A 40800-nucleotide genomic window follows, 5' to 3' on the forward strand; every position below is an offset into this window, starting at 1 on the left:
AACGCCTTCCTCACCGGTCTCGGTCATGTCGATGAAGCCTCCGGGGAGGTCCAGCGTCCCTTTGGCAGGCTCTTTGGCGCGGCGGCACACCAGCAGCTCGTCGCGCTCGTTCAGTATCAAGGCGACGGTGGCAGAAGAGGGGTTGAAGTAGTAGACGAAACCGCAGTCGGCGCACTGCTTCGACTTCTCGTTATGAACTTCGAAATGGGCTGAACCGCATTTCGGACAATATTTGAATTGCGAAAGTGGATGTTCCATGATATTTTAGCCTTTGTCCGGGGGACAAAGATAATGGAAACCAGGTGTAGAATGAAAGGAACAGAGTGAATTTTTCGTATCTTTGGCGACTATAAAACCATATCGGATGAAAGATTTTGCTGCCATTGATTTTGAAACGGCCAACGAACAGCGTACCAGCGTTTGTAGTGTAGGAGTGGTTATCGTACGTGATGGAGAGATTGTGGACCATTATTATAACCTCATCCGTCCCGAACCGGAGTATTACACTTATTGGAATACCCGCGTGCATGGTCTGACGTTGGCAGATACCCGGGATGCTCCTATCTTTCCCGTTGTGTGGCAGGAAATAGCTCCACGCATTGAAGGCTTGCCATTGGTAGCGCACAACAAGGCCTTTGATGAAAGCTGCCTGAAAGCTGTTTTCCGTACTTACTGCATGGATTATCCGGATTATGAGTTTCATTGTACTTTGCAGACATCACGTCGCGTCCTGAAAGGATTGCCCAACTATCAGTTGCACACAGTGGCAGCTTGTTGTGGCTACCAACTGGAGCAACACCACCATGCATTGGCGGATGCGGAGGCTTGTGCATGGATAGCCAAACAAGTCATATAAAGGAGGAAGTTCATGTGGAATCCCGCTCCGTAGCTGTTTATAAAGCCAATCGTAATCCTATGCTTGCGTCATGATACACTTGGCTATTGTTGTTTCTACATGAAACACGGCATCTTCGTGGTGATGATAAATAGCATCCGCCTCGTAGACTCCGGTTTGAGCCATATTCATAGAAAGAGGAACACCATTCTTGAATGTTTCCGCTCATGTCATACAATCCCAATTCATTCGGTCTTTTTAAAGCCACGGGATGGGTGTGATGTTCACTGTTCCCATCATACCATGCAACTTCATCAATAGAATTTGAACCGGCGTATTTATACCCTTTGCTTTGATTTCCTCCTCGTGCCGCATACTCCCATTCTTCTTCGGTTGGAAGACGGAACTTGCGTCCGGTAACATTGTTTAGTCTTTGAATAAAATCTATGCAGTCAATCCATGATATATTCTCGATAGGAAGATTCTCCTCTTTGGATTCCGATTGATAGTTTCCCATAATCGCATTCCATAATTTCCGGGTAACAGTGGTTTCTCCCAAGTAGAAGTTCTGTATATCCACTCTTTTGTTGCTTTTTTCGTCACTATAGGCTTCGTGCTCTTGTTCTGAAGTAGCTCCCATCATGAAAGTTCCTGCTTCAACGAAACACATTTTGAATAAAATTCCTTTTACGTCAATTGATAGATATTGGTGGTCTGTCCTTTTTTGTATAACCGTGTTTTCCTTAGAAGAAGATGTACCGTCTTGAGGATGTTCATGAGGCTCCATTGCTATCAGGGACAGAAATTCCGTAATAGATTGTGGCCTTTGTTTGCGTGCTGGAGCCATACACTTTTCTATTGCAGTTGCTATTCTGGGGGCTATATAATCTGGAATTGTTAATCCTTCGTCTACAATGTCAGAAGCTTCGGGCGGTGTTTCTCCTGTCAGTAACTTATACATGGTAGCGCCTAATGAATAAATGTCTGTACTGGGCATGAACATGCTTGTACCACCTTGTCTATATTGTTCTATGGGGGCATAACCTTTACTGATTCCTGTAGGAGTGGTGCTCGTTTGACTTCCGTCTATATCATATCGTTTGGAAATTCCGAAATCTATTAATACGGCATCTTCCTCACCTCTGAGCAGAATGTTGGAAGGTTTGATGTCTAAGTGTAAAATCTTCTTTTGATGGATATACTGTAATGCTTTAGCTGTTTGGCAGATGTAGTTTAATGCTACCGCGGTGTCTAACTTCCCTTGCTTCTGTATTAACCTGTCCAAAGAGTCTCCGTCAATATATTCCATTACATAATATGCAGTTGCATTTTCCTCAAAAATGTCATGAATGCGGATGATATGCGGATTGTCCATCTGGGCAATGGTTTGAGCTTCTTTTATGAATTTTATTCGGAAACGGTCCACTATATCTCGACTACCTTGTGAGCCCAGAAGAACTTTGGAAGTAGTCTCTTCGCGTTCACAGTATTCTTTCATAAAGAACTCTTTAATGGCGACAGATCGGTTCAGTCCCGTCTGAAGCCCTAAGTAAGTAATGCCAAAACCACCTTGGCCAAGTACTTTTTCTATTTTATATTTGCCTCCTTGCAGAGATGTTTCCGGTAGTAGCTGCATATTCTTGGATTATTCTTGTAATATAGTGTTTTCTATTTGGTGATTTGTCTTGGAATGCTCTTTCTCCCCCTTTATAGCTTTCAACAGAACGAAAGAAGCGGCGTAGATAACGATAAAAAGTAATATGGCGAATGCAAGAATCTTGACAATCGGCAGCCTGCGCTTTTGTCTCTTATCCTCTTTAGTTTCAGCGCTCTTTTTCCCCTCTCTTTCGATTGTCCTTGTTCCAGCAGTCATGACACGGTTGTCCGGAACGGATTCTATAGGACTTTCTTCTTTGCCTTTTGCTTCTTTTGTATAATTATCCGGAATTAAGTCTAAAATATGAATAAGAAATGCAGAATGATTATCCCGGTTGTTTTCACTGACCTTGGTCAGGATTTGTATTTTTTCATCATCTGTTGTGTCAGGGTCAGAGAGGATATTCAGCAAGTCACTATCGTCAGTTTCCTCTAACATGCCATCCGAGCACATGAAGAAATAGTCACCGGGGCGGATGTCTGTAATATGTTTTATGTCTGCTTTAGGACGTCTTTCCAGGTTGGGTTGCATGGCACGGGTAATGACATTCTTCTGCTTTGAGGTTTTCATCTCTTCAAGGGTGATTTCACCGATGTCATATAGGTCGTTTATCAACGAGTGATCTCTTGTGTGGAAAATGTATCTTTCAGAAGGTCGGATATGATAGATGCGGCTGTCACCGATATGGGCAAGCAGGCATCCGCCACTATGAAATTTCAGAAGAGTCATGGTGGTCCCCATCTTTTTGGCGGCACCATTATCCTTTTGGTCTAATGAATCATAGGCTGCATTGAGCGCCTCGTTAAATTGCTCGTCTGTGAAAGCCCCTTCCGGTGAAGTTTGTGACAAGATGTATTCACTCATCGTTTGGCATACTGTCTGGCTGGCAACCTCACCCGACTCATGACCACCCATTCCATCGCATACGATAAACAGGCGGTCTTCTGCCGTTACTTCACCTGATACGGGGAAGATGGAATCTTCCTGATTGCTCCGTTGTCCCAGTTCGTAGATAGCTAAGGGGTTTAAAACATATTTCATATCCAATTTTGTTTTAGGTTTAAATGATTGTATCATCTTCAGAAAGAAGTATGAATTTCAATGTCGTATTCGACATTTTTATGATTTCACCTCCATGCAGTATGATACGGTCGCCATTTTCAATTAATCCAGAATTGATATAAGTGGCATTTTTGTTTTGAGCATTCGAAAAATAGTGTATATAACCACCGGTTTTCAGTTTGCGTACCTCAATAATGGAATGTGAACGGCTCATTGTAAGGTCATCTGTATCAATCTGTACAGTGGCGTTTGATGTTTGTGCCTTTCGTCCGATTGTATTTATTCCTAGGGATAAAGTATATATATGACTTGTGCCAATTTTCTGAAGTTTGCCGATACTCTGATTTTTTGAATGGTCAATGTGGGTTTCATCTCCCATGGTGGTGTCATCATTTTCATTTGGTGGAGTATATTGTTGTTTGGGAACTTTGTAGTCAATGTACTTTGATGCCTTTTTGCATACTGGGCATGGAATACTCTTGGTTTCCAGGCCTGCTATCTTTTTTATAGTCAGAACGGCACCGCAGTTCGGACACTTGATTCTTAATAATTCTGATTCCATTTGTTCTATTCTATTATTGTTACCATATCATTACCGGCATAGAATCGCTGAACTTACCCCACATGACAGGGTGCTGCTTGTCCCTTGACAGCTTTTTTACCCCTTGGCTGACAAATTCGAAAAGCTCTTTAGCTGTGATGATCCGATCACGGTTTATGTCGGCTCCGCCTCGTAGTCCCCGTTGCAGGCATGTTGTGAAGAACCCGTTTTTCATGGAAGGAGACTCTATAGAGACTTCATTTTCACGGGAAGAAAGGAACAGCATTACTTTTAACGAAGAGGGGGATATATTCGATGAGTTTCTACGTGGTTCTCTCATCTTTCCAGAGAAACATGCATCTGCAAATATCATTTTGTTCTTGGCTGCACTTTTTGCCATTGTTTTCTTGATGTCTTGATAAGTAATCATTGCATCATAGCCCACAAATCCACCTTTATATCCATGACCACTAAAAAAAAGGACAATGATGTCTTTGGCTGAGGCTTTATTGAAAATTCGCGTCATACTGCTTAATACATTACTTCGGGTGGCTTGTGCATTGGTTAATAATATTGTTTCTGCTTTCTGATTTTTCTGATATATCCATTGTATGGTCTCTGCATCTTTGGCAGGCAATGTTAAATCATTCTCTGTGCCGGGATAGTCTGCAATGCCTACGGAAACTAAATATATATTCTGTGCCAGGCTTTGCAGGCTAAACAAGCATATGCATATCAGTGAAAATAATATCCGCTTCATTCTCATCTTGTCCGTTGATTAGGCAAATCCGCTGGAGTCAGCATCATTAATATAATCAGGCATATCTGCCAGATAATCATCCGAGGGTATTGCATCCATCTGCTGCTGCAAATCGGCAACTTCCAGTCCTTGGTCTTGTATGTTGTAGACTTCATTTTCGCTGATTACTCCATCTCCATTTACATCGGCTCCCATCAGGTCGAAAGTGCCGTTATGATCCACATCTACCACATAAACTTCTTGTCCGTTTATTTCCAGTTGTCCGATGGTAACCATCGAGCCGTCATCCATGGTTTCATCACTGATTCCTACAATCTGAACTTCATCTTCAACGTGTGCATTTTCATGTTCCACATTGACTATTTCCGGTTCTTCCGTTGCATGATGTTCCGCTACATTATGGCTCTCTTCTGTAGCGTGTTCTGCTGTCTCGTGATTTCCCGAACCACTTGCTCCATAGGAAACGCGGCTTCCGAATTCTGCCCGCTGTTCTGGTGTCATGTCACTCCATTCATTGGCGTAATATGTACCGTATACGCCACCGTGCCATTCAAAGACTCCTCCCGGTCCTACCTCCTGGCGCGCTGCTGCAAAGGCTTCGCTGAAAGACATATCGTCACTGACTGTTGCAACCGGTAACCCTTCTACAGAGATGTGTGAGTCTGGAGAAACGGGAGTAGAGCCATGGCTTGTTGCTGACTGGCTGCCGTGGCTGGGAGCGTCACTGTCATTGGCGGCACTGGAAGAGCTGGTGAAAAAGGTACTGGCGGCACCTAATAAAATTCCAGATATGCCACCTATTGTTACATGTTTCCATGAACTGTCTTTTTTCGCAGGCTGTTCCTTTGAGGTGCTCTGGTTGTTGTTCGGCAATGTTTCTTCGTTGTCGTTCTGTTGCTGGTTAAGAATGGTGTCTTCTGAGTTCATAAGGCTGATATTTTTTAGTATTAATAATGTCTTTTCATATAGAAAACAGCTGACTGTCTTCTACAATGGTATCATCACTGTATATAGCATTGTCCAGCAAAGGAATATCCATCGTTTCTCCTGCTACCCAGTCCATGACGTCTTGCATATCTGATTGAAAGATATCTCCTTCGTCTGGATATTCAATGTCTTCGATGACAATTTCATCATTCTCCGTACTGGCCATGTCTATCGCTTCACTTTCAGCCGGAGAAAGAGGGTCTATGGTGTAGGCTATGTCTGCAGTGACGGGATCTGATATTTCTATAGATACAGTTTCTGGTTGTATCATCTCATCAGTGCTGCTTTCCTCTACAATTTCCAGTGTCTCGTTGTCTTCATTAGAGTCAGTTTCCCATGCTCTTGTTGAATAAGCTGCTGCTGCAAAAGCCGCTCCTCCTATTGCTGCTCCCGTGCTTGCGGCTACTCCAAGATTCTTAGCGTATTCTGATTCTGAGACTTTTAACTGCTTCTTTTCCATAACCAATGTTTTCTTTTATGTTTCAAAGATATTGATTTGAAATGATAACCTATATAAGGATTTGTGTATATTACATGAAATGCGGTGATTCTTGTATGAAATAACCGTATAGGTGGTCATTCTCAAGCTGATGAGGTCGTTTTATTCATCAAAGAATGTTTTTGCTGTAGAAGTGACGTGGTTCTTGACTTTGCTGATGGGTATCACAAAGGAGGGAGCGCCTGCTGCGTAACTGGCAATTTCATAGGGAGCATACGAGAAGAAAACACCATCTTTTGTAATCCATGGGTCTGTTTCGGGCAGAGGGAGGTTGTTGATATTGTATAATTCGTTGTTCAGTTGAAGGTTGTCCATCAGCTCGTCATCGGTCACTACCCCGAAATATTTTTTCAAACCAGCTTTTATGTCGTTTTGTATCGCATAAGGGCGCATAATCATGTCTTTTGAGAATTTTTTCCCATCAATTTTCCGAAAGGTGACACCTACGGCAAAACCATATCCATGAGCGCCACCGGCATATGCGTAGCAGTCTTTGATATATGTGATGATTTTGCTTGTCTCATTGGCTTTTTTTATATCTGTGGTTGAATAACCGTCTTCTTCATTGTTGTCTAACCCTTTCGTATAATATGCAAAGAATGTCGCACCGTCGTTCAAGTCGCCGTCGTAAGTTCCTCCAAGTTCTTCATTAATCCACTCTCTGATGTTTTGTAACAATATGGCATTACCTGAAGTGGGATAGTCTATATTCAGCTTGTTGGTACCGGTAGAGGAATCTACCTCTTTGGAGTACCTTTTTGTCTTCAAGTCATTATTTGACGGTGCTTCGTTTAATGGTTCTTCATAGGGTATGGGCATATTATCCTCTGTAACGACATCAGGCATATTTACTGCACTGCTTTGATTCATGACATAAATAACACCAATCACTGCAGCTACTAATAAGGCTATAAGAAGTGTTTTGCCAACTATGGAAGATCGTTTCTTATCTTTCTCCTTTTCAACAGTACCGGAGAAAATTGTTTCTTCTGGAGCGGCTTTTCTTTCATGTATTATCGTAATGAATTGTTGTACCGAAGCCGGGCGGCTTTCTTTTATTGGTTGCATGGCAGTTCTGATTGCCTTGTCAATCCAGGGAGATATGGTAGAGGGTAATTGTGGGAGTCCATGTTGTGATATGTCTATAGCACTGGGTGGCGTTTGCCCTGAAATCATTTTCAGCAGAGTAGCTCCAAGAGCATAAATATCCGATTGTGGTGAGAAATTGTTTACGCCGCCTGTATTGTACTGCTCCAAGGGGGAGTATCCATGGCTGATACCAACTGGAGTGGTTGTTGTACCGTCACCAGTTTCAGGATCATACTGCTTCGATACGCCAAAGTCAATTAAAACAGTTCTATGCTCCTTTTCATCTATCATTATATTGCCAGGCTTGACGTCTAAATGGTTTATATGGCGCTCATGGAGATAGCTTAAGGCTTGTCCGATACTATCAATGATGGAAATGGCTTCCGTCTCATCAATTTTCCCTTTGGCATTAATTTCTTGTGCCAACGATTTTCCAATGATATATTCCATGCTATAGTAGGAAGTGTCATTCTCCTGAAATACGTCAAGCACTCGTATAATATTCTTGTGATTGAGGTCTGAGATAATCTTAGCCTCTTTTAGAAATTTCTTTTGAAACTTCTCTACAAATTTTTTCTTACTGGTTGTTGGCACTGTTACTGTGCCCGACACATTGTCACGCTCACAATATTCTTTAAAGAAAAACTCCTTTATAGCGACTTTTTTGTCGGTTAGCGTTTGGGTGGCCAAATAGGTGATGCCGAACCCTCCTTGTCCTAAGACTGTTTCTATTTTATATTTTCCTCCTTGCAGAAGAGTTCCGTTTTGTAATTGCATAATCTATAAGATTTATTGATGTGTTATATGGTTGATTGCGAGTAGTAGTATGATTGTTGCAGAAAATAAAATCGCATGAAGCTTCTTTCGAGGTGATAACCAAAATATGAGCAAGTCTGGTAAGATGACAAGGCTTGTTATGGTGATAATTCCTCCTACTCCTATGTTGGGTCCAATTATTAGCATTAGAGTCATGACTCCAGCAAAGATGGCCATAAAGCTTTCTTTTGCTATGCTTATGACCTTTGCTCCCTCTTCAGGGGGCGTTTTATTAGAAACTACTGTGAGAACAGTTTCGTTGAAAGAAGGAATTTGGGAAGTGATGGCCCTTTGAAGCCTTGAGAACATGCCATGCCAGTTTTTGGGCAATTCATCGGTGCGTAATTCATCTAAAGCCTCATACTCCACCTTTATATCTGCATAGGATTTTTTTGTAGAGAAGAGGGAGAATCGCATGCGGTAAAAAATATCTGGTGCATTATCCACTTCATAATTGAATGAGTCATAAGCTGTTTGTAAACTTAACTCTCGTAGGTTTGATAATAGTTTTTTGAATTTTTGAGAGGTATATGGATAAGTATAAGTCTGTATCTTGGTTTTTGGTATAGTGAATGCTTTTACGGTAAGTGCAATAGAGTTTGCGGTGATTATAATATCTGTAGAAAAATTTCTATCACTTCCCATGAATAACTTTTCTAATGATAGGGTTATTTTGTTTGTTTCCGGCAAAACTATCAATGAACTATCTTCAATAAGAGTGGTGTCTTCTGCATGACTTCCTTCAATTTCCTGGATAAAAGTTTCTACAGTTTGTGTTCTTGCATTCTTTTCTGGTTTCATTGCATGCCGTATGGCAGTAATGGTCTTGTTACTGATGTTTCTTTCTTGCAATTCGGCTTCCGGAAAGCCATAGTTCATAATATTAGAAGCATTGGGAGGCGTTTTTCCGGTCAATGTTTTAAATAATGTAGCTCCTAAGGCATAAATATCGATTGTTATAGGAAAACCTTCTCCATCGCGATAACAGCTTTGTTCAATTGGGGCATAGCCTGGGGTGCCATATCCGATGGCAGTACTTGTTTCAGGTTCTCCTTGTGAATTGTATTGTTTGGAAAGACCGAAATCGATTAATACTATAGAACCATCTTTACGCCGCATTATATTCTTCGGTTTTAGATCAAGATGCAACATCCTATTGTTATGCATGAATTGCAGTGCTTCCCCTATTTGACGGATGCATGTCAAAGCTTCTGATTCGGAGAGACCGTTTTCTGCTTTTATATAAGAATCAAAACTCCCGCCTTCTAAATATTCCATTACGTAATAGCAAGTATTGTTTGCTTCAAAAGCTTCCAGGATGTCTACAATATGTGGATGTTTGAGTTTTGAAAGATTCTTGGCTTCCCGAAGGAATTTTGTTTTATATTCTTTAAAAGCCTTTTCATTGGAACAAGTTACAGTAGTGCCCTCCCTACCATTGAAATTCTTCTGAAAAAATTCTTTTATGGCTACTTGTGTATGGGTATTTAGGCAACCTAACTCTCCTTGAAGTTGTATTGAAGCAAGATAGGCTATACCGGAAGACCCCTGGCCTAAAATACCTTCAATCTTGTAATTGTAGGAATTACCAGATAGAATAGTACCTTTTCTTAATGATTGTTGAGTTCCTTGCATATTAACTTTGAATTTTGTTTTAAATGTTGGTCACTTTGAAACGGGACGGACAGAACATCCAAGATAGCGAAGGGTGAAGCTTAGCTGATATTGGGTGTTGCTGAAAGAAAGGTAGTTTGAATATCCCGTGGAGTATAAAGTCCCTGACCAATAATAGCCAAAGTTTTTTTGACTGCCAATGTTAGTGCCATAGCGTTGACCTACTGCTGGTAAGAAAATGTAATTTCCACTGGGGCCTGTTATCATATACCCATTGCTCCCTTTATATGAAGTCCATTTCCATGAACATTTCTCGCATAATTCCAACACTTCATTTTTTGTGGGTAAACGCCAGTTTTCTCCCCATTTAATGTGAGCTATATCATAATTGGTGCCGCATATATTGGAGGGTGGATTGTTGTTGGGATAATCAGTATTATTTGTAGATGTATTGTTTCCTGTTGGGTCTGCCCAGCCATATAAGCCTCCATAATCTTCCGGAGAACTTGCACCTACATTCCAACTTGCCCATTTTACACTTAATCCTAAATCAATTGGTTGGGCCGGAAGATTAGGGATTGGATTTTCTATTGCAACTGCTGTATCAGAGTTCTGAGCAGGCACATTGTAGCTTGTTTTGTTTATTACAAAAATAGAGGTTACCAACAATATTAATATTGCAATAAACCATATTTCCCGGTTTGAAAGATGATTGGCTCGTTTGGGAGGAATGTTGGGTGAACCCGGTTCTTCTTCTGCCTTTGGGGAGATAGAGGGAATTATAGTTGTTTCAGATTCTTCTTCATTATACTGCATTGATGGCTTATTGTTATTAGTCAATAACGATAAAAATTCATCAATGCTTTGTGGACGGTCTCTACGGCGCGGTTGCATGGCTTTCTCAATTGTATCGGCCGTTGATTGGGATATACTCGGTGGAAGTGGAGGAAGCCCGTCGTCATTCACATCACTGGCATCAGGTGGAGTCTCATTTGTCAAGAGCTTGTATAAAGTTGCTCCCAAAGAATAGATATCTGTTGCAGGAGAAAAGGTGCTGACGCCTCCTTGCTTATATTGCTCCATTGGAGCATACCCGGCACTGATGCCTATAGGGGTTGTACTGGTTTGATGCCCTTCACCGTCATAGCGTTTGGATAGTCCAAAGTCTATAAGGGTGGCGTTGTTATTATTGTCTAACAATACATTCCCTGGCTTTATGTCAAGGTGGTTCATTTGGTGCTGATGAATAAACTTTAAGGCATCAGCCAGCTGGTAGATATAATGGAGGGCCTCAGACTCTCTGACTGCTCCATTCCTTTTTAGATATTCTGCAAGAGAGCCATTTCCCATGTATTCCATTACATAGTAGGCTGTCCCATTTTCTTCGAACACATCAATGATACGAATGATGTGAGGATGATTCAGCCCGGCTATCATCCGGGCTTCCTTTACGAACTTCTGGCGGAAACGTGCTACTAATTCTTGACTGCCTTGTGAACCGACTGATACATGGGAAGTTGCAACGTCACGGTTGCAATGTTCCTTCATGAAGAATTCTTTAATAGCTACCTTGCGTTCTAAGGCCACTTGTGTGGCAAGATAGGTGATGCCAAAGCCGCCTTGTCCCAAGACTGTTTCTATTTTATATTTTCCTCCTTGGAGGAGAGTGCCGGATTGTAATTGCATAGCTTTTTATTTTGGTGGAAATTGAAATGGTAATCTATATACAGATAGCGATTCTTGTATGAAATAATCGTATAGAAGGAAGTACCTGCTATCTCTACGCGAACTCTATTACTCATTCTCAAGTTTGCGTAGATTTTTTTTGGCAGTTTCACTTCCTTGTTCTGCAGCTTTTCGATACCATTTTATTGCTTCTGCCTTGTTCTTAGGAATACCGGGTTTTCCATATTCGTATATTAGCCCTAAATTAAAAGATGCACTAGCATTGCCTTGTTCTATTGCCATTTTATACCACTTTACTGCTTCCAAGGCATTTTCTTTCTCGTATATATCTCCTAGTTGTTTTAAGGCTTCAGCATCCCCTCTCTCTGCAGCCATTTTATACCATTTTATAGCTTCTGGGTCTTTTTTTCTGGCTCCATTGGAATATATCTCTCCTAATTTTTTTTGGGCTTTGATATCTCCTTGTTCTGCAGCTTTCTTATACCACTTTATAGCTTCGTCTATATCTTCTGGAATGCCTACCTTGTAGAAAAACATATTGCCTAGTCTATACTGTGCATCCACATTTTCTTGTTCTGCCGCTTTCTTATACCATTTTGCAGCTTCTACCCTATTTTGAGAAATACCTTGCCCATAATCGTACATATATCCCAATTTATATTGGGCACTTGCAATGCCTTGTTCTGCTGCTTTTTGATACCATTTTATTGCTTCCGAATAATTTCGCGTAACATTAAGTCCCGTATAATACAAGTTCCCCAGTTCATTTTGGGCTTTTGCATTTCCTTGATTTGCTGCTTTTTGATACCATTTTTCAGCTTCAGTAGCATTCTTTGCGACATCCCGACCAAGAAAGTACATTCTTCCTAACTCATATTGGGCCTCTGTATTCCCTTGCTCTGCTGCTTTGGCTGTTTCCTTAAAACCGTTCTTTTTCTTTGGAGGCATATTGGCACTCATGGCACTCAGGTTTGCTGTTTCGGTGTTTTGTTGCGCAGGGCGTTCTACATTCCCGGTCGCTGCATTTTCTTTTACATGAGAATTCGGGTTTATATTTTCAGCAGATGTGCCTGCATGTACTGTTACTGATGATGCGTTATCCGGTTCAGAATTTGTTACAGTGTCTGTTGCGGACAGCCATTCTGTTTCTGTATCTGTATCGGAGTTGGAACCTGTTCTGGAAGTAATATAGGCTATAATTCCTCCAATAGACAGAACAGCTATTAGGACAAGAATAATATATTTTTGATTTTTGGGGTGGGGCTGGGAAGATATGTCGTCACCTGAAGGCATAGTCTGTTCTTCATTGGCGGATGTTTGGATAACCGTAGCTTCCTCCAGCGTTATTCCTATATCTTCTTTGGGAGTTGTTTCCGTATTCTTATTTTCCAATATACTTAAAAATGCGGCTACACTTTGCGGTCTGTCTTTTTTCATAGCCGACATGACTTTTGCGATACTGGCTATTAACGAATCGCTTACTTGACGTTTTTGTAGCTCATATGCAGGAAAACCGTCATTCAATATTTCTGAAGCCTCTGGTGGACGGATTCCCGTCAACATCTTATACATAGTTGCACCAAGCGCATACACGTCCATCGTTGCCGGGAAGTCTTTACCTTCATGATAATTACTCTGTTCTATCGGTGCATATCCGGGTGTGCCGCTTCCCACTGTAGTGCTTGTTTCCGGTTTCCCGTTTTCATCATATTGCTTGGACAAGCCAAAATCGATAAGTACGGCTTCCTGATTCTTACGGAGCATAATATTTCCAGGTTTCAAGTCCAGATGAAGCATCTTATGAGCGTGCATGTAAGATAGAGCGTCTCCTATCTGTTTGGCATACATAATGCTTTCTGCTTCCGTCAAGCCTTTTTGTTGTGTGATGTATGTATCCAGATTTCCTCCATCTACATATTCCATGGCGTAGTAGACTGTGTTGTTGGCCTCGAAGTATTCCAGCACTTTAACGATATGGGGATGGTTCAGCTTACTCAGGTTTTCGGCTTCGCGCGAAAACTTCTTTTTGTAGTCATAATAGACCCCTCCTCTGCTTCCACAAGTAACAGTATTTTCTTCTCGTCCATTGATGTCTTTCATGAAGAACTCCTTGATGGCAACTTGTATGGTTGTTTCGAGTTCACCCAATGCTCCGGAAACTTTGACTTGGGTCATAGCCAAGTAGGTGATGCCGAAAGAGCCTTGACCCAATATCTTTTCTATGGTATAGGTATGTGATTTACCATATAAAATGGTATTTTGTTTAAGTGCATAATTATTTATATTACTCATATTATTAAGTAGTTGATTGTTTGTTATTATTTATGTTACAATTGTAACAAATCTCTGAATTAAATCTATCTGCTGGAGAAGATGCAAATTTGGGAACTCGTTCTTCAAGGCTCTTTCTTTTTTTCTTTCTTTGTTGCTCTTCTTGCTTTTGTTTTTCTTCTTTGGGGATAACAGGGCGAATGGGGAGTGCAACATTATTGGGCATAACCCTAACTGAATCTTTCAATAGGAAAGCGCGTCCTCTTTTGAATTTGACAAATCCCCCTCCTATTAAAGCTACGGAACCAGTCCAATAATATGCTATGGAACCGCGATTTTCTATATTTTGTCCGTTTTTGATACCGACAGCAGGCAGAAATATATTGTTGCCGTTGGGTCCGGTAATTTTGTATCCCCCTATTTTTTGGTAAGTGGTCCATGTTATCTTGCACTTATCTCTAAGTTCCATGAATTCTTTTGCTGTTGGCATACGCCAATATTTCCCTAATTGAGTTCGGGCAATATCATATTCCGAGCCACAAATATCATCAAAATCATAAATGTTAATAGAGGTAGGTCCACTGCTGGCTGTTCCCGTGGAATCTCCCCAGTAGTATAAATTCCCATATTCTTCAGGAGTTGAGGCACCGAGATTCCACCCGGCCCATCTTACACTTAAACCTAAATCTACAATTTGATCTGTTGAGATTTCATTGTGTTGAACATTGGTTCTTGTTTGCCCAATTTCTGTATTAGAGTTCTCATACCGAATAGATGAATCATGCAGAGCCGAATTATTCATAGATATAGGCGATGTAAGTATAGCACTGTCGGATACAGTACTGTCAAGCCCAATAGCTAAAGAGTTGTCTTGTGCGATATTACTCGTCTTGTTGGTTCTGCTGAGCCAAATAGTACATAATATAAGGATTAGAGCTATAACTCCCCAAAGCCATTCTTTTTTGAATAAGAAAATTCGTTGAGGCTTTGGAATGGAAGAAGGATGCTCTTTTGCTACAAATTCATTTTTAGGGGTATCTAATATTGTAGTTTCATTTTCCAAACCAGGTTTTATCCCTTCATTCAATAATGTGAGAAATTCATTAATGTTTTGCGGTCTATCTTTGCATCGAGGTTGCATTGCACCTTGTATGGCCTTTCTTATCAATGGACTTATCTTTGTTGGCAATGCTGGCAGTCCCTCGTCATTCACATCACTGGCCTCTGGCGGTTGTTGGCTTGTCAACAAATAAAACAATGTTGCTCCGAGAGAGTAAATGTCTGTACCTGGTGAGAATGTTTTTACTCCACCTTGCTTATATTGTTCCAAAGGTGCATATCCTTTGCTGATACCGATTGGCGTACTACTTGTTTGGTTACCGGTGTCATCATAACGTTTGGATATACCGAAGTCTATTAGTACAGCTTCTCCATTGTTCCGAAGCAGAATGTTGGATGGCTTTACGTCCAGGTGCATGGTTTTACGGTGATGAAGATATTCCAACGCATCAGCTATCTGGAGGACATAACTTAATGCTTCAGAATCGGACATTGCTCCATTGGTTTCAATCCGTTCTTTTAAAGAACCGCCATCTATATACTCCATTACGTAATAAGCTGTGTCATTTTCTTCAAATACATCATAGATGGATATAATGTGTGTATGCGCCAATCCTGCAATGATTTGGGCTTCTTTGATAAACTTTTGGCGGAATCGTTCTACTAACTCCCGGCTACTTTGGGTACCCATAATGATATGTGAAGTCTTCTCATTGCGTTCGCAGTAGTCTTTCATGAAGAATTCTTTGATGGCTACTTGACGGTTCAATCCGGTCTGAAGGGCTTGGTAAGTAATTCCAAAGCCACCTTGTCCCAATATGGACTCTATCTTGTATTTTCCTCCTTGAAGGAAAGAACCTGATTGTAATTGCATAGTTTTTTATTTTGGCGGAATTTAAAATTAAAATAATGCAAACTATAACAGTTTATTCTGATACGGGGCGAACGGAATTTCCCTCCTTACAATAGTCGCTGTACAACGGACTCCAGCCGTTAATACTGAAGACGAGGCTGGAGGCGCTACTAGAAGTGCTATTAGCTGTCTTTCGTGTTCCTGACCAATAGCGGCCATTTCTTCCTCGACCATATACCGTTCCACCGTAAGCGTAGCAGTATCCTGATGCAGGGAGGAAGATTCGATTTCCATTCGGTCCTGTTACCATATAGCCTGCAACTTTTTTGTATTCAGTCCATTTCCATATACATTTATCAGATAATTCTTTTAATTCTTGCTGTGTAGGTAGCCTCCATTTCTCTCCCCATTTAGCACGAGCAATGTCATATTGAGTGCCGCTGATGTTGAAAGGGGGAGTGCCACTGAGAGAATCGCTACTATTTGTTGCTTTTTTTTCTCCGGTCGGGTCCGCCCATCCATATAGTCCTCCGTATTCTTCGGGAGAAGATGCTCCGACATTATAGGCTGCCCATTTCACACTCAAGCCAAGATCTACCGGATTGTTTTCAGTTGGAATTACTTCCGTAGCAAAGGCTTCTTCTTTAAGAGGAGTGGTATCACTTGGTTTTTGAGTAAACCAGACAACTGTTGCTAACAAAAGTGCGACGACAACCCCTATAAATATGGGTAACTTGTTACTGCTGGAGGGCTGTTTTTGGGGAGGCAACTTTTCTTTCTTGGCAATGATGGTAATATCCTCTCTTTCCGGTTTATTCAACAATTCTAAAAAATCTTTTATGCTTTGTGGACGTTGTCTTTTGGGTTGCATGGCAGCACGAATCGCTCGTTCGGTAGTTGCCGATATGTTTGCGGGTAAGGCTGGTAGTCCGTCATCGAACACAATGTTGGCAGCCGGCGGTGTCGTTCCTGTCAGCAATTTATAGAGTGTAGCACCTAATGAATAAATATCTGTAGTTGGTGTGAATATTTGCACTCCTCCAGCTACATATTGTTCCATTGGTGCATATCCGGTACTGATGCCTACCGGAGTAGTACTGGTCTGTTGCCCGCTTTCATCGTATCGCTTGGATAGTCCGAAGTCTATCAACACTACTTCTCCCTCTTCTCTCCGCAAAATGTTTCCAGGTTTCACATCCAGATGGCTCATCTGCCGTTGGTGGATATAGTTCAATGCTCCTGCTATTTGATGGATGTAATGCAGCGCTTCCGTTTCTTGTAGTGCACCGTATCGCGTCACATATTCTTGCAGAGAACCTCCTTCTATATATTCCATCACATAGTAAGCTGTGTCGTTTTCTTCGAACACATCATGTATACGGATAATATTAGGATGGTTAAGTCCGGCAATGGATTGTGCTTCTTTTATGAATTTTTGCTGAAAACGAGCTACGAGTTCACGGCTTCCTTCCGTCCCGATGGTAATGTGTGACGTATCGGCGTTGCGGTTGCAATACTCTTTCATAAAAAACTCTTTGATGGCTACCCTACGGTTTAGTCTTGTTTGCCATCCTAAATAGGTGATGCCAAAGCCGCCTTGCCCAAGTATTCCCTCTATTCTGTATTTACCCTCTTGTAGAAGGGTGCCCTCTATCAACTGCATATCAATCAATTCCCTTTCTTTTCCCAGTTATTCAGTACTTGTTTCAAGTTCTCTTTCTTTATTTCTGCCATTTCTAATTGTATCGTTACGAGTTGGGAACGTAAATCCAGGCAGATAGAGTCTTGCCGGTCATTTAATCTCTCCATTGTCTCAGTGGAGACATCATTGTAGGTGGCATTCCGCTTTTTGTCTTGTTCCTGTATCTTCTTCTGAAGAGACTTTTCTTGAGCACTCAAAGCTTTTAGCCTGACGGCCTGAATTGTGTCGTTATTACTGCGTACATTTTGGGGGTGGAATGTGGATGCGTGCAGATTACTCATGATACAACACATCAGTAATAGGCACGAGGCGATTATAATATTTTGCGGCTTCATTGTTTCTGTATATTTAGGGTTTATCATATTTTGAAAAATCTTTTACTCCGGATAACATGCTTTTCCCCAGCATATTAGTGGGTTCCACTATTGAAGGTATCAGGGCATATTCGGGTGGGAATCCTTCGGGAGTGTTGGCCGAAACTTCAGCATATTCTCCTTCTGTGGAGCAAAGTGCCTCTTTATAGGAACTTAGTGCTGTTTTGGGGATGAGCAGTTTGATTTTCAGCTTGCCGGCAATTTTTATCAGGAATACTTTTTGTCCGTTGAGCTCTGCGGTGGATATCGGTTCTGTTCTGCGCATGATGATTTGCTCCAGATGTTCCATTTGGGAGAACTCCCGGTACGAGAGTATCTGTAATGAAGTAGGCAAATCGATTTGGGTTATATTGGGACAATCGATTAAAGCCTTCCAGCGTATAGCAGTGGTACCTTCGGGAATACGTATCTTTCCTGAGCGTCCGCGGGGGCAACCTAACAGAGTTGTTTTGTCTTTGTTATAGAGTATTCCGTCTATGGAAGTAAAGTTTGGATTATTGGCATCCACTTCTATGCTTTGCAGCTGTTTCAATGATTTCAAATTCTGCAGGCTGGTGAGCTTTGCCGGGATGACGATGGAGGTCAAACGGTCACTCCAGCGGAACATTTTGAGGTTCACTTGTGTCCAGTCGCTGCCCAACGTTACCTGCCCGATTGCTGTACACCGGAAGAATACTCCTTCACCAAAGCGGACGCTGTTGCCGGGAAATACGATTTTCTCTAATCCGCTGCAACCTTCAAAGGCAAAATCGCCTATGGACGAAAGCCCGGAAGGCAGTACAATGCCTTTTAGGGAAGCTGCATTGCTGAATGCCTTCTTGCCAATGCCGACAACACGGTATATCGTGTTGTTGTGCTTTACCCTTGCCGGAACGGATATCTCACCGGTATACAGAGAGGGTTGGGGGGCAGAGATGTTCCCTTGGTAGGTAACTTCCACATGTTGTTTCTTTGCATCTACAATGTTGAAGAAGAATTTCTCTCCATTTTTTCCGGTGACGGTGAAATCGTGTGCGTAGAGCAGGGAGGTGCTTCCCAATAATAGGATGAATGTGATTATATTTATTCGTTTCATAGCTTTAGCAAATATAGTGTGATGAATAAAATTAGGCCATGTAGCCGGTTACGTCGGCATCGTTTATATAGTCGGGTATTGGGTCATTGTCTGCCAGCAATGTAGCATCCTCGTTTACGCCGGTTGCTTGTGTGGTTGCCATAGACAATCCTTCCATGCGAATGCCTGCCTCTTCTATATTGATGACCTCATTGTCTGTAATTATTCCATTATTGTCCATATCTGCCACCATGGCATCTGCTATTCCATCCCGGTCGATGTCAACGACAAGAGTTTCTTGTCCGTTGACAATAACACCGGCTATATCCATTTGCGAGCCGTCTTCACACGTAACCGTTTCATAGGAGACCACACTGATGGTATCTTCGTTATGCGGTTCATCGTTGCTGTTTCCGGGCATGATAGGTGTGGCAGGGGTATCAGGCTTCTGAGGGGCAATTGGCTCATTGGTTAAAGGTACTTCCGAAGTTACTGTAGGGGTATCAGTGTGGGGAGGCTGTACCAGTCCTTCGGTGACTGGCTCTGTTGCAAAAGCTGTCTGGGCCATTGAACCGGCCGCTACGCCTATTGCAGCTCCGATGGATGAGCTGGCGCCATTTTGCCAATTGTAACTTTTCTGTTCCACATTTTTCTGTGTGGAATTAGTGCTTTCCTGGTTTGTTTTTTTAGTCTTCATAGTTGCTCATTTTTAATGGTTTATAACTTATTCTGCAACAAAAATATAAAGAGAGGCATACAATGGCAAATTTCAAAAAGTATACTACATAAACCCTGCGGTTTAAGGTATCAATCCCTCATTTTTCAAGGGATTCTTACTTCTCGGTAAATTTGGATTTGCAATAGGGACAGCTCGTCATCTTTTTCAGGTCGTCATACTGTTGATATCCCATGAAATGATGGCATTCCGGGTTGGGGCATACATAGTCCTTATGAAATTTCTTATCAAGGTCGTCCAGAAATCTGGGAAGTGTAGAAGATGACCGGTAGGTTATCACAAAGAAATAGATGGCCAATAAAAGTCCTGCAGAATATAGAATGACACGCAAAGCCGGCAGGTCGGCAATGCCCGGAATAAATCCGCAGAAAATGGCAGACATGGAAAATACGCCTGTTACAGAACGGATTGCTGCAGACTTCTTTTCTTTTATCTGTATCTGGAGTTTGGTGTCGTGAAATTCGTCCCATACTTCTTGTAGGTGACGGATAGAGAACGATTTGGGTATTGATGCTCCCAGCCCTTTTATAATGGCCGCTATATCCATGAAGTAACGGTCTGCCCCCAGCTCTATGCGGTCTTTTCCGGAAATGTGCTTGGACTCGATTTGCACACCATTGACGTAAGTGACGTTTTCGGGTTTCAGATTGGTAATGATATAGCCTCCTTTGTCATCGGTCACCACTTTACAGTGCTGGCGGCTGACGGATTTGGGTACGCTGTTGGCGTTCCCCCAAAAACGGTCTTGGTTGTTTATGCTGATACGCAGGCGGGATGCACCGGCTTCTCTTCCTATGATAAGTTCCATGGCATTATTGTTTTTATTATGCAGATTTTATATTGAGGAATATTTCTTTCAGTTTTTTCAGTGCTTCTTTGGAAATCTCCAGTTGAAATGCAAATGATGAATAGTCACTTAAAACGAGTCGCTGTTTGATGACATTTATCTGGTAAACATAGTTCAGATTAATGATGAACCGTTTGCCGATACGGGCAAAGCAGCGTGCCTTTTCTTTCAGTCGCTCTTCAAGGACTTTTTCGGTCTGGGCTAAATTCAGGCAAATAATACCGCGTAGCTTGTTCGTAAGTATTATATTGGTGTAATTTCCATCGGATTCAAAATATACAATCTTGGAAATGTCCAATCTAAGAAGCTCATCGCGTGAATTGAAAAACAAGAAGTTGGTTGTCGTATCCATTGTAACTTATTTATTATTTTTTTTTAATGTATCCTCTTCTGTATAGCTGTTTGATATTAACCCGATTAGAGGAATTTTTACTCGCTTTTTGTACTTTACATCTTCAATAATGATGTCACATAAAAAGTAACTTATATCGATGGTGATTTCTATTGTTTCAGGAGAATATCCCAAATAATCCTTTAGCGGAATGATAAAACGTCTACTGTCTATTTCCATAAAGTAGGAGTCGCCGTCTCCGGGAAATGTGACACTGCGCTTTAAAGGGAAGCTGTAGAAATTGCATAAAAAAGAGCATTCTCTGACATGATTCTCTAGTGTATACCCCGCCAATACTTTAAAAGGCAGACAATCAAGGAAGGCAAATGAACTTATCTGGCCAATAACAGATGAATACCATATAGATAGGGCTTTAGGCAAGAATTCCCAGTATAGTTCTAAATCGGTCATAGGTATGGCGGGAGATGTTACATCATATTCTTGTAAGATGTGCTCTTCAGTAGTTCCCACTCCGGAGTATTCGGCCTCATAAAGGCCTTCTCCGTATTCGGCAATGCAGTATTCCTCTTTGGAGCAGATGCAGATAGGCATGTCATTTGAATGGATGATGCAAGGTATCGCTGAGGCGATATGGATTTCTTCAGTAACCCGTATCTTTGATGTTTTATCGTTGTCAAAGTACTTGTTGATAAATCTTAAGACATCAAAATAATGGCATAGACTTTTCCTATATGTTATGACCTTGAAACGGCTGTCTTGTATAGACTGGCGATTTTTCTTGATGAATGCATCCAGTGAGGTGTTGAAATGTACAATTACCGGATTTATGGGCTTTTCTATTATCTCTTCTACCAGTGTTTTTCCTTCCAGGGGCAGTTCATAAATATTGTCATTCAGAAAATAAACCAGTTTGTCATTTTGGACGTAATAAAAGGCAATGCCTTGATATGTGGCATGCTGCTTATTGTAGGAAGTGTGTTTGGCGCTTTCATCAGTATGGGAGTTCGTAGTGCTATGGGTTAAAGCCACGAACTCATTTACTGTTTGAGGGCGCTTTATCCTCATGGGGGCCATTGCTTTTTTTATGGCAGATATTGTTTGCGCGCTTATGTGCTTTTGCCGCAGCTCTTCTTCTGCAAATCCTTCATTTAGTATTTCAGAGGCCTTGGGCGGGGTCTTTCCTGTCAGCATTTTAAAGAGAGTGGCCCCTAAAGCGTAGATATCCAATGTGGGCGCGAGTATTTTCCCATATTCTTGCGAACCTTGCTCTAAGGGGGCATAACCGGGAGTACCAAGGCCAATAGTAGTGCTTGATTCCGGTTCTCCGTTTTTGTCGATTTGTTTGGATAGCCCAAAATCTATCAGAAACAAAGTGTTATCTGTACGTCGCATGATATTTTTAGGCTTTAAGTCAAGGTGCAGCATCTTTTGGGAATGCATATATTGCAATGCTTTTCCTATCTCCTCTACATATTGTAGCGCTTCTTTTTCCGGCAATCCTCCTTTCTCCAATATATATGCATCTAGACTGCTCCCTTCGATATACTCCATTACATAGTAGTAGGTGTTGTTCTCTTCAAAAGACTCTAAAACCTTAACGATGTTTTGATGGTTGAGGCGAGCTAGGTTTAAGGCCTCTTTTTTAAATTTCTTTCCATATTTGTATGCAATGCTATTGGGAGATGGCTCATAAATATCTCCTGATGAACTTCTGGCACTTACATCTTGTAGAAAAAATTCTTTGATGGCTACGGATACATTGCTATTCAAGATGCCTAATTCGCCTTTCAGGCAAATTGAAGCCAAATAGGTTATACCGAATGCTCCATGACCTAATACACCTTTAATTTGGTAGTTGTAGGAATGGCCATGGAGTATAGTTCCACAAGATAAAGTGTGAATGCTGCTTTGCATGAATCTATATGTCTGTCTAATTGTTGCTGATACTTGCCTCTTGTTTCACTGTGAAAACATATGATTGGGCAGAGTCTTAGCCGTTCAAAGTTATAGAACTTGTTAATGAATTCAAAAGCAAGAAATGTGGAAACTGTACTATTATGCATATTTTATGGTTATGTGGCTGTAATATGATGTTAAGTGTGACAAACTTTTCTGCTCTACTCTTCTGGGACGGATATTTCCTACAGTTGAACACAAGAGGACTGTAAGCTGGAGTAAAAGGGACGGGCACTTCTTGGCTGAAATACCTGCTGTTTGTCATCCGGATATTTGTAGTTTATAGTTGCGCACAGTTGTGGAACGCTTTCTTCACAGTTGTGGAATAACTTTCTCATTAATGTGAAGAAGGCGTATCACAACTGTGCGCAACTGTTTTTGATGTGGTGTTGGCGTAGGAAAGTACTCTTCTCTGTGCAAGGAGGACCTGCTTCTTGTATAAGAGAAGCCTGCTTTTTTGTAAGAGGACACGGTTATGTAAGCAAAATCTGCTTACATACTTGCATGGTGGTTGCTTACATAACTTAATGCTCTGTGCAGTAGGTTGTTATATGTGTCTATGCAAGCATGCAAGTAGAATGTGCGATAAAGTTATAGTATCTTGAGTTATAGAATAGATTCTTGTTTGTGGATTTATCTTTTGCAAAGTCTTGGAATATACTGCCGGAGCACTGATGATAATGAAAAAGAAACTTTTTAAATTGCCGATTTGTTCTTAACTTTGTCAGTCGGAATATCAATAAACAGACTGAAAGATGAATGTAAGAGGAATATCTATGTGCTTGCTATGTGCCGGAGCGCTGTTTGTGGCTTGTGGTAGCAAGAGGGGAAAGACTGTGGAAGTTGCTGGACAAGCCGATACGGTACATGTCGTTGGTGATGATAAGGATAAGCATGGCTGCATTGCATCTGCCGGATATACTTGGAGTGAGGCTCAGAAAGACTGTATCCGTCTGTGGGAAAAAGGAGTCCGTATGAACGCTGTGGATGATGCGGAGAAGATGTTGTTTCTGGTGTTCAGTCCCGATTCTACCCAAGTGGAACTGTTCTTTTCGGAAGAGGAAATGCCGAATGAGATTCTGGAGCGCCGTGGCCTTCCTGCGGGGGGATATGTTTGGAATGTGGAAGATGATGATACAAAGAATGTGCGTTTGGAAGATGGAAGATGGACGGTCAGCCAGCGCGGTCGGCTTATTTACCGGCAGGTGGAAGAGGCTGCGGGGAACTAATATGTAGAGAGATGGAAGATTTGAAGATATTGACAGAGTCTGTCTGCTGCATAGCCCGTGAAGCCGGATATTTCTTGAAAGAAGAGCGGAAAAACTTCAGCCGGGAAGCGGTACGGAAGAAACAACCCCATGATTATGTCTCTTATGTAGACAAGGAGTCGGAGAAGCGGGTGGTGGCTGCGCTTCGGGAACTTCTTCCCGAGGCTGGATTTATAGCCGAGGAAGGTTCTGCTGTCTATCACGATGAACCCTACTGTTGGGTAGTGGACCCGTTGGATGGGACAACGAATTATATTCATGATAATGCTCCCTATTGTGTCAGCATCGCTTTGCGCGACAAGGATTCTCTGTTGCTGGGAGTTGTTTATGACCCTTGCCGGGATGAATGTTTTTATGCCTGGCAGGGAGGGGGCGCTTATGTGAATGGAGAACGGATGGAGGTCTCGTCTGTCCAGCAGGTGGAGGACGCCTTTGTAGTGACGGAACTTCCTTATAATTCCGACCGGTATGCACGTACCGGTGAGCATTTGATTCATGAACTTTACGGACGTGTGGCAGGCATCCGCATGACCGGTTCCGCTGCGCTTGCCATCTGCTATGTGGCTGCCGGACGTTTTGATGCCTGGCTTGAGGCGTTTATCGGCAAATGGGACTTTTCTGCGGCGGCGCTGATGGTGCTGGAGGCTGGTGGAAGAATCACTGACTTTTGCGGTAGTGACGACTTTTTGGACGGACATCATATCATTGCTACTAACGGACCGCTGCATCCGTTGTTCTTGAAGCTGGCAAGCGAGGTCTCGCCATTATAGCAAACAAGGCGATGGAGTGTATTGCTCTGTTGCCATTTTTTTTAATACTATACGATGAAAAACATAGTTAAAACCTGGTTCTTTTCTTTTGTCCATCTCTTTTTCCCGCGTCAGTGTGCCGTGTGTGGTGCTATCTTGCAAGAGGGTGAAGAGGGTATCTGCATGAAGTGCAATATGGATATGCCCCGGACAAACTATCATCTTCGTAAGGACAATCCGGTGGAACGTATGTTCTGGGGGAAGATACCTCTGGAACATGCCACATCTTGTTTCTTTTACCATAAAGGGAGTGATTTCCGCCGCATTCTCCATCAGTTGAAATATGGAGGGAGGAAAGACCTTGGCGAAGTGATGGGGCGGTTTATGGCGGCAGAGTTGTCGGCAGCCGGCTTCTTCAGTGATGTGGATGTCATAGTCCCCGTTCCTCTGCATCCGCGTAAGCGGAAAATGCGCGGATACAATCAGAGCGAATGTATAGCCCGCGGCGTTTCTGCTGTCACCGGTATTCCCATGGATACTGCTTCCGTTGCCCGTATGAGGCATACGGAAACGCAGACCCGTAAATCCTCTTATGAACGGTGGGAGAATGTGGACGGTATCTTCTGCCTGCGTCGTGCTGATGCTTTTGCAGGGAAGCATGTACTGATTATAGATGACGTATTGACTACCGGTGCCACCACTACGGCTTGTGCCGATGCGCTCAAGGAAGTGGAGGGTGTGCGCATCAGTGTATTGACACTGGCGGTGGCGGCCTCATAAGTCAGAAACGATAACGGCCGCCTGCTACGATTGTTCCGGTATATCCTACTCCGAATTCTGTGAAGAAGGCAAACCGGCTTCCGTATTCGATGCCTAAAAAGCTGAACTGATAAGCGAACTTTGTCTTGTGAAAGACTTCTCCTCCAAAACTGTTCCGGAGGAAATAGGCACCGAGCCCTGCTGAGGTATACAGAGAGAATTTGGGGCGGGTAAACCAGTGCCACCGGAAGGTGGGAAGAACATACAGATACCTTCGGTTGTCTTTGGTGTTTTCATCCAAAGCTTCGTAAAGGCTGCTGGCTGTCCCTTTGTTGCCGGTTATTCCTCCGGTTACTCCCAGGCTGATTTTGCGGTTGAATCTATAAATGTAGCTGATATTCAGGGCACCGTAGTAGTTTGTCTTTTCGCGTGTATAAACTCCGAAACTCAGTACCGGAGCGAAGCACTCCTCGGCCATGCTGTTGGCATCGGTAATGGGCAGGAAACCATAGCTGACGGAAAATTCATGGTGCCGGAACTTTTCTTGGGGCAGAACGGGTATGTCTTGTGCTTTGCAAAATGTACATACAGTCAATCCGATGATTAAAAAAAGTTGGGCTGTTCTCATCATAGTTGTATTTTTGAATTAAATTTCATGGTTCTGCAAATAAAGACAGAAGGTCGGGATAAATTCCCTATAAATATTCCACAAATATATGTTAATTTCATGAAAGATGAAAGATTTCCGTTTGTTTGTTAAGTGCGGCTGATGGAGAAAACAAAAAAGGTTCGCCTAATTGACGAACCTTTTTGCTCTTCCTCTTGGACTTGAACCAAGGACCCTCTGATTAACAGTCAGATGCTCTAACCGACTGAGCTAAGGAAGAATGTTGTTTTTTCTCAAATGCGCTGCAAAAGTAATAGGATATTTTGAAATATGCAATATCTTTGCAAAAAAAATATCGAAGATGGATAAAATAATTGGGTTGGGCAATGCTTTGGTTGATGCACTGGCAATCATTGAGGATGATAATATTTTGACGGAGATGCAGCTCCCGAAAGGAAGTATGACTCTGATTGATGAAGATAAGTTCTTGAAAATTAGTGAGTATTTCAGCCGGATGGAGACGCATCTGGCTAACGGAGGTTCTGCCGGAAACGCAATTCGGGCAATGGCATGCCTTGGTGCGGGTACGGGATTCATCGGAAAAGTAAGCAATGACTTTTATGGTAACTTTTTCCGGGATAGTCTGCTGGAGCATGGGACAGAGGCGGATTTATTGCTTTCCACTACCCTTCCGTCCGGTGTAGCCTCTACTTTCATTTCTCCTGATGGAGAGCGCACTTTCGGCACTTATTTGGGGGCGGCTTCTACATTGAAGGCGGAAGATCTTTCGCTGGATATGTTCAAAGGATATGCTTACCTATTTATAGAGGGGTATCTGGTGCAAGACCATGATATGATTCTCCGTGCCATTGAGCTGGCTAAAGAGGCCGGCTTACAAGTATGTTTGGACATGGCGAGCTACAATATAGTAGAAGGAGACCTTGAATTTTTCTCTCTGTTGGTCAACAAATATGTGGATATTGTTTTTGCCAATGAGGAAGAGGCAAAGGCTTTTACGGGTAAGGAACCGGAGGAAGCATTGGATATCATTGCCAAAATGTGTAGCATAGCCATTGTAAAGGTGGGTGCCCATGGTTCTCTGATTCGTAAAGGTACAGAGATGGTGCAGGTACAAGCGGCTCCGGTAGAGAAAGTGGTGGACACTACAGGAGCGGGTGACTATTTTGCGGCGGGTTTCTTGTATGGACTGACGTGTGGTTACTCGCTGGAGAAATGTGGCAAGATAGGCTCCCTTCTCTCCAAAGATGTGATACAAGTGGTGGGTACGGAGCTTCAGGTAGCACAATGGGAAAAAATCAAGGAAGAAATTTTATTAATTAATTAGCATATTATCACATAGACATATTATGAAAAGAATTTTAAAGATACGCTGGATGATTACCTTGCTGATTGTAGCAGGAGCCTTTTGTTTTTGGGGGTTTAAGAGTGGTGATAGCCGTAGTTTCCAAATAGCAAAGAATCTGGATATATTCAATTCCATTGTGAAAGAGTTGGATATGTTCTACGTGGATACGATTGATCCGAACAAGACTATCCGTGAAGGCATTGATGCCATGCTCTACTCGCTGGATCCCTACACGGAGTATTATCCGGAAGATGACCAAAGCGAATTGGAGCAGATGCTGAAGAATTCCTATGGTGGTATAGGTTCTGTGATTACTTGGAATCCGAAACTAAAACGTTCCATGATATCTGAGCCATATGAGAATATGCCTGCTGCCGATGTAGGCTTGAAAGCCGGAGATATTTTGATGGAGATTGACGGAAAGGACCTTGCCGGAAAGAACAACCAAGAAGTCAGCGAGATGCTTCGCGGACAAGTGGGTACCAGCTTCAAGCTGAAAGTGCAACGTCCCGGTACAGAGAAACCGTTGGATTTCGACATTGTGCGCCGTTCCATCCAATTGCCGTTCATACCTTATTATACAGTGCTGGATAATAATATAGGTTATATCAATCTCAGCACCTTCTCGGGGAATCCTTCCAAGGAGTTCAAGCAGGCTTTTCTGGACTTGAAGAAACGGGGGATGACTTCGTTGGTGATTGACTTGCGGAACAATGGAGGCGGCTTGCTGGATGAATCTATAGAGATAGCCAACTTCTTTCTGCCTCGCGGAAAAACACTTGTGACGACAATGGGTAAGATTAAGCAAGCCAGCAATACCTACAAGACATTGCGTGAGCCGTTGGATTTGGAAATTCCTTTGGCTGTTCTGGTCAATGGCGGAACGGCTTCTTCGTCAGAAATCCTTGCGGGCTCTTTGCAGGACCTTGACCGTGCGGTCATTATCGGTAACCGTACTTTCGGTAAGGGATTGGTGCAGACCACCCGTCCGTTACCATACGGTGGTACCATGAAGCTGACGACTTCCAAATATTATATTCCCAGCGGCCGTTGTGTGCAGGCTATCGACTACAAGCACCGGAATGAGGACGGCAGTGTGGGACGTATTCCGGACAGCCTTACTACCGTGTTCCATACGGCTGCCGGACGTGAAGTGCGGGATGGTGGAGGCGTGACTCCGGACATTGCGGTGAAGCAGGAGAAGCTGCCCAACATTCTGTTCTATCTTGTCAATGACAATCTTATTTTCAATTATGCCACGGACTATTGCCTGAAACATCCTACCATCCCTTCAGCAGAGAAGTTTGAAATTACAGATGCCGATTATGCGGACTTCAAGACGATGGTGAAAAAGGCGGACTTCAAATACGACCAGCAGACAGAGAAGATGCTGAAGAACTTGAAGGAGATGGCCGAATTTGAGGGCTATCTGACTGATGCTTCGAAAGAGTTTGAAGCGCTGGAGAAAAAATTGTCGCATAATCTGGACCGTGACCTTGACCATTTCTCCAAGGACATCAAGAGCATGATTGCGGTAGAAATCATCAAACGTTATTATTTCCAGCGTGGAAGCATTATCCAGCAGCTGAAAGATGATGATGATTTGAAAGAGGCTGTAAAGATACTGACTGCTCCGGAAAAATACAAGGAAATGTTGAGTGCTCCGGCAGTGACGTCAATGTCTCTGCAACAAAGAAAGGAGACAGCCCCGGTTTTTCTGAGTACCGCTACGAGAGCAAATGAACATGTTTATGATGAAATAGTATAAGGACACTCTTAAGAGGATTCTTTTATTTGCTCCTTAATTTATACCGGATAGTCTCTGTATAAGCCTTTTATACACGACTATCCGGTTAAGTTGTTTGTAAGGTATTAACTTGTTTTATATTTTTGCAGGTGAAAATGAAAACATTGACAAGGTTATGAAACAATTGAATTCTCTGAAAGTATGGCTGTCTGTGGTATTGTTGCTTTGTTTCTCTCTTTCTGGACAAGCCCAGTTCCTACGCACTTCCTACTTTATGGAAGGAAGTAACCAGCGTATGCAGCTCAATCCGGCCTTGATGCCGGGACGCGGTTATCTGAATATTCCCGTGATAGGTTCGCTGAATGCTACCGTCAACTCCAGTTCCCTGGGGTATAGGGATATTATGGACATTATTGAAAACAGTGATGACAGCGACTATTTCATGAGCAATGACTTTATGAACCGACTGGATGCTACCAATAACTTGAATGTGAATTTGAGTACCGACATTCTGTCTGCCGGGTGGTATAAAGGAAAGAACTTCTGGTCAGTCAATGTGGGGTTACGTAATGATATCGGTGCTGCCATACCGAAAACCATGTTCCAGTTTATGAATAACATGAGCAGCCGGGAGTTTGGTGACAATATTTCTGACTATTTGGGTATTAACGAAACCATTAATGGACAGAAGCTTGAGATAAATTCCTATGCGGAAGTCGGCCTTGGTTTTGCAAGGAATATAACAGACCGGCTGGCTGTAGGCGGTAAGGTGAAGATGCTGCTGGGTATCGGTAACTTAAAGCTGAACATCAACCAGATTCATGTGGAAACTCCTTCTGTCGGCTCTTCAGGAGTGACGAGTAAAGCTTCCATTCAAGTGGATGCAACTTTGGAGAACTCGTCAAAGCTGTTAGAACTTCCCGAGAATGAGAATGGTGATTATATCGATGAAATCGATTTTGGCAGTTTTGGTTTTGCCGGATATGGTGGGGCTATTGATTTGGGAGTATCTTACAAGTTACTGGATAAATTGACACTTTCTGCTTCAGTTCTTGATTTGGGCTTTATCAAATGGTCTAAATCGAATACCAGTATAGCGCGAGCCAATGCAGAGCAGACTTATGATCTTCTTGACCCGGCCTCGCAGCAGGAGTTCATGAATATTGTGAACAGCGGCGAGATTCTTAACTATGACATGTTGAAGCTCAAGACGGAGGAGGCTTCTGAGAAGAGCCGTACCCGTGGATTGACTTCTACAATGGTTCTTGGCGCTGAATATGCCTTATTGAATGATTGGCTGGTAGTGGGTGCCTTGTATACCGGTCGTTTTGCCAAACCGAAAACTTTGAATGAGTTGACTTTCTCTGCCTGCATCCGTCCGACGAATGCTTTCAATGTAGCTGCCAGCTATTCCGTACTTCAAGGAGCCGGTAAAACCTTCGGTCTGGCACTGAAACTGGGTCCTTTCTTTGCGGGAACAGACTATATGTTCTTTGGCAAGAATACGAAGAATGTCAATGCTTACTTGGGGGTTTCTATTCCTTTGGGAAAACAGAAAACGGCTGAAAATTAATAAAGTGAGTTATCAGTTGTCGCGGGTTATCTTTCTATAAAAGAGGATAATCTGCGATTTTGTTTTTACGAAAACGCAAAAAGCTTTATCTTTGCTGGTAAATACCTATAAACAGTACTCATGAGAATTGCAATAACGTTTCTCTTGTCTTTGGTTTTCAGTAGTTTGCTGCAAGCTTCACCCATACCTTTTTCTCCTATAGTGAGGAGCTATTCGGTGTCGGATTATAATGCCGGTATTCAGAATTGGGCCATTGCTCAGGACGAAAGAGGGGTGATGTATTTCGGTAATAACAGTGGGCTGCTGGAATTTGATGGAAGTGCTTGGCGGCTGTATGAATTACCGACAAAAGGAATTGTGCGTGCTATATATATCAGTGAAGATGGAAGAATTTATATAGGCTCTTACGAAGAATTCGGTTATTTTGTCCGTACTCCTTATAATACCCTTGAATATCACTCGCTAAAAGATGAGGTGAAGGACTTTACTTTTCATAACGACGAAATCTGGAACATTGTTTGCGTTCAAGGGGAAATTGTATTTCAATCGTTTGGTTCTCTCTTTTTTTATAATGGAAATTCTGTGGAAGGTATTCGGGTGAAGAGCCTTCCGCTGAACTTATTTCAGGTTGGAAATACTTTTTATTCTCAAAGAATAAATGGTGGACTTTGTGTCTTTTCCGGCAGGAAAATGGAAGAACTTATTCCCAGAAAGGTATTTGGGAATAGCGATGTCTTGGCTGGGCTTCCTTATGATGATGCCGTTTTAATGCTTACTCGTAATCAGGGAGGTTTTCTCCTCTATCGAGATGGGAGGGTAGAAAAATGGAAAACCGAATGTGATGATATATTCAGGAAGCATACCATTAATCGTGCGGTGATAACCAAGGACAGTTGTTACGTTGTTGGCACAATATCCGATGGCATATATGCGTTGGATAAAAAGGGAAAGCTGATTTGGAAGGTCAATACGGATAATAAACTACAGAACAATACTGTTTTGAGATTATATTGTGATGATGACAACAATATATGGACAGCTTTGGATGAAGGTATTGCCTATATACACAACAATTCTTTAATCTATTATTATGAACCTCCATTTCGTAAAATAGGCATGGTATATGATGTTCTGGTAAGGGAAAATGAAGCTTATATTGCTTCTAATCAGGGACTTTATTGGCTTAAGGATGGAAAGACTGAATTAGTTCCGGGTTTGGAAGAACAAGCGTGGTTCGTCGATGAATGGGGAAAACAGATTTTTTGCGGGCATAACAAAGGAACTTTCCTTATATCGGGGTTGAAGTCAAAGTTGGTATCTGATGTAAAGGGAGGGATGTGTATGGAAAAGATTGAATCGAAGGAAGAATCTTTTTTATTGGAAGGAACTTATGCGCTTTTAAATCTATATACGGAAGATACTTCGGGAGCATATGGTTTTATCCGGTCTCTGCGTGGATTCAGTCATATGGTCCGTCACATAGAGGTGGACCATCAAGGGAATATCTGGGCGAAACACTTAAGGAATGGTTTGTATCGTTTTCGGATTGATCCGGATATGAAGCAGGTAAAGGATGTACGGAAGTATGAGGGCCTGGGAGAAGTGAAAGGTGGGAGTTTTACTTTGTTCAAAATCAATGGTCGGGTAGTTTTTTCTAATGGGGAATATTTCTATACTTACGAAGATATGACTGATTCGATTGTTCCCTATGAAACAATGAATGAACAATTGATGGAATTGAAGGGAATCAAGACAGTGAGTCGTGCGAACGGAGATTACTATTGGTTTGTGGGTGATAGGATAGTGTATTTAGTGAAGTGTGCGATAAATACTTTCAATATCGAACTCCGGATTCCATATTCTTTGTTTGACGGTCTGACGGTGGAAGAACGGGGAAGCGTGGCTTATGACGTGAGGAATGGCTGTTCCTATCTTTGCCTGAACAATGCCATTGCCCGTATTGAGACGGACAGTTCCTCGTTATATAAATCTCGGGTCAGACGCTCTTTATGGATTTCGGGAATGCGGGTCATTGATGAATTCAGTGGTAAGCGGAAAACATTGGTCGTGCAGCCGGGAGCCAAGGTGGAGCCTGAGTTTAATACGGTGAATTTTACATTGTGTTATCCGGTTTATAGTAATTATACTTATAAGGTAAGGTATCGGTTGGAAGGATATTCTGACCAATGGATGCCGGGTGGACGCTATTTGCAGAAGAAGTATTCTCGGCTCTCCTATGGAAGTTATGTTTTTCAGGCAGAGATATATGATACCGATAGAGTTTTGGCATCGGTAGAGCTTCCTTTTGAGATTTTGCGTCCGTGGTATTTGTCTTATTGGGCTGTGGGAAGTTATATCTTGGCAGGATTGTGTCTGTTGGCTTTATTGCAATATCTGGTCTACCGTTTCGTGAAGAAAAAGAAAGACCGTGTGATTGAACGGCAGCGCGTAGCCCATCAGGCAGAACTCGAGCGGCAAGAGAAGAAGATTGTTGAGTTGGAAAAGGAACAGCTTGAGGCCGATTTGCGTTTTAAAAGCAAGGAGTTGTCCAGTGTGGTAATGACAAATATCGCCCATCAGGAATTTCTGAGTTCCTTGAAAGAAGAGATACAGCGGCAAAAGTTGTTAGGACAGTATAGCCGTAAGAACTTGGATAAGCTGCTCACTTTAGTTAATAGCAATATAGTGTCCGATGAAGAGAATTGGACTATGTTTCAGGCTAATTTTGACCGTATACACGAGAATTTCTTCCGTAATCTGAAACTTCAATATACAGATTTAACTTCAGGAGATTTGCGCTTTTGCGCATTGCTTCGCTTGAATATGCTGACAAAGGAGATAGCGAAGTTGCTCAACATTTCCACGCGTGGGGTTGATGCTGCAAGATACCGGTTGCGCAAGAAATTCAATCTGCTTCCGGAAGAAAGTCTGACTGATTTTCTTATAAACTTTAAATAGCTGTTTTACAGTGAAATATTAATGGGGGAAGTACTAATATTGTACTTCCTCTTTTGTTTTTTAGTGATGGTTGTACTTTTGTTGTAGTACGGGATGTGGAGATTGTCGCATGCTTTTCTTTTATTTGCAGTAAAATAATATTTCTATCAATTAAAAGCATGAAAGACATGAAGCATTTACTTTTCAAGTTACAATTATTTTTAGTCTTGTTGGTGTTTACTGCCGTTAGTGCGTATGCACAGAAATCTCCGGTTGATATGGATCGTTTCATCGACGATTTAATGAAGAAGATGACCCTGGAAGAGAAAATAGGTCAGTTGAATCTGCCGGTTACCGGTGAGATTACGACCGGTCAGGCTAAAAGTAGTAATGTGGCCAAACGTATTCGTGCCGGTGAAGTGGGCGGGCTTTTCAATCTGAAAGGCGTGGAACGTATCCGCGATGTACAGAAGCAGGCGGTTGAAGAAAGTCGTTTGGGTATTCCTCTCTTATTCGGTATGGATGTTATTCATGGATATGAAACGGTGTTTCCCATTCCTTTGGGATTATCGTGTACATGGGATATGAAGGCGGTTGAAGAATCGGCGCGTATTGCAGCCATTGAGTCCAGCGCCGACGGTATTTGCTGGACATTCAGTCCGATGGTGGATATTTGCCGTGATGCCCGTTGGGGACGTGTGTCCGAGGGCAACGGTGAAGACCCGTTTCTGGGAGCAGCCGTTGCGCAGGCCATGGTACGTGGTTATCAGGGAAAAGATATGAGCCGTAATGATGAGATTATGGCTTGTGTAAAGCATTTTGCCTTGTATGGTGCCGGTGAGGCAGGACGTGACTATAATACAGTAGATATGAGTCATCAGCGCATGTTCAATGAATACATGTTGCCCTATCAAGCGGCGGTTGATGCCGGTGTGGGAAGTGCGATGGCCTCTTTCAATGAGGTCGATGGCATTCCCGCTACTGGAAACAAGTGGTTGATGACGGATGTATTGCGTAAGCAGTGGGGGTTTGACGGTTTTGTAGTGACAGATTATACCGGAATTACAGAAATGACCGACCATGGCATGGGCGATACGCAGACTGTTGCCGCGTTGGCGTTGAATGCTGGTGTCGATATGGATATGGTGAGCGATGCATTTGTAGGTACGCTCAAGAAGTCATTGACAGAAGGAAAAGTGACAGAAGAAGCTATTAATGCGGCTTGTCGCCGTATTTTGGAAGCTAAGTACAAGTTGGGCTTGTTCGATAATCCTTATAAATACTGTGATGTGAAGCGTGCCAAGAAGCAAATCTTTACCAAAGAGCATCGTGCCGTTGCGCGTAAGATTGCTTCGGAGAGCTTGGTGTTGCTGAAGAACGAGGGTAATGTGCTTCCGCTGGCCAAGAAGGGCACTATTGCTGTGGTAGGTCCGTTGGCAGACAGCCGCAGTAATATGCCGGGTACTTGGAGTGTGGCTGCTGTATTGAAGAATGCAACTTCTTTGGCTGAAGGTTTGAAGGCGGTAGCAGGCGGTAAAGCCGAAATACTGACTGCGAAAGGCTGTAATTTGATGAGTGATGCCGAATATGAGAAACGTGCCACTATGTTCGGACGTTCTTTACACCGTGACAATCGTTCGGACAAGGAGTTACTGGACGAGGCTCTTGCCGTGGCTGCCAAATCGGATGTTATTGTGGCTGCGCTCGGTGAGTCTTCGGAAATGAGTGGAGAGAGCAGTTGTCGCACGAATCTTGAAATGACGGACACCCAACGCATACTGTTACAGGAATTATTGAAAACGGGAAAACCTGTGGTACTGGTGCTGTTTACCGGTCGTCCGCTGGTACTAAACTGGGAGCAGGCAAACGTGCCGGCCATTCTGAATGTATGGTTTGCGGGCAGTGAGGCAGGTTTTGCCATCGGTGATGTACTGTTTGGTGATGTGAATCCGAGTGGGAAGCTGACTACGACTTTCCCGAAGAGCGTGGGACAGATTCCTTTGTTCTACAACCACAAGAACACGGGCCGCCCTCTTGCCGACGGTGCATGGTTCCAGAAATTCCGCAGCAACTATATAGACATGGACAATGAACCGCTTTATCCCTTCGGTTTCGGTTTGAGCTATACCACATTCTTTTATAGCGACGTGGCTTTGGACAAGACTAGCATGACGGATAAGGGCGAACTGACTGCTACCGTGACTGTGACCAATACCGGCAAGAGAGACGGTGCCGAAGTGGTCCAGCTTTATATTCGTGACCTTGTGGGAAGTGTAACCCGTCCGGTGAAAGAGTTGAAAGGCTTTGAAAAGATTTTCCTGAAAGCCGGCGAATCTAAAAAAGTATCTTTCAAGATTACTCCCGAATTGCTGAAGTTCTACAACTACAATCTTGATTTTGTATGCGAGCCGGGTGACTTTGAGGTGATGATTGGCAGAAGTAGCCGGGATGTAAAGAAAGCAGCGTTCAAGTTACTCTAACTGATTCCCAAGGCGGCAATATGCAGCATTCGAGCCACTGCGTTGAAATGGCATTGTTGCTGCATATTGTCTGCATTTTCACTGCAAACTATATGCAGTATTCTTGCAGTATTTGCTTGACTTGTGTAAGATAATATGATCTATTGAAAAACATGAAGAAAATATTTTTATTAATATTGTGTCTGTCCACCATGTACCCGGTTGTCAATGCTGGGCGGGTGGTTCAGAGTTTTAATGACGGCTGGTATTATGCCGCATGTGATGACAATCGGTTGCAGGAAGTGCAACGCCATGAAGAAGGTTGGCAGCAGGTACATCTGCCGCATACCTGGAATGCGGATGCCTATTCTACCCGTAACTACCGCAGGGCTTCTTCCTGGTATAAGAAAGAGTTCCGTACGGATGCCGCGCAGATGCGGGATAAACAGCTTTACCTGAAATTTGATGGTGTCAATTCTCTGGCAGATGTGTACCTCAACGGCGAGCTGCTCACTACCCACAAAGGAGGTTACTCTGCCTTTACCGTAGACATTACGGATAAAGTAAGGACCGATGCCCCGAATCTGCTGATGGTGCACGTCAATAATCAGAACGACCGGATACCTCCTTTGTCCGGCGACTTCACCATCTTTGGCGGCATCTACCGCAATGTGTGGCTCATCAGTGCTGCAAAGCAGCACATCAGCCTTACCGACTATGCCTCTACGGGCATTTATGTCGATTTGCCTTCCGTGAGTGAGGATAGGGCAGAAATCAGTGTGCGTGGGACTTTGGTGAACCGTGATGTGCGGCGTGCGGTGTTGAAGTTGGACGTCGAGGTGCTGGATACAGATGGGAAGACCGTAGCCCAATCTTTGCGCAGCGTCCGGATAGATGCCGACGGGGCGTTCGCCTTCGAGGAACGGTTACAGTTGGAAAAGCCACAGTTGTGGTCGCCCGATTCCCCTTATCTGTACAGCGTGAAAGTTTCTTTGAAAGATGTGCGTGGCAAGGTGTTGAAAGATGAGACACGTGTCCCTTTGGGGGTCCGCTGGTTCAGCGTGGATGCGCAGGAAGGCTTCAAGTTGAATGGGGAACCCCTGAAACTTATGGGAGCTTGCCGTCATCAGGACCAGATGCCGATAGGCATAGCGCTTTCGGATGAGATGCACCGCAGGGATATGCAGTTGCTGAAAGACATGGGTGTGAACTTTGTCCGTCTGGCACATTACCCACAGGACGATGCCGTGTTGCGTGCTTGCGACGAACTCGGCATGCTGGTATGGGAGGAGATTCCGGTAGTAGATTTGATAGCTTTGGGTGATGAGTTCCGCGCGAATGCCACAAGCGCCTTGCGCGAAATGATTCGCCAGCATTACAACCATCCGTCCGTCATTATGTGGGGGTATATGAACGAGGCTGTTATCCAGCTGCAGTATCGGGTGAAGAAACAACGGCTCAACGGTTTCTACGAGAATACCTTGGCGCTTGCCCGGCATCTGGAGGAAACTCTGAAGAGGGAAGACCCCTACCGTCTGAGTACGATGGCCTACCACGGCAATCAGATTTACAATAAAATCGGTCTCAGCAATATCACCGACATTTCCGGTTGGAACCTTTATCAGGGCTGGTATGAGAACGACTTCAAGTCTTTCGACCGCTTTGTGGACGAAGAGCATCGTAAATACCCGCACCGTCCGTTAATAATCAGTGAGTTCGGTGCCGGTTCCGACCCGCGCTTGCAGTCGCTCGATCCGCAGATATTCGATTTCTCCATGCAATGGCAGCAGTTGTACCTCGAATACTATCTGCCCGCTATCATGAAGCGACCGTTCATAGTGGGCGCCACGGAGTGGAACTTCATTGATTTCAGTTCTGCCAGTCGCCAGGAGGCTACGCCGCATATCAATAATAAAGGACTGATGTACAATGACCGCCGTCCTAAAGATGTGTTCTATTATTTCCAGGCATTCCTGCGCAAGGATATTCCGGTGCTGCACATTGCTGTGGATGACTGGAAGCATCGGACTGTGGTTTCGGACGGTGAAGCGGTGGAACATCCGGTGAAAGTGTATTCCAATCTGGATAAGGTGGAGTTGTCTGTCAACGGCACGAAGCTCTCCGTGCAAGGCATCGAGAATTGCCATGCAGTGTGGCAAGTGCCTCTCGTTGCGGGGCGAAACACGCTTGTGGCTTCAGGTATCTGCCATGGGAAGAAGGTGGAGCAGGTTTCGGACATTTTTGTGAAGATGCAGCCTCGCCATATCGCGGCAGTCGGCTCCGGACAGCTGGAACTTGCAGTGAACGTGGGCAGCAACTGTTTCTTTACGGATGACAAGAGTGATCTTTGCTGGCTTCCCGACCAAGCTTATACTCCTGGAAGTTGGGGCTACATAGGTGGAGAGATTTTCCGCCGTTCTCCGGGACGTATCGGAACCACTGCCGAGGTGAAAGACACCCGTAATGTTCCTTTGCTCCAGACCAAACGCAAGGACATCAAGGCCTATCGCTTCGACTTGCCCGACGGCGACTATGAAGTGGAACTTCTTTTTGCTGACCTGAACGCACGTTCCGAGCGGGTGACTTACGATTTGGGAGCTGTCGCTACCCTAGACAATGCCGATTTCCGCGGCAGTGTCTTCAATGTTTCTGTCAACAACCGACCTTGGCTGAATCATTTCTCTCCGGCGATAGAAGTAGGCGGGAACCGTTGCATATCCAAGAAACTGCATGTTGCCGTAACCGGTGGAAACCTTACGGTGAACTTTGAGGCGGTGAAAGGGATGACGTTCTTGAATGGGATAAAGATATTCAGGATTCATTGATGTTCTATTCTTAATAATGTTGTATTAACCGATAAATTGAGTGAAATATGAAACACAAATTACTTACCGGGTCTCTCTCCTTCACAGTAGGGATGGGATTCAGCGCTTTGCCTGCCGTCGCGCAGCAATCTCCGGCTTCCACTGAGGTCAAGCCTAATGTAATCATTATCAACGTTGATGATTTGGGCTATGGCGACATTGGTTGTTACGGTGCCACCAAGGTCAAGACTCCCAATATAGACCGTCTGGCATCGCAAGGCCGTAGCTTTACGGATGCTCATTCATCCTCGGCTGTTTCCACGCCTTCACGTTATGGACTGATGACTGGTCAATATCCTTGCCGTGAGGATATTTGGGGGGCAATCTTCCTGAATCAGACTCTGCAAATTGATACGGCACGCACCACAATTGCGGATGTGATGAAACGTTCCGGCTATTCCACTGCCATCGTGGGGAAGTGGCATCTTGGATTTCGTACGGACGAAAAGATGGACTGGAACAAGGAACTGGCTCCCGGACCACTTGAATTGGGATTCGATTATTACTTCGGTGTGCCTATTCTCAACAGTCATCCACCTTTTGTTTATGTGGAGAACCATCATGTGGTGGGTTATGATCCCAACGACCCGTTTGTAAGAGGCAAGAGGGCAGAAACGGAGGAGTTCGATGAAAAATTCGGTATCAACTCTATTGGTGGAGCCACGGCTGCGCACCGTTTGTACAAAGACAGGGCTGTAGCCACTACTTTGAAAGACCGGGCCGTGCAGTGGATAAAGGAACATAAGGATTCACCTTTCTTCTTGTATTATGCTACCACCAACATCCATCATCCTTTTACACCGGCCGAACGCTTTGTAGGTACCAGTGAGGCAGGACCTTACGGTGATTCAATCCATGAATTGGACTGGGTGGTAGGCGAGATTATGCGTACCCTCGATGAGGAAGGGCTGGCGGGAAATACTCTGCTCATCTTCACCAGTGACAACGGAGGAATGCTGAATCATGGAGGGCAGAGAGCTTGGAAGGCAGGACACCATATCAACGGCAAGCTTCTTGGTTTCAAGTTCGGAGCTTGGGAAGGCGGGCATCGCATTCCTATGATTGCCCGCTGGCCGGGTAGGATTCCTGCGGGCAGCGTATCCAACCAGTTGATGTCCAATGTTGACATGCTTGCCACTTTGGCTGCCCTCACAGGATATGAATTGCAGGAGCAGGACGGGCCGGACAGTTTCAATATGCTTCCTGCCCTTATCGGAAATCCCGGGAAAATGATTCGGGACCATATTATTATCTGTCCTTCCCAAAAGAGCCATCTTTCCATTCGCAAAGGGAAGTGGGTCTATATTCCGGCGCAAAACAGCGGCGGATTTACCGGAAAGAATGTCGGTGACCATGACTTGGGCGGGGCATCCGCTTTCCAGCTCACCCATCGGGTGAACAGCGATATAGAAAATGCCCGGATAAAGCCGGATGCACCCTCTGTGCAGCTTTATAATTTGGAGGAAGACCCATACCAGACCACAAATGTGTATGAACAGCATCCCAAAGTGGCACGCAGGCTGGCGCGGATACTGGAGGAGAAGATAAGGAAGTCGGATGCCACAAGAAAGTGACAACCGATAGATTGATGAAAAACATAATTTGAAAAATGAAGAATACCATGATGAAAAAGTTTTTTGTAGGTTTATTCTCCCTTTTGATGGGAGTAGGCAGCGCTTTTGCGCAGACCAATATGTCTAGTGAAATGTATGACCTTGCCA

General features: G+C 43.5%; 31 protein-coding genes and 1 tRNA gene (1 of these 32 only partly in view). 11 read left to right on the plus strand and 21 right to left on the minus strand.

The window, feature by feature from the left end; genetic code table 11:
- On the minus strand, positions 1-258 hold the 5' end (the start) of the coding sequence (locus DW800_RS05000) for an NUDIX domain-containing protein (protein ID WP_119957844.1). Its footprint begins 282 nt before the window's first position; only the first 258 of its 540 coding nucleotides appear in the window; its start codon is at positions 256-258; the stop codon falls past the left edge of the window.
- A gap of 106 nt (positions 259-364) precedes the next feature.
- Between DW800_RS05000 and DW800_RS05005 the strand changes: the two genes are divergently transcribed.
- On the plus strand, positions 365-856 hold the full coding sequence (locus DW800_RS05005; RefSeq protein WP_009037635.1) for a 3'-5' exonuclease: 492 nt from the start codon (positions 365-367) through the stop codon (positions 854-856).
- Positions 857-893: 37 nt separating this feature from the next.
- Here the strand turns inward: DW800_RS05005 and DW800_RS05010 are convergent, their stop codons facing one another.
- The 18 genes from DW800_RS05010 to DW800_RS05095 all read right to left on the minus strand — a co-directional run bounded on the left by DW800_RS05010 (position 894) and on the right by DW800_RS05095 (position 22708).
- A complete protein-coding gene (locus tag DW800_RS05010; RefSeq protein WP_009037636.1) occupies positions 894-2471 on the minus strand; it encodes a bifunctional serine/threonine-protein kinase/formylglycine-generating enzyme family protein in 1578 nt (525 codons plus the stop codon).
- A 9-nt stretch (positions 2472-2480) separates the two neighbouring features.
- Positions 2481-3533 (minus strand): PP2C family protein-serine/threonine phosphatase, encoded by a 1053-nt coding sequence (locus DW800_RS05015; protein WP_009037637.1) that lies wholly within the window; start codon positions 3531-3533, stop codon positions 2481-2483.
- A gap of 19 nt (positions 3534-3552) precedes the next feature.
- Complete coding sequence (locus DW800_RS05020; RefSeq protein WP_009037638.1) at positions 3553-4116, minus strand: FHA domain-containing protein; 564 nt, start codon at positions 4114-4116, stop codon at positions 3553-3555.
- Between the two features lie 19 nt (positions 4117-4135).
- Positions 4136-4855 (minus strand): caspase domain-containing protein, encoded by a 720-nt coding sequence (locus tag DW800_RS05025; protein WP_243634904.1) that lies wholly within the window; start codon positions 4853-4855, stop codon positions 4136-4138.
- An 18-nt stretch (positions 4856-4873) separates the two neighbouring features.
- Positions 4874-5782 carry a hypothetical protein gene (locus tag DW800_RS05030; protein ID WP_009037640.1) on the minus strand — a complete coding sequence of 303 codons (909 nt, stop codon included), beginning with the start codon at positions 5780-5782 and terminating at the stop codon, positions 4874-4876.
- Positions 5783-5816: 34 nt separating this feature from the next.
- A complete protein-coding gene (locus DW800_RS05035; protein WP_009037641.1) occupies positions 5817-6302 on the minus strand; it encodes a hypothetical protein in 486 nt (161 codons plus the stop codon).
- 141 nt (positions 6303-6443) lie between these two features.
- On the minus strand, positions 6444-8207 hold the full coding sequence (locus DW800_RS05040; RefSeq protein WP_009037642.1) for a protein kinase domain-containing protein: 1764 nt from the start codon (positions 8205-8207) through the stop codon (positions 6444-6446).
- 12 nt (positions 8208-8219) lie between these two features.
- Complete coding sequence (locus DW800_RS05045; protein WP_009037643.1) at positions 8220-9881, minus strand: serine/threonine-protein kinase; 1662 nt, start codon at positions 9879-9881, stop codon at positions 8220-8222.
- 30 nt (positions 9882-9911) lie between these two features.
- Entirely contained in the window at positions 9912-11546 is a 1635-nt protein-coding gene (locus tag DW800_RS05050) for a serine/threonine protein kinase (RefSeq protein ID WP_009037644.1), read from the minus strand.
- A gap of 108 nt (positions 11547-11654) precedes the next feature.
- The gene (locus DW800_RS05055; RefSeq protein WP_119957846.1) at positions 11655-13838 is read right to left on the minus strand and encodes a serine/threonine-protein kinase; all 2184 of its coding nucleotides are present in this window, start codon (positions 13836-13838) and stop codon (positions 11655-11657) included.
- Between the two features lie 4 nt (positions 13839-13842).
- A complete protein-coding gene (locus DW800_RS05060; protein ID WP_009037647.1) occupies positions 13843-15750 on the minus strand; it encodes a serine/threonine-protein kinase in 1908 nt (635 codons plus the stop codon).
- A 52-nt stretch (positions 15751-15802) separates the two neighbouring features.
- A complete protein-coding gene (locus tag DW800_RS05065) occupies positions 15803-17392 on the minus strand; it encodes a serine/threonine protein kinase (protein WP_117652682.1) in 1590 nt (529 codons plus the stop codon).
- A gap of 5 nt (positions 17393-17397) precedes the next feature.
- Positions 17398-17766 carry a hypothetical protein gene (locus DW800_RS05070; RefSeq protein WP_133302362.1) on the minus strand — a complete coding sequence of 123 codons (369 nt, stop codon included), beginning with the start codon at positions 17764-17766 and terminating at the stop codon, positions 17398-17400.
- 13 nt (positions 17767-17779) lie between these two features.
- A complete protein-coding gene (locus DW800_RS05075) occupies positions 17780-18880 on the minus strand; it encodes a leucine-rich repeat domain-containing protein (protein WP_009037650.1) in 1101 nt (366 codons plus the stop codon).
- Between the two features lie 31 nt (positions 18881-18911).
- A complete protein-coding gene (locus DW800_RS05080; RefSeq protein WP_009037651.1) occupies positions 18912-19556 on the minus strand; it encodes a hypothetical protein in 645 nt (214 codons plus the stop codon).
- A 136-nt stretch (positions 19557-19692) separates the two neighbouring features.
- Complete coding sequence (locus DW800_RS05085) at positions 19693-20403, minus strand: FHA domain-containing protein (protein WP_009037652.1); 711 nt, start codon at positions 20401-20403, stop codon at positions 19693-19695.
- Between the two features lie 16 nt (positions 20404-20419).
- Entirely contained in the window at positions 20420-20794 is a 375-nt protein-coding gene (locus DW800_RS05090; RefSeq protein WP_009037653.1) for a LytTR family DNA-binding domain-containing protein, read from the minus strand.
- A 6-nt stretch (positions 20795-20800) separates the two neighbouring features.
- Positions 20801-22708 carry a serine/threonine-protein kinase gene (locus DW800_RS05095; protein ID WP_009037654.1) on the minus strand — a complete coding sequence of 636 codons (1908 nt, stop codon included), beginning with the start codon at positions 22706-22708 and terminating at the stop codon, positions 20801-20803.
- Between the two features lie 797 nt (positions 22709-23505).
- Between DW800_RS05095 and DW800_RS05100 the strand changes: the two genes are divergently transcribed.
- From DW800_RS05100 to DW800_RS05110, 3 genes are read left to right on the plus strand one after another with little or no spacing between them, the layout of a single operon-like run.
- Entirely contained in the window at positions 23506-23979 is a 474-nt protein-coding gene (locus tag DW800_RS05100; RefSeq protein WP_119957847.1) for a hypothetical protein, read from the plus strand.
- A gap of 11 nt (positions 23980-23990) precedes the next feature.
- The gene (locus tag DW800_RS05105; RefSeq protein ID WP_119957848.1) at positions 23991-24788 is read left to right on the plus strand and encodes an inositol monophosphatase family protein; all 798 of its coding nucleotides are present in this window, start codon (positions 23991-23993) and stop codon (positions 24786-24788) included.
- A gap of 54 nt (positions 24789-24842) precedes the next feature.
- Positions 24843-25547, plus strand: coding sequence for a ComF family protein (locus DW800_RS05110; RefSeq protein ID WP_119957849.1), 705 nt, complete (start codon positions 24843-24845; stop codon positions 25545-25547).
- Position 25548: 1 nt separating this feature from the next.
- On the opposite strand, the gene DW800_RS05115 is transcribed toward DW800_RS05110, so the two are convergent.
- A complete protein-coding gene (locus tag DW800_RS05115) occupies positions 25549-26157 on the minus strand; it encodes an outer membrane beta-barrel protein (RefSeq protein ID WP_243634905.1) in 609 nt (202 codons plus the stop codon).
- Between the two features lie 182 nt (positions 26158-26339).
- A tRNA-Asn gene (locus DW800_RS05120) sits at positions 26340-26413 on the minus strand.
- An 81-nt stretch (positions 26414-26494) separates the two neighbouring features.
- Between DW800_RS05120 and DW800_RS05125 the strand changes: the two genes are divergently transcribed.
- The 7 genes from DW800_RS05125 (at position 26495) to DW800_RS05155 (ending at position 40653) form a co-directional block, all read left to right on the plus strand.
- On the plus strand, positions 26495-27478 hold the full coding sequence (locus DW800_RS05125) for an adenosine kinase (RefSeq protein WP_057258843.1): 984 nt from the start codon (positions 26495-26497) through the stop codon (positions 27476-27478).
- 22 nt (positions 27479-27500) lie between these two features.
- On the plus strand, positions 27501-29267 hold the full coding sequence (locus DW800_RS05130) for a S41 family peptidase (RefSeq protein ID WP_119957850.1): 1767 nt from the start codon (positions 27501-27503) through the stop codon (positions 29265-29267).
- A 154-nt stretch (positions 29268-29421) separates the two neighbouring features.
- Positions 29422-30819 (plus strand): DUF5723 family protein, encoded by a 1398-nt coding sequence (locus tag DW800_RS05135; RefSeq protein ID WP_182423940.1) that lies wholly within the window; start codon positions 29422-29424, stop codon positions 30817-30819.
- A gap of 120 nt (positions 30820-30939) precedes the next feature.
- A complete protein-coding gene (locus DW800_RS05140; protein WP_117703829.1) occupies positions 30940-33777 on the plus strand; it encodes a hypothetical protein in 2838 nt (945 codons plus the stop codon).
- Positions 33778-33944: 167 nt separating this feature from the next.
- Positions 33945-36236 carry a beta-glucosidase BglX gene (gene bglX / locus DW800_RS05145; RefSeq protein WP_117703836.1) on the plus strand — a complete coding sequence of 764 codons (2292 nt, stop codon included), beginning with the start codon at positions 33945-33947 and terminating at the stop codon, positions 36234-36236.
- A 152-nt stretch (positions 36237-36388) separates the two neighbouring features.
- A complete protein-coding gene (locus tag DW800_RS05150; RefSeq protein ID WP_117703837.1) occupies positions 36389-39040 on the plus strand; it encodes a glycoside hydrolase family 2 TIM barrel-domain containing protein in 2652 nt (883 codons plus the stop codon).
- 47 nt (positions 39041-39087) lie between these two features.
- Positions 39088-40653 carry a sulfatase family protein gene (locus DW800_RS05155; RefSeq protein WP_081030682.1) on the plus strand — a complete coding sequence of 522 codons (1566 nt, stop codon included), beginning with the start codon at positions 39088-39090 and terminating at the stop codon, positions 40651-40653.
- Positions 40654-40800 lie beyond the last annotated feature (147 nt).

It is taken from the genome of Bacteroides sp. AM32-11AC (assembly GCF_003603515.1).
Classification (GTDB): domain Bacteria; phylum Bacteroidota; class Bacteroidia; order Bacteroidales; family Bacteroidaceae; genus Bacteroides; species Bacteroides uniformis.

Bases quoted from the DNA above. Each gene is read 5' to 3' on its own strand.
- DW800_RS05005 (WP_009037635.1), top strand. From the start codon at position 365: ATGAAAGATTTTGCTGCCATTGATTTTGAAACGGCCAACGAACAGCGT.
- DW800_RS05010 (WP_009037636.1), bottom strand. From the start codon at position 2,471: ATGCAGCTACTACCGGAAACATCTCTGCAAGGAGGCAAATATAAAATA.
- DW800_RS05015 (WP_009037637.1), bottom strand. From the start codon at position 3,533: ATGAAATATGTTTTAAACCCCTTAGCTATCTACGAACTGGGACAACGG.
- DW800_RS05020 (WP_009037638.1), bottom strand. From the start codon at position 4,116: ATGGAATCAGAATTATTAAGAATCAAGTGTCCGAACTGCGGTGCCGTT.
- DW800_RS05025 (WP_243634904.1), bottom strand. From the start codon at position 4,855: ATGAAGCGGATATTATTTTCACTGATATGCATATGCTTGTTTAGCCTG.
- DW800_RS05030 (WP_009037640.1), bottom strand. From the start codon at position 5,782: ATGAACTCAGAAGACACCATTCTTAACCAGCAACAGAACGACAACGAA.
- DW800_RS05035 (WP_009037641.1), bottom strand. From the start codon at position 6,302: ATGGAAAAGAAGCAGTTAAAAGTCTCAGAATCAGAATACGCTAAGAAT.
- DW800_RS05040 (WP_009037642.1), bottom strand. From the start codon at position 8,207: ATGCAATTACAAAACGGAACTCTTCTGCAAGGAGGAAAATATAAAATA.
- DW800_RS05045 (WP_009037643.1), bottom strand. From the start codon at position 9,881: ATGCAAGGAACTCAACAATCATTAAGAAAAGGTACTATTCTATCTGGT.
- DW800_RS05050 (WP_009037644.1), bottom strand. From the start codon at position 11,546: ATGCAATTACAATCCGGCACTCTCCTCCAAGGAGGAAAATATAAAATA.
- DW800_RS05055 (WP_119957846.1), bottom strand. From the start codon at position 13,838: ATGAGTAATATAAATAATTATGCACTTAAACAAAATACCATTTTATAT.
- DW800_RS05060 (WP_009037647.1), bottom strand. From the start codon at position 15,750: ATGCAATTACAATCAGGTTCTTTCCTTCAAGGAGGAAAATACAAGATA.
- DW800_RS05065 (WP_117652682.1), bottom strand. From the start codon at position 17,392: ATGCAGTTGATAGAGGGCACCCTTCTACAAGAGGGTAAATACAGAATA.
- DW800_RS05070 (WP_133302362.1), bottom strand. From the start codon at position 17,766: ATGAAGCCGCAAAATATTATAATCGCCTCGTGCCTATTACTGATGTGT.
- DW800_RS05075 (WP_009037650.1), bottom strand. From the start codon at position 18,880: ATGAAACGAATAAATATAATCACATTCATCCTATTATTGGGAAGCACC.
- DW800_RS05080 (WP_009037651.1), bottom strand. From the start codon at position 19,556: ATGAAGACTAAAAAAACAAACCAGGAAAGCACTAATTCCACACAGAAA.
- DW800_RS05085 (WP_009037652.1), bottom strand. From the start codon at position 20,403: ATGGAACTTATCATAGGAAGAGAAGCCGGTGCATCCCGCCTGCGTATC.
- DW800_RS05090 (WP_009037653.1), bottom strand. From the start codon at position 20,794: ATGGATACGACAACCAACTTCTTGTTTTTCAATTCACGCGATGAGCTT.
- DW800_RS05095 (WP_009037654.1), bottom strand. From the start codon at position 22,708: ATGCAAAGCAGCATTCACACTTTATCTTGTGGAACTATACTCCATGGC.
- DW800_RS05100 (WP_119957847.1), top strand. From the start codon at position 23,506: ATGAATGTAAGAGGAATATCTATGTGCTTGCTATGTGCCGGAGCGCTG.
- DW800_RS05105 (WP_119957848.1), top strand. From the start codon at position 23,991: ATGGAAGATTTGAAGATATTGACAGAGTCTGTCTGCTGCATAGCCCGT.
- DW800_RS05110 (WP_119957849.1), top strand. From the start codon at position 24,843: ATGAAAAACATAGTTAAAACCTGGTTCTTTTCTTTTGTCCATCTCTTT.
- DW800_RS05115 (WP_243634905.1), bottom strand. From the start codon at position 26,157: ATGATGAGAACAGCCCAACTTTTTTTAATCATCGGATTGACTGTATGT.
- DW800_RS05125 (WP_057258843.1), top strand. From the start codon at position 26,495: ATGGATAAAATAATTGGGTTGGGCAATGCTTTGGTTGATGCACTGGCA.
- DW800_RS05130 (WP_119957850.1), top strand. From the start codon at position 27,501: ATGAAAAGAATTTTAAAGATACGCTGGATGATTACCTTGCTGATTGTA.
- DW800_RS05135 (WP_182423940.1), top strand. From the start codon at position 29,422: ATGAAACAATTGAATTCTCTGAAAGTATGGCTGTCTGTGGTATTGTTG.
- DW800_RS05140 (WP_117703829.1), top strand. From the start codon at position 30,940: ATGAGAATTGCAATAACGTTTCTCTTGTCTTTGGTTTTCAGTAGTTTG.
- bglX (WP_117703836.1), top strand. From the start codon at position 33,945: ATGAAGCATTTACTTTTCAAGTTACAATTATTTTTAGTCTTGTTGGTG.
- DW800_RS05150 (WP_117703837.1), top strand. From the start codon at position 36,389: ATGAAGAAAATATTTTTATTAATATTGTGTCTGTCCACCATGTACCCG.
- DW800_RS05155 (WP_081030682.1), top strand. From the start codon at position 39,088: ATGAAACACAAATTACTTACCGGGTCTCTCTCCTTCACAGTAGGGATG.